The 49,514-nt window shown below is 51.9% G+C and carries 40 protein-coding genes; all 40 read left to right on the forward strand.

The genetic code is table 11. The features are described from left to right. Positions 1–191 precede the first annotated feature (191 nt). On the forward strand, positions 192–548 hold the full coding sequence (locus tag CFLAV_RS37820; RefSeq protein ID WP_160164499.1) for a transcriptional activator RfaH: 357 nt from the start codon (positions 192–194) through the stop codon (positions 546–548). Positions 549–911: 363 nt separating this feature from the next. Next, a complete protein-coding gene (locus CFLAV_RS05765) occupies positions 912–1,694 on the forward strand; it encodes a sugar transferase (protein ID WP_007413713.1) in 783 nt (260 codons plus the stop codon). Positions 1,695–1,740: 46 nt separating this feature from the next. Further along, complete coding sequence (locus tag CFLAV_RS05770; protein ID WP_007413714.1) at positions 1,741–2,952, forward strand: Gfo/Idh/MocA family protein; 1,212 nt, start codon at positions 1,741–1,743, stop codon at positions 2,950–2,952. A 19-nt stretch (positions 2,953–2,971) separates the two neighbouring features. Next, positions 2,972–3,475, forward strand: a complete 504-nt coding sequence (locus tag CFLAV_RS36835) for an acyltransferase (protein WP_007413715.1) — start codon at positions 2,972–2,974, stop codon at positions 3,473–3,475. Positions 3,476–3,598: 123 nt separating this feature from the next. Beyond that, entirely contained in the window at positions 3,599–4,717 is a 1,119-nt protein-coding gene (locus CFLAV_RS05780) for a lipid II:glycine glycyltransferase FemX (protein ID WP_007413716.1), read from the forward strand. Between the two features lie 57 nt (positions 4,718–4,774). Then, positions 4,775–7,042 (forward strand): GumC family protein, encoded by a 2,268-nt coding sequence (locus CFLAV_RS05785; protein ID WP_007413717.1) that lies wholly within the window; start codon positions 4,775–4,777, stop codon positions 7,040–7,042. Positions 7,043–7,220: 178 nt separating this feature from the next. Then, positions 7,221–9,428 carry a glycosyltransferase gene (locus tag CFLAV_RS33655; protein ID WP_150107290.1) on the forward strand — a complete coding sequence of 736 codons (2,208 nt, stop codon included), beginning with the start codon at positions 7,221–7,223 and terminating at the stop codon, positions 9,426–9,428. Positions 9,429–9,457: 29 nt separating this feature from the next. Continuing rightward, complete coding sequence (locus tag CFLAV_RS05795; protein WP_007413719.1) at positions 9,458–10,333, forward strand: polysaccharide deacetylase family protein; 876 nt, start codon at positions 9,458–9,460, stop codon at positions 10,331–10,333. A gap of 31 nt (positions 10,334–10,364) precedes the next feature. Then, a complete protein-coding gene (locus CFLAV_RS05800) occupies positions 10,365–11,246 on the forward strand; it encodes a glycosyltransferase family 2 protein (RefSeq protein WP_007413720.1) in 882 nt (293 codons plus the stop codon). Positions 11,247–11,275: 29 nt separating this feature from the next. Beyond that, positions 11,276–13,168: an asparagine synthase (glutamine-hydrolyzing) gene (gene asnB, locus CFLAV_RS05805; RefSeq protein ID WP_007413721.1), complete on the forward strand. Its 1,893-nt coding sequence runs from the start codon at positions 11,276–11,278 to the stop codon at positions 13,166–13,168. 15 nt (positions 13,169–13,183) lie between these two features. Further along, positions 13,184–14,368: a glycosyltransferase family 4 protein gene (locus tag CFLAV_RS05810; protein WP_007413722.1), complete on the forward strand. Its 1,185-nt coding sequence runs from the start codon at positions 13,184–13,186 to the stop codon at positions 14,366–14,368. A gap of 33 nt (positions 14,369–14,401) precedes the next feature. After that, on the forward strand, positions 14,402–15,598 hold the full coding sequence (locus tag CFLAV_RS05815; protein WP_007413723.1) for a GNAT family N-acetyltransferase: 1,197 nt from the start codon (positions 14,402–14,404) through the stop codon (positions 15,596–15,598). Between the two features lie 4 nt (positions 15,599–15,602). Next, positions 15,603–16,961 carry a hypothetical protein gene (locus CFLAV_RS05820; protein WP_007413724.1) on the forward strand — a complete coding sequence of 453 codons (1,359 nt, stop codon included), beginning with the start codon at positions 15,603–15,605 and terminating at the stop codon, positions 16,959–16,961. 20 nt (positions 16,962–16,981) lie between these two features. Then, a complete protein-coding gene (locus CFLAV_RS05825) occupies positions 16,982–17,899 on the forward strand; it encodes a glycosyltransferase family 2 protein (RefSeq protein WP_007413725.1) in 918 nt (305 codons plus the stop codon). A 314-nt stretch (positions 17,900–18,213) separates the two neighbouring features. Further along, a complete protein-coding gene (locus tag CFLAV_RS05830; RefSeq protein WP_007413726.1) occupies positions 18,214–19,944 on the forward strand; it encodes a hypothetical protein in 1,731 nt (576 codons plus the stop codon). 241 nt (positions 19,945–20,185) lie between these two features. Further along, positions 20,186–20,644: an acyltransferase gene (locus tag CFLAV_RS05835; protein WP_160164500.1), complete on the forward strand. Its 459-nt coding sequence runs from the start codon at positions 20,186–20,188 to the stop codon at positions 20,642–20,644. A gap of 90 nt (positions 20,645–20,734) precedes the next feature. Then, complete coding sequence (locus tag CFLAV_RS05840; protein ID WP_007413728.1) at positions 20,735–21,553, forward strand: ABC transporter permease; 819 nt, start codon at positions 20,735–20,737, stop codon at positions 21,551–21,553. Between the two features lie 49 nt (positions 21,554–21,602). Then, positions 21,603–22,898, forward strand: a complete 1,296-nt coding sequence (locus CFLAV_RS05845) for an ABC transporter ATP-binding protein (protein ID WP_007413729.1) — start codon at positions 21,603–21,605, stop codon at positions 22,896–22,898. After that, positions 22,891–23,619 (forward strand): class I SAM-dependent methyltransferase, encoded by a 729-nt coding sequence (locus tag CFLAV_RS05850; RefSeq protein WP_007413730.1) that lies wholly within the window; start codon positions 22,891–22,893, stop codon positions 23,617–23,619. Before CFLAV_RS05845 ends, CFLAV_RS05850 begins: the two co-directional genes overlap by 8 nt. Then, positions 23,616–25,610: an HAD family hydrolase gene (locus CFLAV_RS05855; RefSeq protein ID WP_040547129.1), complete on the forward strand. Its 1,995-nt coding sequence runs from the start codon at positions 23,616–23,618 to the stop codon at positions 25,608–25,610. The genes CFLAV_RS05850 and CFLAV_RS05855 overlap by 4 nt, the downstream gene beginning before the upstream one ends. 24 nt (positions 25,611–25,634) lie before the next feature. Beyond that, positions 25,635–26,588, forward strand: coding sequence for a glycosyltransferase family 2 protein (locus CFLAV_RS05860; protein WP_160164501.1), 954 nt, complete (start codon positions 25,635–25,637; stop codon positions 26,586–26,588). Position 26,589: 1 nt separating this feature from the next. After that, the gene (locus CFLAV_RS31910; RefSeq protein WP_007413733.1) at positions 26,590–27,546 is read left to right on the forward strand and encodes a glycosyltransferase family 2 protein; all 957 of its coding nucleotides are present in this window, start codon (positions 26,590–26,592) and stop codon (positions 27,544–27,546) included. An 88-nt stretch (positions 27,547–27,634) separates the two neighbouring features. Next, positions 27,635–28,447 (forward strand): polysaccharide deacetylase family protein, encoded by an 813-nt coding sequence (locus tag CFLAV_RS05870; protein ID WP_007413734.1) that lies wholly within the window; start codon positions 27,635–27,637, stop codon positions 28,445–28,447. A 28-nt stretch (positions 28,448–28,475) separates the two neighbouring features. Further along, complete coding sequence (locus CFLAV_RS05875; RefSeq protein ID WP_160164502.1) at positions 28,476–29,609, forward strand: lipid II:glycine glycyltransferase FemX; 1,134 nt, start codon at positions 28,476–28,478, stop codon at positions 29,607–29,609. A gap of 10 nt (positions 29,610–29,619) precedes the next feature. Continuing rightward, positions 29,620–30,567, forward strand: a complete 948-nt coding sequence (locus CFLAV_RS05880; RefSeq protein ID WP_007413736.1) for a glycosyltransferase family 2 protein — start codon at positions 29,620–29,622, stop codon at positions 30,565–30,567. Between the two features lie 49 nt (positions 30,568–30,616). Next, positions 30,617–31,237 (forward strand): GNAT family N-acetyltransferase, encoded by a 621-nt coding sequence (locus CFLAV_RS05885; protein ID WP_007413737.1) that lies wholly within the window; start codon positions 30,617–30,619, stop codon positions 31,235–31,237. Between the two features lie 107 nt (positions 31,238–31,344). Further along, positions 31,345–31,500: a hypothetical protein gene (locus CFLAV_RS35435; RefSeq protein ID WP_160164503.1), complete on the forward strand. Its 156-nt coding sequence runs from the start codon at positions 31,345–31,347 to the stop codon at positions 31,498–31,500. A 4-nt stretch (positions 31,501–31,504) separates the two neighbouring features. Next, positions 31,505–32,791 carry a nucleotide sugar dehydrogenase gene (locus tag CFLAV_RS05890; RefSeq protein ID WP_007413739.1) on the forward strand — a complete coding sequence of 429 codons (1,287 nt, stop codon included), beginning with the start codon at positions 31,505–31,507 and terminating at the stop codon, positions 32,789–32,791. A 61-nt stretch (positions 32,792–32,852) separates the two neighbouring features. Continuing rightward, on the forward strand, positions 32,853–34,166 hold the full coding sequence (locus CFLAV_RS05895) for an outer membrane beta-barrel protein (protein ID WP_160164504.1): 1,314 nt from the start codon (positions 32,853–32,855) through the stop codon (positions 34,164–34,166). Between the two features lie 89 nt (positions 34,167–34,255). Then, entirely contained in the window at positions 34,256–35,203 is a 948-nt protein-coding gene (gene xrtC / locus CFLAV_RS05900; RefSeq protein WP_007413741.1) for a VPDSG-CTERM-specific exosortase XrtC, read from the forward strand. Between the two features lie 7 nt (positions 35,204–35,210). Beyond that, on the forward strand, positions 35,211–38,429 hold the full coding sequence (locus CFLAV_RS05905) for a tetratricopeptide repeat protein (protein ID WP_007413742.1): 3,219 nt from the start codon (positions 35,211–35,213) through the stop codon (positions 38,427–38,429). Positions 38,430–38,729: 300 nt separating this feature from the next. Beyond that, positions 38,730–39,839: a DegT/DnrJ/EryC1/StrS family aminotransferase gene (locus tag CFLAV_RS05910; protein ID WP_007413743.1), complete on the forward strand. Its 1,110-nt coding sequence runs from the start codon at positions 38,730–38,732 to the stop codon at positions 39,837–39,839. A gap of 328 nt (positions 39,840–40,167) precedes the next feature. Continuing rightward, a complete protein-coding gene (locus CFLAV_RS05915; RefSeq protein WP_007413745.1) occupies positions 40,168–40,713 on the forward strand; it encodes a VPDSG-CTERM sorting domain-containing protein in 546 nt (181 codons plus the stop codon). A gap of 293 nt (positions 40,714–41,006) precedes the next feature. Further along, the gene (gene prsK / locus CFLAV_RS05920) at positions 41,007–43,121 is read left to right on the forward strand and encodes an XrtA/PEP-CTERM system histidine kinase PrsK (RefSeq protein WP_007413746.1); all 2,115 of its coding nucleotides are present in this window, start codon (positions 41,007–41,009) and stop codon (positions 43,119–43,121) included. Beyond that, the gene (gene prsR, locus CFLAV_RS05925) at positions 43,096–44,457 is read left to right on the forward strand and encodes a PEP-CTERM-box response regulator transcription factor (RefSeq protein ID WP_007413747.1); all 1,362 of its coding nucleotides are present in this window, start codon (positions 43,096–43,098) and stop codon (positions 44,455–44,457) included. The genes prsK and prsR overlap by 26 nt, the downstream gene beginning before the upstream one ends. Before the next feature lie 622 nt (positions 44,458–45,079). Next, positions 45,080–45,829: a hypothetical protein gene (locus tag CFLAV_RS05930; protein ID WP_150107292.1), complete on the forward strand. Its 750-nt coding sequence runs from the start codon at positions 45,080–45,082 to the stop codon at positions 45,827–45,829. A 345-nt stretch (positions 45,830–46,174) separates the two neighbouring features. After that, positions 46,175–46,858 carry a polysaccharide biosynthesis/export family protein gene (locus CFLAV_RS05935; RefSeq protein WP_007413750.1) on the forward strand — a complete coding sequence of 228 codons (684 nt, stop codon included), beginning with the start codon at positions 46,175–46,177 and terminating at the stop codon, positions 46,856–46,858. Positions 46,859–47,555: 697 nt separating this feature from the next. Further along, positions 47,556–48,167 carry a fibronectin type III domain-containing protein gene (locus tag CFLAV_RS31915; protein WP_007413752.1) on the forward strand — a complete coding sequence of 204 codons (612 nt, stop codon included), beginning with the start codon at positions 47,556–47,558 and terminating at the stop codon, positions 48,165–48,167. A gap of 153 nt (positions 48,168–48,320) precedes the next feature. Continuing rightward, positions 48,321–49,199, forward strand: a complete 879-nt coding sequence (gene rfbA / locus CFLAV_RS05945) for a glucose-1-phosphate thymidylyltransferase RfbA (RefSeq protein WP_007413753.1) — start codon at positions 48,321–48,323, stop codon at positions 49,197–49,199. A gap of 9 nt (positions 49,200–49,208) precedes the next feature. Further along, on the forward strand, positions 49,209–49,514 hold a 306-nt coding region (locus tag CFLAV_RS05950), incomplete at its 3' end, for a sugar nucleotide-binding protein (RefSeq protein WP_007413754.1).

Genomic DNA, 49,514 nt, shown 5'->3' on the forward strand with positions numbered 1-49,514 from the left:
TTTGGAGCCTGAAATTAGTTCACAGAAAAGTCACAGAAAAAATGTTGCCTCGAGATGTAAATGTAGATTAAATGCTCGACTCCTAGCTCTAGTGAGCCATGGCCAATGGAGCATAGTCGTTTAACGAAAATCAGCCAACCGAAACCCATTAAACAACTTTTCCCGTGGTCGCCCAAACGATTTCAATGCCGATGAATTCTCCCGCCTGGTATTGTGCGCGGACAAAGCCGAAGCACGAGCACATTGCGGCGGCGAATTTGCTGCGGCATGCCAACGTGGAGGTTTTCAATCCCCGTTTAAGGGTGGAAAAGGCGACTCGCCGAGGAGTAATTCGAGTTTCCGAGCCCCTCTTTCCTTGTTACATTTTTGTTCGATGCGTGATCGAGGAGAAGTTGAACGATATCAGATATGCGAATGGGATAAGTACCATTGTCCATTTTGCAAACAGGATTCCGCATATCTCCGATAGTGTGGTAGTTGAGCTGCAAGAGCATTTCAAAGAGATGCGAGAAGCTATTGTCGATCAAAGACTTAGCGTTGGGCCTTAGTGATCCTGGCGGAACAAGCCTTCCTTGGAATGAGAGCTTCCGTGCTGGAGTTTTTGCCAGCGAAGCAACGGGTACGCGTCCTGCTTGATTTTCTGGGTCGACCCACGCCCGTAGAAGTGGATAGGAACTCAGTGGCATTGGAAAAGTCTTCTGTGATGGCTGGATTGCTGGTTGGTGGAATCCAATTGGAAAAACAAAGTAATTTTTTGAAGAAAAGGGCAGGGGAAATCGTTGTTTAGTGGTTCGGCCCAAGTCAAGGCAGTGCAAGAGGTCTCATTAATCAGATGTTTAAAGAACCTAACTGTAGCGATGTTAATTTTTGTAAAGAATTAATCAGTGATTGCGATCACTGACTCTAAAACTATGGCTTCTCGGATTGCGAATACAAACCAGGTGCGGAATGGCACCTGGCATGAAGCGCCTGTGTACTCAACCTCTCCCCCGGTGCCGCCATGGCTGCGGGCCTGGGATGTCACGTTAATTCTGCTGGTGTTGCCATTGGTTTTGCCGGTAATGCTGGTGATAGCCATTTTAATCCGGATCAGCTCCCGGGGGCCGATCTTGTTCCGACAGGAGCGCATAGGATACCTGGGCAAGGGGTTCATGTGCTTGAAATTTCGAACCATGGTGGCGGGCAACGACACCAAAACACACCAAGGACATCTGAAGCAGTTAATGAAAGCGGATGTTCCGATGGTAAAGATGGACATGAAGGGAGATCCCCGAATCATACCCTTTGGAGTCATTCTGCGCGCCTCCGGCCTGGATGAGCTGCCACAACTGTTCAACGTGTTGCAAGGTGAAATGAGCCTGGTTGGGCCGCGGCCATGTGTGCGTTATGAGTATGAAAACTATGAGTTGTGGCAGAAGGAGCGGTTCAACACGCTGCCGGGGCTTACCGGGTTATGGCAGGTGAGTGGAAAAAACAAAACCACCTTTGATGAGATGATCCGGCTGGATATCGCCTATTCGAGAAACAAAACTCCCGGATTGTATCTCAAAATCATTTTGAAGACGGTCCCTGCGATTATTGTGCAGATGCTGGAAACCCGCAGATCGCGAAAGGAACTCTCGCGAGCCGGCACCCAGCTGCAGAGCTCTCAAAGAGAGCCGCTGAATGGCAGGGTGAGCGCAGATGCAAAGTAACCTGTTCTTTCCTGCGCCGTAGAAGTTCCAGAACTCAGAAAAAACCATGACAAAGCAAATAAAAGTTGGCGTTGTTGGATTGGGCTATTGGGGTCCAAATCTGGTGCGTAATTTCAGAGTCCTTTCGGATTGCAGCCTGAAACTAATGTGCGACATGAACACGGCACGACTGTCGCATCTTAAAGCGTTATATCCCGAGGCGGAATGCGAAACGGACTTTAACCGCATGCTCACCGAAGGCGGCCTGGATGCGGTAATTATCGCCACCGCAGTCCGATTGCACTATCCCATGGCCAAAGCCAGCCTGCTGGCGGGGAAACATACCTTCATAGAAAAGCCAATGGCCATGTCATCAGCAGAATGTGAAGAGCTGATTGATATAGCTCAGAAAAAAGGGTTGGTGCTGATGACCGGGCACACATTCCTTTATTCGCCGGCCGTAAGAAAGATCAAGGAAATCGTCGATTCCGGAGACATCGGGGAAATACGATACATTTGCGCGCGCCGTTTAAATTTGGGGCTTTTCCAAAAAGATATCAATGTTGCCTGGGATTTGGCTCCGCACGATATTTCGATCATTCTCTCGATCATAGGGGAGCAACCTCACACGGTGAATTGTCGTGGGAGCGCCCATATCACACCTGGAATTGAGGACGTTACCACCATGTGCCTGAGCTTTCATAAACAGCGCACGGCCATCATCCACAGTAGCTGGCTTGATCCGAGAAAGATCAGGGAGATGACGATCGTGGGCAGCAAGCGGATGATTGTTTATGATGACGTAGCCCCGTTGGAGAAGATTAAGATATTTGATGCCCGGGTTGATCGCCCACCGCATTACGATACTTTTGCTGAATTTCATTACGCATACCATTACGGTGATGCCTACGTTCCGTACTTAAAGCAGGAGGAGCCGTTAAAGACGGAGTGCCAGCATTTCCTTGACTGTATTAAGCACGGCAGGGATCCGATATCCGGCGGCAAGCAGGGTTTGGAACTTGTGCGCATATTGGAAGCATCCTCGGCTTCCTTAAAGCAAGGTGGCGGGCCGGTGGACCTCAAGCCGACAGGCAACAAGCTGCGGATAGCATTATCATTCCCCAATACGCCGGCAGTGCCTTCCGGAAATGGCAGGCACACCAATGGCAATGGCCATGCGAATGGCAAAAGTAACGGCAACGGCAACGGCAACGGCCATGCGAATGGCAAAATTACTGGCAACGTCAAGGTAGCCAAGCGTCTTAAAAAATCGCGATAGAGATCAGGGCATAAAAGGCATGAGTACGCCGGTGCAAACCTTTCAGCAGATTGCGTCCAACGTGAAGTTGGGCAAAAACGTCAAGATTTTTGCATTCACGAACCTTTATGGATGTGAACTGGGGGACGATGTCAAAGTTGGAACTTTCGTGGAGATACAAAAGGGAGCCCGGATCGGGAATCGTTGTAAAATCTCCAGTCACAGTTTCATTTGCGAAGGAGTGACCCTGGAGGACGATGTGTTCATCGGGCACAGCGTCACTTTTACAAACGATCGTTATCCACGGGCCACGAATGCAGGCGGGCAGTTGCAGACCGAGTCAGATTGGTCCTGCGTACCCACGCTGGTGAAGCGGGGGGCATCCATAGGATCCGGTGCGACTTTGCTCTGCGGCATAACGATTGGCGAGAATGCAATGGTGGGTGCGGGCAGTGTGGTGACCAAGGATGTTCCGCCTAACGCGGTGGTGGCGGGTAATCCGGCGAGAGTGGTCAAAACCCTGGCCGCTGGCGGGCAGCGGTAAAAACGCCCTTGCGTTACGAAGAGGACCCGGTTTAAGGCCTGATCGAAGTCCGCTGCGACGGTGGTGCCGTGTGGTTTGTAGTTTCTGAACCGCATGGAAACGGCTTAGGCATGGTTAAAACGTTTGAAACTTATCGAACATCCTCTCCCTGCGATTCTTCAGAAGGCCGACAGCACGGAATTCGTCCCGACGCAGCAAGCCGCGGATTTTCGGGTGCAAACCATTGACCCGGTTCGGAACAAGAACTGGGAGGATCAAGCGGGCCACTTTCCGGCCTATTCCCTGTTCCACAGCGCGGCATGGGCGAGAGTGTTGCAAAAGACTTATGCGTTCACTCCCACGTATTTTGTCAAAGGTGAAGGCAAGGTTCCTGAAGCCATGCTGCCGGTGATGGAGGTGAACAGCTGGCTTACCGGAAGGCGTGGAATCTCGCTGCCCTTCACCGATGATTGCACATCGTTGGGTTTGAATTCGGAATCAGTGAGGCATTTGTTTTGGGAGGCGGTTCGATTTGGGAAAGAACGAAACTGGAAATACCTTGAGTGCCGAGGGGGCCGGGAGTGGTTGCCAGAAGCTTGTGCTTCGCTTTCATTTTACGGGCATATCCTGGAATTGAAGCCTGATGAAGAGTTGATGTTTGCCGCGCTGGATCCTTCCGTGCGCCGGGCGATACGAAAGGGAAGAAAGGATGGGATTCGAGTGGAGGTTAGCGACTCGCTCGAGGCGGTTCGTTTGTTTTATGCCCTGCTGTGCAAAACCCGGAGAAAGCATGGATTGCCGCCCCAGCCATTTAAGTTTTTCGAGAATATATATGATGAGATTATTTCGAAACAGATGGGGAAGGTAGTCACGGCCATGTATGGGCAAAAGCCGATCGCGGCGGGGGTTTATTTTCAGGCCAATGAAAAGGGTATATACAAGTATGGAGCTTCCGATGAGGCGTTCCAACATTTGCGCGGCAACAACCTGGTGATGTGGGAAGCGATAAAATGGCACCTGCAACATGGCTTCAAATCATTGCATATGGGCAGGACTTCGATCGGCAACGAGGGGCTAAGAAAGTTCAAGCTGGGATGGGGATGCGAGGAACACCAGGTGGAATACATTAAGTACGACTTGAGGAAACAGAAGTTTGTCCAGGACAAGGACGAAGCTTTCGGGTGGCATAATACGCTGTTTCGATGCATGCCAGGATTTCTCTCGAAAGTGGCGGGGGCGCTGCTTTACAAGCACGTGGCTTAAAGAGAGTGCAGAACAATAGTTTGGAGTCAGAGCACCGGAGCAGCTTTCAGGAAACACATGAATGAAAGACGACAGGTTGAGCCATCCGCCGGGATGGGATTGGGAGATGTTTACTTTGTGCTGTTCAGGCACAAATGGAAAATCATCATCCTTGCGGCGGCGGGGCTGATCGCCGCGGCAGCATTCCATCTCAGCCAACCCCCGTTGTACGTATCGGAGGCGAAGCTATTCATCCCATATGTTTTGGAGACACGGTCGGCCAGTGCAATCGGAGGTGATTCCCAAATCAAGCCAACAGACGCAGGCGGTCACTCGATCATAGATGCCGAAGTTGAGATACTGGGGAGCCTGGATTTGGTGGAGAAGGTGGTGGATAATGTCGGGGCTGAAAGAATTCTGGCAAAAATGGGTGGAGGCAAGGATCGTGCGGTTGCGGCTGCGATAGTGAGGGGAAATCTCATGGTTGAAGCGGCGGCGAAAGCGAGTGTCATCCATATTATGTTCCAACATCCTGATCCCGAGATAGTGCAACCAGTGTTGCGGGAGCTGGTCAGCGCTTATTTTAAAATGCATGGAGAGATTCACCGTTCGGGAGGACTTTCATACGACTCCTTGACACAGGAGACAGATCAACTGCGTTCCCGGCTGAATGATACCGAGGAGGCATTGAGGAAGGAAAAGGCAAAAATCGGGGTGATTTCCCTGGGGGACGCCGAGAATTCCTATGCCCAGCAGATTTCAAAGATCCAACAGGATCTGTTAAATGCCGAAGCCGAACTCGAGGAACGCCAGGCTGCCCTGGCGGCACTGTCGCAGTCTTCATTCTTGCCCGTTGTAGAAACAAACAAGGTGAGGGAGGTCAAAGCTGCGCCTCCAGTTCCCAAGGAGAAGGCAGCAGACTATAAGCGCATTTGGGCACGTTTGGATGCTTTAACAAAGAAGGAAAGTGAGCTGATGTTGCAGTACACCGATGAAAATGAGTTGCTCAAAGAGGTTCGCCACCAAGCAGCTGTGGTTGCAAAGCTGAAAACTGATCTGGAGGAGCAGTATCCTTCACTTCTGACAACCCCCGTGATCAGCCACGAAGGGGCACCGAAAGAAAACAACAACAACAACCTGCTTTTGGCTGCACAATCCGCGCAGATCACGGCATTGGGAGCAAAGATAAAAGTGCTTAATTCGCAGTTGGAACGGGTCAAAGCGGAGGCTGCCAGTTTCGCGGACAAGGAACCAGCCATCCTCGAACTACAGCGAAGAAAGCAGCTCCAGGAGACGAATTATCAATACTTTGCAACCAGCTTGGAGAAAGCGCGCATAAATGAACAATTGGGAGAGGGAAAGCTTTCAAATATCAGCCAAATTCAAGCCCCGTCCCCGCCGGTCAAAGACAGTGCGAAAAGTGCCAAGAAAGTGGCCATGATAGGGGTTTCCGGAATAGTGGCAGGCTTGGGTTGGGCGTTTTTGATGGAATTATTTCTAGATCAATCTGTCAAACGACCGAAGGATGTGGAAAAGCGGTTGAAAATGCGTTTGTTTCTTTCCATACCGGATGCGAACCGAAAGGGGTTTCGAAACCAGGCCCGGCTGAACGGCAGCAGGAGATTATTGCTAAATGCCGGAGCGGAAAATGTCCTCCAAACGAATGGCAACGGAGCGCTGGAAAAAGCAGAGCCATTAGACCCCGCACCCTGGGAGCCGAGTCATGCGTTGCATTCGTATTATGAAGCCTTGCGCGATCGGTTGGTGGTTCATTTTGAAGTGATCAATCTGACCCGCACGCCGAAACTGGTCGCGGTGACCAGCACGGGGGCGGGTTCCGGGGTGAGCGACATCGCAGCGGGTTTGGCGGCATGTCTTTCAGAGACCGGGGATGGGAACGTGCTGCTGGTGGATATGAACCAGGAACAAGGCGCGGCGCAGCAATTCTTTAAAGGAAAACCAGGGTGCAGTCTGGACGAGGCTTTGGATGCGGAAACCAAAAGTAACACCCTGGTGCAGGAAAATCTTTATGTGGTCACGGAGGGAGTCAGTAATGGCAAACTGCCGCACATATTGCCGAAGAGATTCAGCAACCTCGTTCCAAAGCTGAAGGCAAGCGATTACGATTATATTATTTTCGATATGCCTCCGGTAAATCAAACGAGCGTAACGCCCAGGCTGGCAGGGCATATGGATATTGTCTTGATGGTGATCGAGGCGGAACAAACGGATCGGGAAGTGGTTGAGCGGGCAAATGCGCTCCTGGCCGAATCCAAGGCCAAGGTCGCGGCCGTGCTGAACAAGACGCGGACGTATGTCCCAGCGCGATTGCAGCCAGAACTTTAACATAAACCGGTGATGAGTTAAGAAACAGCTGGTTGTGAGTTGCCAGTTTGTGCTGGGGTGAATGGCGGGTGCGAACCCGGTGCCGGTTCAAACTAAAGCGAGGTTGTCATTTGGAAAATTTCCTTCACCACTCTGCATTCAGCAGCCAGGTTCCCTCTCCAGTTATAATTGTGATTTTATGGCGGCGAGCCGACTTTATTACGATTTAAAGCCTTATATGCCCTGGGGGCTGCGCATCGGACTGCGCAGGGCGATCGCGCGCCGAAAGAGGGTGGCCAATCAGCACCTCTGGCCGATTAATGAAGCGGCAGGAGCGCAACCTCCCGGATGGCGCGGCTGGCCGGATGGGAAGAAATTTGCCCTGGTGCTTACGCATGATGTGGAGGGACCCGGAGGACTGGCGAAATGCCGGGATCTGATGGAGCTGGAGAAGCAACTGGGCTTCCGTTCTTCCCTCAATTTTATTCCTGAGGGGGATTATGTCGCATCGCGAGAATTGAGGGAGGATTTGGCGCGCAATGGATTTGAAGTCGGAGTGCACGATCTGCGCCATGACGGCAAGCTTTATGCGAGCCGCGAGCAATTTGCCGAAAATGCGAAACAGATCAACCATTATCTGAAGGAATGGGGCGCAACCGGATTTCGTTCCGGCTTCATGCATCATAGGTTGGATTGGGCTCACGATTTAAACGTGCTTTATGACGCCTCCACCTTTGATACCGATCCATTTGAACCTCAGCCTGACGGTGTAAACACGATCTTTCCCTTCGTGGTCACCAGCCCAGGGAAAAGCAGCTACGTTGAACTGCCTTATACCTTGCCGCAGGATTCGACCTTGTTCATCATTTTGCGGGAAAAAGGGATTGATATCTGGAAAAGAAAACTGGATTGGATTGTGCAGAAGGGCGGAATGGCACTTTTAAATGTTCATCCTGATTATCTGAGTTTCAATGCTGAGCAGCGAAAAAGCTCGGAGTATCCAGCGAAGTGGTATGCGGACTTCCTGGAATATGCCAGGGAACAGTACGGCAGCGTGAGCTGGAATGCACTTCCCAACGAGGTAGCCACATGGACGCGGTCCATGCAGCCAGAAGTCGGAGAAAGCCATCGGCCAGAGAAGGCGGGGCCCGCAAGCCAGGGCAATCCAAGTTCTTCCAGTTCCAGATTCACTGTGCTTGAGGAGCGGCAGAAAAGCGCGTGCCCGCCGAAGCGGATCTGCATGATCTCGCATTCATTTTACGAGAATGACAACCGGATCATGCGCTACGCGGAATCCCTGGCTGACCGGGGGGATGAGGTGGACATCTTTTCCTTGAAGAGAGATCCGGCATCCGCTGATGTGGAGACGATCAGAAAAGTGCGTGTGCATCGCATCCAAAACCGGTTCAGCAAGGATCAAAAAGACAAGGCGGGATATTTACTGCCGCTCATAAAGTTCTGGTTTGGGTCATCGCTTTATTTGACCCGCAAACATTTCCAGAAACGGTATGATCTGATCCATGTTCACAATGTGCCTGATTTTCTTGTTTTCGCGGCCTGGTTTCCGAAGGTGAGCGGAGCCAAAATCATTTTGGATATACATGATATTGTGCCGGAGTTTTACTCGAACAAGTTTCAGGTGAAGCCAACCCGCCTGGATGTGCAGATGCTAAAAAAGATCGAATGGGCCTCGGCGACATTTGCCGACCATGTCATCATTTCCAATCACATCTGGCACAAACTTATCACTGCACGCTCCGTGCCGGAGGAAAAGTGCCGGGTGTTTATCAATCATGTAAACCAGAAGGTTTTTTATCCCAGAGTACGTTCCAGGCATGATCATAAGCGCATCATTTTATTCCCCGGGGGCCTGCAATGGCATCAGGGGTTGGACATTGCCATCCGGGCGATGCCTGAGGTTTTGAAGCAGATTCCGGAGGCTGAATTTCACATTTACGGAGATGGAAACATGCAGGCTGAACTGCAGGAATTATCCCGGAGCCTGGGTCTGGAAGAAAAGGTGCGTTTCTTCAAACCGCTGCCTGTGTTAAAAATAGCCGAGGTCATGTCGGCGGCTGATGTCGGGGTCGTGCCGAAGCGTGCGGATTCCTTTGGGAATGAAGCCTACAGCACGAAGATCATGGAATTCATGTCCGTGGGAGTGCCGGTGGTGATATCAGCCACCAAGATTGACCGGTATTATTTTGATGATGCCGTCGTGAAGTTTTTCGAATCTGGAAATTCGAACGCGCTGGCGAAGGCCCTCGTGGAAGTGTTGCAAAATCAAGGTCTGCGCCAGCAAATGGCTGCCGCTGCCTCAGCCTATGCGGCCAGGCATAGCTGGGAAATTGCCAAAACCGAATATCTTAAGCTGGTGGATTCCCTTTGTGCCAACCCCCATGGTTGAGTCATGGAGGTCATACAACCCCGTTGAACATGCCCGCAGTACGATTTGATCGATTGCTCACCCTGTCACTGGCCCGTCCCTTTGGCTGCATCGGGCTGGGAGGAAACAAGGAACGCCTGCCGATACTCATGTATCATAGCATCTCAACGGATGTTGAGAGCGGCACTTCTGATTATTATAAGACATGCACGAGCCCGAAAGTATTTGCCGAGCAGATGGCTGTGCTGAGTAGTGAGGGGTATCAGGCGGTAAGCCTGGCCGAGGGTTTAAAGAGAACGCGGGATGGGAAGCGTGCCGATGGCAAAAATGTCGTGATTACCTTTGATGACGGATTTCGCGATTTTCATACCGAGGCATTTCCAGTTTTGAAGAAATATGGATTTGGAGCCACGATGTTCCTGCCGACTGCCTACATTGGAAATGAGGTGCGGCGTTTCAAGGATCGTGAATGCATGACCTGGAATGAAGTGCGGGAGATGCGGAAAGCTGGAATTGAGTTTGGCTCCCACACTGTCAATCACCCGATACTTTACCAGCTTGATTTCAAAAAGATCCGTGCGGAAATCGAGCAATCCAAAAGCGTGATTGAGGCTGAGTTGGGAGAGCCGATTGGTTCCTTTGCGTATCCGTATGCGTTTCCGAGCGCGGACCGGGGATTCGTGGGAGAATTTGTGGGCTTGTTAAAGGAGGCGGGGTATGCGCAATCGGTCACGACACGGATTGGCCGTGTCGGGCGGAGGGACGATCCTTTCACATTGAAACGGTTGCCGGTCAATTCAGCGGATGATACCTCCTTGTTTGTAGCAAAAATGGATGGAGCCTATGACTGGATGGCACTGCCGCAGGATGCCATAAAAGGGGTGAAATGCGTCATTGGCCGAGGTCAACGAGCCACCAAGAACTAAGATTTGCCGAACCTGACAACCATTCACTTTAATGGAATCCCCTCGTTACCTCATCATAACACCGGTCCGGAATGAAGAAGCCAATTTGCGGGACACGGTTGAATCCGTGGCCCGGCAAAGCATTCGTCCTGTAAAATGGGTGATCATCAACGATGGTTCCACGGACCGGACGGGAGTGATTGCCGATGAGGCGGCGCGGGAGCACGACTGGATCAAAGTGGTGCACCGGAAGGATCGCGGTTTCCGTAAGTCCGGGGCGGGCGTGATTGAGGCATTTTATGATGGTTATGAACTGATCAAAGGCGAAGCCTGGGATTATTTGATCAAGCTCGATGGGGATTTGTCGTTCGCGACGGATTATTTCGAGAAGTGCTTTGCCCGGTTCAAGCAGGATGAGCGCCTGGGGGTTGGGGGCGGGATGATTTGTGTGAACACGCCGGAGGGCGTGCAGGAGGAAGCGAAGGGGGACCCGGCGTTCCATGTTCGTGGGGCGACAAAAATATATCGTCGGGCGTGCTGGGAGGCGATTGGGGGAGTGTTGCGCGAGACGGGTTGGGATACGCTGGACGAGGTGAAGGCAAACATGCTGGGTTGGCGGACGTATACTTTCAGGGACGTGCCAATCATGCATCATCGGGAAACGGGCGGCGCGGATGGAACGTGGAAGAACTGGGTGAAGAATGGGCGGGCAAATTATGTGGTGGGTTATCATCCATTGTTCATGCTTTGCAAATGTGCACTGCGTTTATGGGAGCGGCCGTATGTGATTGTTTCGGCGGGGTTGCTTTATGGTTTTGTAATGGGATATGTGCGGCGGTTGCCGTGCTCGCGAGAGCCGGATGTGGTTCGGTATTTGAGGCGGGAGCAGATGCGGCGGTTGATGTTGAAGAGCAGCATCTGGGCGGGGAAGTGAGGAGTCATCATCCCTGGTATTAAGACGGTATGTGCGGCATTGCAGGCAAATTGTTTCTGGACAGGTCGAGGAGTGTTCGGCAATCGGACATTCAGCGGATGCTGGATGCGATTGCGCATCGGGGGCCGGATGCGGAGGGGATTCACCTGGATGGGTATGTGGGGTTGGGGCATCGGCGGTTGTCGATCATCGATTTGAGCAGTGGTGCGCAGCCGATGTGCAATGAGGATGGGAAGGTGTGGATCGTTTTTAACGGGGAGATTTATAATTTCCAGGAATTGCGGAAGCGGTTAGTGGCGCAAGGGCACAAGTTCAAGTCGCATTGTGACACCGAGGTGATCCTCCATTTGTATGAGGAGTTGGGGGAGGATTGTGTGCGGGAGTTGCGGGGGATGTTTGCGTTTGCGATCTGGGATGCGGTGAGGGGGCGGTTGTTCGTGGCGCGGGATCGGGTCGGGATCAAGCCGTTGTATTATGCGGTGACGAAGGAGGGATTTTATTTCGGGTCGGAGTTGAAGGCGATTATTGCGGATGGAGGGATTAAGCGGGAGGTCAATCGGGGGGCGATTCGGCGGTTTTTGTCGTTCAATTATGTGCCGGGGGCGGAGACGTTGTTGAAGGGGATTGTGAAGTTGTTGCCGGGGCATTGTTTGACGGTGGAAGGGGGGAAGGTGCAAGGGCGGCGGTATTGGGATTTGAAGTTTACGCGGGAGCGGTGGGAGCGCTCGATGGAGGAGGCGGTGGAGGAGTTGCAGGGGTTGTTGAATGAGACGGTGCGGGGCCACATGATTTCGGATGTGCCGGTGGGGGTGTTGCTGAGTGGAGGGGTGGATTCTTCGGCGATCCTGAGCATGGCGACGGGGAATACGGATAAGAAAGTGCGGACGTTTACGGTCGGGTTCAATGGGGGCGGCGTGGTGGATGAGCGGCCGTTTGCGAGGTTGTCAGCGGAGCGATTTGGGACGGAGCATCATGAGGTGACGATTTCGGCAGAGGATTTTTCGAATTTTCTGCCGGCGTATGTACGGCATATGGAGGAGCCGGTGTGTGAGCCGCCGGCAGTGGCGTTGTATTATGTTTCGAAGCTGGCGCGGGGGCATGTGAAGGTGTTGCTTTCGGGTGAGGGAGGGGATGAGGCGTTTGGGGGTTATCCGAATTATCCAAACATGATGCAGTTGCAGGGGATCGGGAGGGCGGCGGGTGTTTTGGCGCGACCGATGGGAGCGGGGGCCTCATTGGCCGGAAAATTGCTGAAGGAGAAGCGGTTGGTGCGTTATGGCTCGGCGTTGGGGCGGCCGTTGGGGTCGCAGTATTTCAGCCGGACGGCGGGGCCGACTTCGTTTTTTAACTGTGAGGGAGAGAATTTTTTTACGGATGAGTTTTCGGCGGGGACGGCAGGGGTGTCGGCCGAGGGGTTGGTTGGGGAGTTGTTGGAGCGGGTGAAGGAGGAGCCGTGGTTGAATCAGATGTTGTATGTGGACTCGATGACATGGCTGCCGGATGATTTGCTGGTGAAGGCGGATAAGATTACGATGGCGAATTCGCTGGAGTTGCGGGTGCCGCTGCTGGATCACATGGTGCTGGAGTTTGCGGCGTCGCTGGCGCCGGAGTTGAAGGTGAAGGGAAAAGAGACGAAGCGGGTGTTAAAGCAGGCTTTTGCGGGGATTCTTCCAGCGGAGGTGATTCACCGTAAGAAGGCGGGTTTTCCGGTGCCGTATGAGTTGTGGATGCGGTATGAGTTGAAGGGGCAGATTGAGGGTGTTTTGCTTTCGGAGCGGGCGCTGGGGCGGGGTTATTTTCGGAAAAGTGAGGTGCAGCGGTTGTTGGAGGCGAACGCGCGGCACGGAAAGTTTTCGAAGGAAGTTTTTTCGCTGTTGGTGCTGGAGTTGTGGCATCGGGAGTTTTTGGATGGGGCAAAGTGAATTTTGGCAAGGTGAATGATGGATTTTAAAGGTAAACAGGTGCGGGTGCTGTACAGCTTCCCACTGAAGATTGGTGCGGGCAGAATCTGTTACACTGCATGGGAACAAGTGGAAGGCCTTGCGGCAGCAGGAGCTTCTGTGATGACTTTTCCCGGGGTGTTGCATCGACCCCTTTCCGCAACTGTGCGCGTCGAACCGACGCTGGCCTGGGGGAAGTTGCGAATCTCGTACAAATATTTTGGCACGAAGCGGGCTTGTGCCTGGCATGACCGGATTGTCGCGCACCGGTTGAAAAAAATGGCCGGACAGGTGGATATTGTTCACACGTGGTCTCTGGGTGCGCGTCAGACGCTCATCACTGCCGCAAAACTCGGAATTCCGACAGTTTTGGAAAGGCCTAATGCGCATACCAGATTTGCGTATGAGGTGGTGCAAAAGGAATGCGAGCGCATTGGAGTTCCCCTGCCTCCGGATCATGAGCATGCCTATAACGCTGATACGTTGCGAAGGGAAGAAGAGGAATACCGGCTTGCATATCGCCTGTTATGCCCCTCGGACTTCGTGGTGAAGACCTTTGTTGACCAGGGATTTTCCCGCGACAGTTTGGTGCGGCACATTTACGGTTACGATGAGAAGCGATTTTATCCGGATAATCAGCCGCGCGATCCGAAGCGTGGCTTGACGATGATTTCCGTGGGGGTTTGTGCGGTGCGGAAGGGATTGCACTTCGCGTTGGAAGCGTGGTTGAAATCGCCGGCATCGCGCGATGGGACGTTTCTCATCGCCGGCGACTTTCTGCCGGCTTACCGGGAAAAGCTGGCTCCGTTGTTGAATCATCCGAGCATAAAAGTTCTGGGGCATCGCAATGATGTGCCGGAGTTGATGCGGAAAAGTGATATTTTGGTTTTGCCAAGTATCGAGGAAGGATTTGGGCTGGTGGTGGCGGAAGCGATTGGCAGCGGTTGCGTGCCGCTGATTTCCGATGCCTGCACTGATATTTGCAAGCACATGGAAAATGGCATGGTGCATCCGGTGGCGGATGTGGGAGTGCTTACGAAGCAGATCACCCAGTTGCACGAGGATCGCAGGTTGCTTGAGAAGCTGAGAGCGGCATGCCTAAGCAACGCCCCCGAAGTCACCTGGAAAGCGGCGGGTGTGAAGTTGCTGCAAACTTATCGCGAAGTGATAGCGAGCCGGTAATCTTGTTCAGTCAGAAATCGAATCATACCACCTATGCCTGAACATCCTGTCATGACCATCAAGGTCCTGCGTACTTTCGAAGAAATCGAGGGGGCGCGTCCGATCTGGTCGGCATTTCAACGAACCCCGGAAGCGGACATTGATTTTGTCCAGTTCATCATCCGAATGCGTTCGGAAATTCTGCGGCCCCATGTAATTATCATCTACGAAGATGGGAAGCCAATTTCACTGGTGGCAGCGCGGATCGAGAAGGGACATCTGGAGGTCAAGGCAGGTTACAAGGTTTTGTGGCGCCATGACGTCTGCCGGCTGGCTGTATTTTATGATGGTTTTATGGGGCGGACAGACCCGGGTGTGGCGGAGTTTGCCATCGGCCAGATGCTGAATTCATTGAAGGAAGAAAAAGCCGATCTTTTGGTTTGGGACGGAATCCGTTGGGAATCCGAGTTGCACGAGCTGCTTAAAAGCAAGCCAAACCTCTTGTGTCGCGATTATTTGGCACGAGTGAACCATCATTGGACCATGAGCCTGCCATCCTCCCTGGACGAATTGCTCGAGACAAAAATGAGCAAGAAACACCGGTATTGGGCAAAGCGGACGATGCGCATGTTGGAGAAGGATTTCCCCGGCGGGGTGCGGTATGCGAGTTTTTCCACTCTGGAGCAGATGGATAAATTGTTTCAGGACGTGCTGGTGGTGGCGCGGAAAACCTATCAGTGGGGATTGGGCGTTGGGTTTCGCGAGACTGAAGAACATCGGAAGCGCCTGGAGTTGGAAGCGAAAAAGGGATGGCATCGCGGTTACATATTGTATTTGAAGGAAGAACCGGTTGCATTTTGGATCTGCACCGTTTATGGCGGGACGGTTTATCTGGATTATACCGGATATGATCCGATCCTCCGAAAATATGAGGTGGGGACAGTATTGTTTTTACGGGTGATTTCCGAACTGTGTGGAGAGGGTATCAAACAGCTGGACTTCGGAGCGGGCACGGCATTTTACAAGGAGAAGTTTGGCGACGCGCAGTTTGATGAAACGATGGTATGCGTTTTTGCCTCCAACTTGCGCGGCATTTGGCTGAGCCTGGTCAGATTAATCGCGCAAGGGCCAATGGAAGTCTTAAGAAAGACAGTGCGGCAACTGGGAGTCGAACAGAAGCTAAAGAAGCTCTGGCGCTCACGGTCTGTATCGGCTCAGGAACCGGCGAAGGCATTACCCTCGGAAGTATGATTGGATGAATGCCGCTGGCGCAATTATTCTGACGGTGTTCATGTTGGTGGTGTTGTTCGGCTCGCGACGCTGGGCAGTGGTGGGAATGATGGGAGGAGTGCTGTTTCTCACGCAGACGCAGCAGTTGCAAATTGGCGGGCTGAACCTCTTCGCCATTCGTTTCATGGAAATGGCCGGCTTTGCCCGCGTGGTTTCGCGAAAGGAGTTATCGCTTGGCAGACTGAGTAAAATAGATTGGGCGCTGATCATATTATTCACGTACACGGCGGTGGTGTATTGTTTGCGAGCCACAGAAGGACAGGCTTATATCATCGGCAATTCGGTGGATGCCTTTTTATGTTATTTTGCCTTTAGAGGAATGATTCATGACATGGAGGATTTGCGCTGGTTTTTGCGATCGTTCATCGTGCTTTTGGGGCCTTTTGCCGCATTGGTTTTGTTCGAATCAGTAACCGGGCACAATCCTTTCAGGTTTATCGGCGGCGGGATGTATGACTGGATGCGTGGAGGGAGGTTGCGGTGTGTGGGAACTTTCAGAAATCCTGACCTGCTAGGGACGGTGGGGGCAAGTTTTTTACCGTTGTATATATGGCTGGCGAGGATAAGGGAGGAGCGCAAGCTTGCTCTCGTTTGCATCGGCTGCTGCGTCCTGATTGTATGGGCGTGCAATTCCGGCGGGCCGATGGGGGCGGCGGGGGCGGGAGTGATTGGTTCAGTGTTGTGGCTGATGCGTACGCGGATGTACGTGGTGCGCAGGAGCATGGTCGCTTTTGTGGTGCTCGCAGCCTTGGTGATGAAGGCTCCGGTCTGGTACCTGTTGGCGCGGATGAGTGAGTTAACGGGCGGGGACGGCTGGCATCGTTCATATCTGCTGGACATGGCGTATCAACATATTGACAAGTGGTGGTTCGCGGGGTTTCCCGTTATTGAAACCGGTGATTGGTTTCCTTATGCGCTTTCAACCGGAGCAGATATCACCAACGAGTTTGTTTCTTTTGGACTGAATGCCGGCCTGGCTGCGATCGTGCTTTTTATTTATCTGCTCACGACCGCCTTCAGCAATCTGGGCAAGGCGCTGGCCCTGGTCCGCTACCAGAATGATGGTGAGGAGTCGGAATTTCTGCTGTGGGGCCTGGGAGTAATGGTGGCCGCCCACATTGTGAACTGGTTTGGCATTACATATTTTGATCAATCCTACGCGATCTGGTTCATGCAACTGGCCGCGGTCACCAGCATTACGGAGCATATTTTGGCTTCCAACCGGGAAGAATTGAGCGAGGCAGTTCCAGAGGTCGAGGAAAACATGGAGGCACCGCTCGTCGAAAGCGGGGATGAGGTGTTGCACGTGTCGTTGGCGAGTTAAAGAGGCGGAGTTCTCAATCTATGCTGGTTAGCGCGATTATCCCCACTTACAACCGTGCCCGAACGATCGGTAGCACGCTGGAGAGTGTATTAAGCCAGACCTGGAAGGAGTTGGAGGTCATCGTCGTTGATGATGGATCCACGGACGATACCGCAGCGGTCGTGGCCGGCTACGGAGATAGAGTGCGCCTGATACGGCAGAGAAACCAGGGGCCAAGTGTGGCCCGAAACACAGGCATCAAGGCCTCCAAAGGTGAAATTGTTTCATTCCTGGATTCAGATGATTCCTGGCTGCCGGAAAAAACAGCCCGGCAGGTGAACCTCATGCAACGGACCGCAGGTTTCGGAGTGGAGTGTTGCGTCTGTAATGCAAGGATGGTTTACGCGACACAAACCATCAACTCATTCGATGTGGCAGACCTGCGACCGGAATCCCCTGAGGGAGTCTGGACCAATCCTGCGCAGGTTTTAATGGATCGCTTCTTGTTCTTCAACCAGGTGGTGGCAGTCCGGCGCGAACTGCTGGAACGGACTGGTTATTTTCGGGAAGATTTGCGCATCATGGAGGATTATGACATGGCGATGAGGCTTTCGCTCAGCGGGCCTTGGGGTTATATCGCTGAGCCCCTGGTGATATGGCAGGGAGGCGCGGAGAACAGCCTTTCACAGGGGGTTAGCCAGGTAGATGCCTGTCTGCAGACATTCCAGATCCTTAATGATTTAAAAAGTTCCTCCCAATGGGGGCCACTCCTGCCGAAACATCTTTTGCACAGGCGTATGCGGGTGCTGAAGCACCGAGGAGTGGCATTCCAATTATCAGGTCAGTCCAGGCCGCTCAACCGCTGGCTGGGGAAACTGCTGATGATTTATCTCCAGATGTATGAGAAAATCTACTGGAGGTTGCCTACGACGCCGCGTATGTCAGTGCGCCCGGCTTAAGAAGATGCGGGCTGAGCGAAGGTATCAAAACGAGGCAGTGCTGTCTGACATTCCGCACGGAAATGAGGTGTGCGGGTTGCAAAGCGCAAGGATATTTGTGGTCGAATTCCTTGGAAATACACTCATTTATTGTTCAATAGGATGAAGAGATTGTGGAATCTGCAATTAATCCATGCATTTATCCGGACAGCAAGATTTCCGGCGACAGTGAAAGATTCTTTGGCGTAAAAGCTGCTTGATTGCTCCCGTACATACGATCTGGTCTTTTGCAAGGCCCAGTGTTGTTTTATAAGCTGCTATAATAACTACGCATTATGTTGTCCAAAGTTAAAATCTTTCACGGGGCGATGATGGTGGGGTTGCTTCTTTCGGCGAGCACTACGTTTGCCGCCAGCTATTATGTAGATTATGTGGGCGGTTTGGATTCCAACAAGGGAACCAACACCACGGTTGCGTGGAAACATTGTCCGGGAGATGCTGTGGCCACCGGTACCGCTGCGGCAACATCTTTGGCCCCGGGTGATACGGTTTATTTCAAAGGCGGGGTTTCGTACATACTCGCGAACAGCATCATGGTAAAGACCAACGGGACAACAGGAAATCCCATTACTTATGATGGCAATACCGCTGGAACCTGGGGGACTGGAAGGGCAATTTTTACCAGTCCGAATGCGCTGATAGCGTTTTTGGCGCCGGGAAGCCTGACGAATGTTAATTTTAGAAGTTTGGAACTTGGTCCGATTGGAGGGGCGACGACGTTGCCAGCTGACACTGGGGTGGCGCTTCCGGCCAAAAACGGCGTGGGAATTTATTCCATGGGAGCCATGAGTTCAGTCAAAATAGATAATTGCTACTTTCATGAACTGGGTTACTGGCAGAATCAAAAGCCGGTCGGGCCAGGCTCGATTGATGGAGTGGGGCTGAGATGCCTGGACAGTGTGGGGCTCACCATCACGAATTGTGAATTTACCAAAGTAGCCCGCGCGTGTGAGATGCAGAGCCAGATCATCACCACCAACCTGGTGATCGCCAACTGCAAATTCCACGATTACATTGTCTGGTGCATTGATCTTTGCGTGCAGGCAAATGGGTGCCAGCGGGATGGCATCTACATCCACGATTGCCAATTCATCAACAATGACTGGGCATATGATGCCAATCATTGGACCGGCTACGATACTGGTCCCCATCAGGACGGCATTTTTGACCGGACTGACTCCGTGGGATTTTTCCGGGACGGAACGAACATCAATTTCTACAATAATTTATTTCAAACCACGGTTCCGAACACAATAGGAGGGACCGCTTGCATGTATTTGGAGACCGGACCGCAGGCGAATATCTACAACAATGTGTTCCTTTACCACCCGGTAGCCAATGCGTGCATCACTTATGCCTGTGCAAATCGAGGTCAGGAGCCTAGCACCACATTAAGAATTTATAACAACACGTTTGCGCTTAACGGAGGCTATCCAGGGATCACGATCTCGGGGGAAGAAGCCAACAATTTTGATCGGTTGTGGGATACAAACTGCCTGATTTACGTCCAAAACAACGTTTTTGCCGATTTCACCACGAACAATAACAACAACTCCTCGTTGGTTTTGAACACGGCGAACACGGAAGTGAGGTCCTACTTATTTTTTGATTATAACTGTTATTTATCCTATGACGGTTATGTGAGCCCCTATTTCAAGAATGACACACATGCGTTTCTCAACAGCCCGGGTGTGTTTGGACAATTCGGTTTAGCGGGTATGAGATTTAATGGATGGGAGACGAACGGGATGGCTGCCAATCCGATATTCATCAACGGTGGATTCACGGGAAGTGATTTGCATTTGCAAACCAACAGTCCCTGTCTCACGGTGGGCAAGAACTTAAGTGCCGTGAAACTGTCTGGTCTTAGCGGCGATCTAGATGGAAAGTCGCGCCCAACAACGGGGGCGTGGGCCATGGGAGCCTATCAGACTTCAACCGCAGCCGTGGTTCCTCCGGTGATTCCAGCCCCCAAACCTGCAACCGGTTTGCGCATGACCAATTAGCGGCTTCTTTCTCGAGAGCCCGTAAAAGCTTGCAGGCAGATGCCAAACGATGTGAGGCTTGGCCCTCATTCAGACTTTGAGCGTAAATAGCATAGATTTCTTTTTAAACAGGTGGTCACGTTTGCGCACCAAGCTGTTTACGATGCTCATCTGGAGCCAGTTTAAGGAGATTGGAGCTCATTCCCGGATTTCGCCACCATTTCGCTGTTGGGGTTTAAACCAGATGCGACTGGGTGAGCGAGTGAACATAGAAAGTGATTGTTGGATTCACGTGGTTGACGGAGACGGGGATGAAAGCAGTGCCAAACTTGTGATTGGATCTCATTGTGGCATTGGGATGGGGGCGACGATTTCGGCGGCGCGGCAGGTGGTGCTGGGGGAACATGTGCTCCTGGCGCGGAATGTTTATATCTCCGACCATGCGCATGCTTTTGAGGATATCACGATTCCCATCATGCATCAGGGGATTAATAATATTAAACCGGTGTCCATCGGGAAACATACCTGGCTGGGCCAAAATGTGGTGGTGCTGCCGGGAGTTACGATTGGCGAGCATTGCGTGATTGGCGCCAACTCGGTTGTAAATTCCTCAATTCCTGATTATTCGGTAGCAGTTGGTTCGCCCGCCCGGGTGGTTAAACAGTATAATGTTGCGACAAAACGTTGGGAAAGCACCGGAGCCATTCAGCAACTGAGCTGAATTCATCGTAGCGGAGGACAACAAACCACGCTAGCAATGGAGCTAAAGCCGTCTTTGCAAAAGTTTTTCAACCTTTAATTCACCAAGCAAATGCAGGAACTGATCCTTGAAGCAGGCCGCACGGAGCGCCATTACTGGCGTGATCTGTGGCGTTATCGTGAGTTGTTTTATTTTCTGGCCTGGCGCGACCTGTTGGTGCGCTACAAACAAACTGTGGTGGGAGTTGCCTGGTCGCTGGTCCGCCCGCTGTTGACGATGGTGGTGCTGAGCGTAGTGTTCGGCAAATTTGGAAAAATGCCATCGGGCGGCGTGCCGTATCCGATTTTGGTTTTCTGCGGGATGCTGCCATGGCAATTTTTTTCCACGGCGTTTTCGGAGAGTGGCAACAGCTTGGTGACGAATTCAAATTTGATTTCGAAGGTGTATTTTCCGCGATTGATTGTTCCGGCGAGCAGTGTGATTACCAGTTTCGTGGACTTTTTGATTTCCGCCGCCTTCCTAGTCGTCCTCATGATGTGGTATCGTTTTGTGCCGCCAGTTACTGTTCTCCTACTACCTCTGTTTGTGTTGCTGGCTTTTGCGGCCTCGCTGGGCATCGGGCTCTGGGTGGCTGCATTGATGGTGCGGTATCGCGATTTCCGTTTCATCGTGCCATTTGTGGTTCAGTTCGGTCTTTATATTTCTCCGGTTGGTTTTTATAGCAGCGTAGTACCGGAGAAATGGCGGTTGCTTTATTCCGTGAATCCCATGGTGGGAGTGATTGATGGATTCCGCTGGTGCATTCTGGGCGGTGAGCATCAAATCTATCTGCCGGGGTTTTTAATTTCCCTATTGGGTACTGCGCTGCTTTTGATTACGGGCATCTGGTACTTCCGCAAGACGGAGAAGACTTTTGCGGATGTGATTTGAGATACCATCAAGCAAGATATTTCGTAGCGCAATTTATTCAAAACTCTCCATGAGTGATACTGCAATTAAAGTAGAAAACCTCTCCAAACGCTATATCCTGGGATCGCGTGGAAATGCACATGATGGTCTGCGCCATCGAATCGAGGAGTTTGCCCGCAAACCCTGGCGGATGCTCGAAATCGCAGCCAGGAGAAGAAAGGCCGGGGAGGAAGAATTCTGGGCGTTGAAAAATGTTTCATTCGACATCAAGCAAGGCGAAGTGGTTGGTGTTATTGGCCGCAACGGAGCGGGAAAATCAACGCTCTTAAAAATACTAAGCCGCATTACTGAGCCGACAGAGGGCCGTATTAAAATCCGTGGCCGTGTCGCCAGTCTTTTAGAGGTTGGAACGGGGTTCCATCCGGAGCTGACAGGTCGTGAAAACATCTATTTGAATGGGGCAATTCTTGGCATGAGCCGGATGGAGATAAAAAGACGCTTTGACGAGATTGTTGCCTTTGCAGAAGTGGAAAGATTCCTGGATACTCCTGTGAAGCGTTATTCCTCTGGAATGTACGTCCGGTTGGCTTTTGCAGTAGCCGCACATTTGGAACCTGAGATATTGGTGGTGGATGAAGTGCTGGCAGTGGGGGATGCGCAGTTTCAACAAAAGTGCCTTGGTAAGATGCAGGAAGTTTCCCGCCAGCAAGGCAGGACTGTTTTATTCGTGAGCCATAACATGGCTGCTGTCCTGCAACTGACAAGAACCGGGATCGTGATGGAAAAAGGAAAGCTTCGCTTCCATGGAGACACGGAGAGAGCAGTTGAAAACTATGTAGGTGCGATGGCTTCTGATGCGTGTGTATTTTTTGATGTAGCCAAATCGCCACGCAAATATATGGGCAGCCAAGCTGCAAGATTCGTCTCTTTCCGATTCGATAAGACATCCCCCATCTTTTTCTCGAATGAACATTTTTGTTTCTATGCGAAGGTGAGAGCTTACGAAAATATTCCCCGGTTGCGTTTTAGCATAACGATTTTTACTGCGGAGGGAATTCCAGTCGGCAGTTGTTTTGGAGCTGAGGAGGGTGGTCCACGACAAGGTGAAGAAGCAGAGTTTGAAGTAACTCTGCCTTGTCCGAGGCTGGCCCCGGGACATTACTATTGCGGAGTGGCAGTGGGCAAGGGTGATCACCGAAGTGGCCATGTTGACTATGATGTAGTGCTTGAAACCTTATCCTTCGAGGTGAGTCCAGAGGAGGGTGCGGCTGGAACAATCTCAACGTGGACCAGAGGCTGGGGCTCCGTTGTATTCCCGGATCTTATACAAAAATGCATTTCATCGGGCAGGAGCGCTCATGAATAATTTTGATTATTCCATTTATTACGGGCGATTTCACAATGAAACCGAAGAACATGCGACAATTATGGCCAATTGGTTGCAAACGGTCATTGGCCCGCACCTCCCCAAAGACAAGCAGTCTTCAATCATCGATATAGGTTGTGGTTACGGATTTGCACTTCGGGCAATGCGGAATCTCGGGTATCAATCGCTACAGGGACTCGAAATGTCTCCACAACAGGCTGAACGCTGCCGCAAGGCCGGGTTTGAAGTGGCGGTTAGTGACTCAACAGTGGAGTGGTTGGGCCGGAACCGTGAGAGCTTTGCGTTCGCGGTGGTGTTAGATGTTTTGGAGCACGTGCCCGTGGAAGTGCAAATAAATTTCATGCGTGCCATTTACGAATCACTTAAACCAGGGGGCAGCGTTGTTCTGACTGTTCCCAACGCCAATGCGATTCTTAATGCACGCTGGCGCTACAACGATTACACGCATTATTCGAGTTTCACGGAACATTCTCTTTATTTTGTGCTGAAAAACGCCGGATTTAAAACCATTGACCTTGATGCGTCCAAAGGACTTGGAAAAATGCCGAAGCGCCTCTGGCGGAAGAGCAGTCGTGATGCGCTGCGCAAATGGATGGTTCGTTGGTGTTGGTTTCAGGTCTTTAAGGCGGAGCTTCCCTGGGAACGTTTGCAGGACATCAGCTTTGAACTCAATCTGAAGGCTGTGGCAACAAAAGCGTGAATTCTGTTCGTTCGTTTGATGTTTTTGATACCTGCCTTACACGGCGAAGGGCGGTGCCATCCGACGTTTTCTACACTGTTGGGCGCATTGTTTTTACCAAGCTTGGCATATTGCCGACGCGAGAAAAACTGGAGGATTTTGTCGCCAACCGAATTGAAGCTGAACGTCTCGCACGCCAACGCATAAGCAGAGAAGAGATTACCCTCGTTGAAATCTGGGAGGTGCTTCTTTCGTCACTAGGCTGGACGGATAAAGACCTCATTAAATGTGAAATTGAAGCGGAAGAACAACTACTCTTTCCCATCGCGATCATGCGCGAACAAGTATTGACTTCGCGCAAGCAGGGTATCCGGGTGGTATTTACTTCGGATACTTATCTGCCTCGGAGTTTTGTTGAGAAGTTATTGATTAACAGAGGTTTTGCCGAACCTGGGGATGGATTTTACATCTCCAGTGAAATCGGGAAAACGAAAGCTTCGGGCAATCTGTTCAAACATCTCCTGCAAGCCGAGGCTGTGAGTCCGAACAAAGTGCAGCATGTCGGTGATAATGTTCAAAGCGATTATTTGGTTGCCAAGTCGTGCGGGATTGACGCGGCTCTTTGCGACTATGCGAATGCTACACCATATGAACTGCGCCTCCTGCAATTGGAGTCATGCCGCGGCGCGGCCGCAGAGATAGTGGGAGCCGCGCGAGCCTTCCGGTTGCAGCGCCATGGGTTGGACAATATTCCGCTTAAGGAGATGGTGGGACAATTTGCAGGCCCGTTTGTAATGGGTTTTGCCGTTTGGCTGTTGAAACGTGCTCGAGAGACAGGGGTGAAGCGCCTTTATTTTCTTTCTCGCGATTGCCAATTGATTTGGAAGGCAGCTTCCGTGCTGGCTCCCGAGTTTGGGGGAATCGAGTGCAAATATCTCTACGTTTCACGTCAGGCTCTTTTCCTTCCCTCCGCAGGAGCCATTTCACCCGAGGAAATGACCTGGATGAGGAGGTTCTTTGAAGAGCCTCGTCTGGATCGGCTTTTGGCGAAGCTTGAGTTAACCTTTGACGATGTCCAAGGCAGTCTGGGGGCTATGGCCGGTGAGCAAAAAGGAGCTTACTGCCTTAAGTCTGAGTCCGATTGGGACCTTTTTTGGAATGCGCTAAATCAGGAGCCGACTAAAAAGCGAATTCTGGATCTTATCAGTACACGCCGACAGTCAGCTTTGGAATACTTCCGGACGGCGGGACTATTCGATTCTGTCTCCTGGGCCCTGGTTGACATCGGGTGGTTTTTGACCTGCCAGCACTCCTTGCGAAAGCTTCTTCTTGCCGGTGGATGGACGGGCCAGTTACAGGGTTTTTATTTGGGGCTCCAACAAGGGCGGAAAGGTCCGGCAGAGGCAGGGACCGCCGAGGCCATGTTTTATCAGCGTGCTCCTGACGTCCCACATGCGTTGCAAAATTCTGGCATTTTTTCGTGTGCCACGCTGCTTGAACATTTGATTGGATGCGCTGATCATCCAACAGTTCATCATTATGCGGCCGCAGGAAATGTGGCTCAACCGGTTTTTGGCGGAACCCTGAAAGAATCGGAAGCGAACCTGGCGGCCGAACTCCATGAATTGACTTTAAGTTTTGTTAACGAGAACCGCTCGCTGGTCTCAACTTTTTCAAACTCCACCACCTGCCGAATCCTGCTCGATGTTCTCGTATCAAATTTTGTGAAATTTCCGAGCGAGAATATGGCAAAATCGATCGCGGCACTTTCGGCGGCATTTGACCAAAACAACCTGGACTCGATGCCAATCGTGAAAGCATTTAATTTTTTTAATGCACTGACTCCGATGCTCCCGAGACGATATCCATTTCTTCGTTTTTGGAAGGAGATGGACTGCCTCTGGCCGGAGGGTTCTTTGGCGATGACCGCGCCGAATGTGCAATATGTTCTGGCAGCGAGCCAATTTGCCGCCAGAGTTCGTTCAAAAGTTTGGCGGACGATTCGACGTTAATTGCTCCGCCGGCTTTTTAGAGTCGTGGATACATCAGTCATCATCTGCACGCGCAATCGGGCTGGCTCGTTGAAGGAGACCTTGGAGTCGGTTAAGGAGTTGCGTTCGATGCTGGGACTGCAACAGGAAGTTTTGGTGGTGGACAATGGTTCCAGTGACGAGACGCAAGCTGTGGTGAAACAAACGCAGTTTGCGGAGATTAAACTCCGATATGTTTTTGAGTCGCGTCCGGGATTGGCGGTGGCGAGAAATCGGGGAGTGAAGGAGGCGCGTGGCCGGTTGTTGCTTTTTACCGATGACGATGTGCGTTTGCCGCAGAACTGGATTGAGTTGATGTGCAGTCCGATTTTGGAGGGGCGGGCAGATGCGGTTGTGGGCCGGGTTAAGCTGGCACCGGAGTTGGAGCGGGGATGGATGACGGCCACTCATCGCTCATGGCTGGCCAGCACTGAAGGCGTGGACTTTGGTAATCCTGAGAGGTTGGTTGGCGCCAATATGGCGCTCAACCGGGCGGTGTTTGAGAAGGTGCCGATGTTCGATGAGGAATTGGGGGCAGGTGCATTGGGTTCCGGGGAGGAGACACTTTTTTCGCTGCAGTTGAAAGAGGCAGGGTTTCGACTGGGAGCGGTGCCGGCCAGTGAGGTCTGGCATTTTTTTGGTGAAGAGCGTTTAAGGCGCAGGAGTTGGCTGGCGGCCTGCATGCAGCAGGGGAAATCGGGAGCTTACCTGAACCATCACTGGCGGCACGAACGGTTGGCGCGGGCGCGATATCGGCTCTATGCGAATTTGGCAAGATATTATTTTTGGCGGGTGGTGAAGTGGAAGGAATGTCGGAGGGCGGAAGGGATTCCACTGTGGGAGTTAATTCTTTTGGAGCGGGTGAACCGGCTTCAGCATTATTTTGTCGAGTGCAAGCGGCCTTACAACTATGAGGTGCGTGGTTTGGTAAAGAGCGGTGGCGCAGCAGTGGCTTCGTAAGATGGAAAAGAAGAGAGAAAACTTCGATTGTTCAGTCATTATCTGCACGCGTAACTGTGCTCCATCGCTGGAAAAAACTTTGCAAGCGATGGGAGGGGTCTGTGTTCCGGCAGGATGGCGCGCAGAATTGATCGTAGTGGATAATGCCTCCACGGACAATACGGCGAGGGTGGCGCGAAGCGCCCAGCTTAAGAATTTTGAGGTTCGGTATTTGTATGAGGAAAAGGCCGGGAAAAGCAATGCCTTGAACAGTGGAGTGGCCGCAGCTCAAGGCGAGGTCATTCTTTTTACTGATGACGATGTGATACCAGTGGTTGACTGGCTTGACAGATTGGCCACACCGCTGTTGAAGCGGAAGTGCGATGCGGTGGTGGGGCGGATTGAGCTGGCGGAAAGTTTGTTGAGGCCGTGGATGGATTCGACACACAAATTATGGTTGGCTGCGCCGGACCTGCCGCCGGATGGCGAAGTGGAGTTGATTGGCGCCAACATGGGTTTTCATCGGTCGGTGCTCAAGTCGGTGCCAAAGTATGATCCGGAGCTTGGGCCTGGAGCCAGTGGGTTTGGCGAGGAGACGGTCTTCTCGTGGCAATTGTGCGCGGCGGGTTTGCGATTGAAATCGGTTCCTGAAGCGCTGGTGGTGCATCATCCTGCGGCTTCCAGGCTGTTGCGTTCTCAGTGGCTGGCTGCAGCACATAAGCGGGGTAAATCCCTGGCCTACATGCTGCATCACTGGAAACATGGCGAAATCAGGGTGCCTGCCTTCCGTGCTGGTTTTTTGAAATTAAAGCTGTTGCTCCGACGAATGATGCAACCTCCTCCACCGCTGGACGGGGAAGGAGCCCCTTCATGGGAAATGAGCTATGTGGCTGAAATAGAAATGTGCCGGCAATTTCTGAAGGAGAGAAGACGGTCCAGAAATTATGAGAAGAAAGGGTTGGTTAAACTGAGAGTCTAGTGTGCGCGGAGAATATGGAGCCATGGATGATGCGTTGCTTGTTTGCATGGCGGTGGCGGGTTGGGAAATTTTCTAGGGTTAAATATAAATGGTGTCGCGTTTGATAAGGCTCGGGATCTCGCTGGTGGTGTTTGGGGGCGACTTTTTGGTGAGGTTAGTGGGAGGGCGGCGGGCGGGAAGCTGCGTAGTGATCAATTATCATTCGGTGCACGATGAGACGCGGGAGCGATTTGCCAGGCAGTGTGAGCTGGTGTTGAAGCTGGCGCGGCCTGTTTTCGCGGCGCGGGAGTTGAGTTTTGAGAAGGGGTCGCGTTATGTGGCAATCACTGCCGACGATGCGTTTTGCAGTTTCATCAAAAACGGTGTGCCCGAAATGGTGCAACGAAAGATACCGGTGACTTTGTTTGTGCCGACGGGTTATCTCGGACGGCGTTCGAGCTGGGATGATTATGGCGGTCCCAACCAGGTGGGTGAGGAATTGGTGACGGCCGAGGATCTGAAGCGATTGGCGGTGTGTGAGACAATTGATTTCGGTTCGCATGGTGTCAATCATCCGGACCTGGCGAAGATGACGGAAGCAGAAGCCCGGCGGGAATTGAAGGAATCGAAAGATTCGTTAATCGCTATCACGAGGCGCGAGATCAAGGGTGTGAGTTTTCCCTACGGCAGTTACGGGGACCGGGAATTGAAACTGGTTTCGGAAACTGGTTACCAGTTTTGTTTTGGATCGACGGCTGAGAGTGTGAGTTCCGCTTTGCGGGGAGGATTGATGGGCCGGGTATCGGTGCAACCGACGGATTGGGAGTTGGAATTCAAATTGAAGGTGCTGGGGGCGTATCGCTGGGTGAAATGGGCATCATCGGGCAAGCGGTCGATCTTTTCCCTCCTCAAGCGGAATTAACTGAAGATTTTTCATGGGGCAAAATGCAATGTCATACACGGTCGAAATCGACAAGGTGAGTTCTGCGGAATGGAGCGGGTTGATGGAGTTGTTTGAAGATTCCAATCCGTATCAGACGTGGAGCTACGGAGCCATTCGGTGGGGCGAAGAGAACTTGAGTCACCTGGTTTTGCGAAAAGGGGATAGCTCGGTGATGGCAATGGCGCAGTTGCGGATTATTCGTCCCAAGCTGGTTGGGGGCGGGGTGGCGTATTTGCGTTGGGGGCCGATTTGCCATTTGCGCGGGGCCACGTTGGATTTACAAACCGTGAAGCTGGTGATGAAAGAGCTGCACGAAGAGTACGTGCGGAAACGGAAGTTGTTTTTGCGGATTTTGCCGGATGCCTTTGTGGGCTCTCCGCGCGCCGGGATTTTCGAGGAAGCATTCAGTGAATACGGCGAAGTGCAGCCGGGTCGGGCGAGCGCTGACCGGACCTTTGTACTGGACCTGACGCCAACGTTGGAGGAGTTGCGCAAGAAGCTGGATCAGAAATGGCGGAACCAGTTGAATCGCTCGGAGAAGAATAATTTGACCATCGTGGAGGGAACGGGCCGGGAGGAGTATAAAGTGTTCGTCAAAATTTATGAAGAGATGTGGGCACGGAAGAAGTTCGATACGACTGTGGATGTGCACGAGTTTGGCCGGATTACGGAAGATTTACCGGGCGGGCAGAAGTTCAAGACGCTGATTTGCCAGCGCGAGGGTGTGCCGGTGTGCGGGATTGTGTGTTCGGCGGTGGGTAGCATGGGGATTTATCTCCTCGGCGCGACGAACGATCAGGGCCTGGACAGCAAGGGAGCTTATTTGTTGCAGTGGACGATGATCAAATGGCTGAAGGAGAATGGTTTCAAATATTATGATTTGGGCGGGATTGATCCGGAACTTAATCCCGGTGTGTATCATTTCAAGAAGGGTTTCTCCGCAGAGGACATGACGCGGATGGCGCCGTTGGAATCGTGTGAAGCCGTGATGAGCTCGCTGTTCATGAAGGCGGCGGACTTTGGCCGGGGCGGCGCGCAGAAAGCGGCGAGCAAGTTTAAGAACGATGTTGCCGGGGCGATTGGAAGATTGAAGCCGGCTCCCAAGCTGAACCAGGCAGAACCGGGCAATCCGAACACTTGATTATTCAGTCATGGATATTTCCGTTGTCATCCTAAGTTGGAACGACCGCTCTTATCTCGAGGAGTGCCTTGAGAGCCTGGAGCAGGGATCGGTTTCGCACAGCCTGGAAATCATCGTGGTGGACAATGCATCCACCGACGGATCGCCGGAGATGGTGGAGTCGAAATATCCGCGGGTGAAACTCATCAGGAACCGGGAGAATTTAGGATTCCCCAAAGGCAACAATGTGGGGATTGAAGCGAGCCGGGGGAAATATGTTTGCCTGCTGAATTCGGATATAAAGGTTTTGGGCCGTTGCCTGGACATCCTGGTGGATTACATGGATGAGCATCGTGACATTGGGATGATTGGCCCCAGGATTCTAAACGGTGACCGGACGCATCAGAGTTCGTGCCGCCGGTTTCCGACATTGTGGAATAACTTTTGTGTGATGACGGGATTGGCGAAGCTTTTGCCGGGCTCGAAGTTTTTCAGCGGTGAGCATATGTTTTATTTCAAGGGCGACCGGGAGTTGGACGTGGAGGTACTGGTGGGTTGCTTTTGGATGGTTCGGCGTGAGGCGATGGAGAAATTCGGGCTGTTGGATGAAGGGTTCTTCATGTATGCGGAGGATGTGGACTGGTGCAAGCGATGCTGGGCATCAGGGTGGCGGATTACATTCCATCCCGGCGCGGAATCGGTTCATTATCGCGGGGGCAGTAGTGCGAAGCGTGACCCGGTGTGGCTGGCGCTCACGCAGCAACGGTCGATTTTACGTTACTGGAAAAAGCATCACGGTGTGACGGGCCAGGTGAGCATGAGTTGCCTGATATTTGCGCATAAGTGCGCGCGCTGGGTGGCGGCGCTGGGGAGTTACGTGATGAGGCCTTCGAAGCGAAAAGACAGCCTGACGCGGATGCAGGTTTCGGCGGCGTCGATGATGGCAATTTTGGGGCGAAGCAATGGCGGGCAGGCGTAGGTTGGCAGGAATTTTGGCGGTGGTTTTTTGAAATGAGAAGTTGGCGGATATGATCGGGCGGTTGTTGAGCTACGCGAGTCGTCATGGCGTGCGGGCGACGCTTGGTCGGGCCCGGGTTTCGCTAGGACGCGCGGCAACAGGGAACCGGATGGTGTTGTTTTACTGCGATCTTGGGGAGGTGCAAGCGGACGAGGGGGAACGGCGAGAGGTTGAGCGGAAGGGGTCTGAAAAGGAATTGAGTCCGCAGGAGTTGGCACGCATCACAAATGCGTGGCGCCCCGAGGAAACGCGGCGGTTGATGCGCGAGCGGTTTGAGAGAGGGGCGACGTTGTGGTTGTTGAAGCTGGATGGGGAGATAGCGGCGTTTGGGTGGACGATGGCGGGTGGGACGATGGAGCCGCATTATTTTCCACTCGGAGAGCGGGATGTGCATTTGTTTGATTTTTTTGTGTTTCCAGAATTTCGGGGGAAGCGGTTGAACCCGGGATTAGTGAATCATATTTTGGGAAAGTTGGCAGAGGAAGGGAAGGCGCGGGCGTTTATCGAGGCGGCGGAGTGGAATGTGGCGCAGTTGAGTTCGTTGAGCCGGACGAGGTTTCGGAGGTTTGGGGCGGCGAGAAAGATGCGGGTGCTGGGGCGAACGTTGGTGGTGTGGAGTAGAGAGAAGTGAGGGACTGCTTGTGTGGTCTGGATGGTTTTCGGAAGTGGTTGGTGGGTAGGTGTATATTTTTTTGGGTTGGATAGGCTATGTCCAACCTCCTGGTTTAGGATGTGGGCATGAACTGGGATTTTGGTTTTGATCGGCGGGTCAGGGCGGTATCGGGTATTTTGTTTTTGGGGGGAGGGCATTCCGTAGAATTCCGGTCAGTTCCGGAAGTTTTTGGTGTTGGTGATGGTGGTCTCGGTTTTGTAACTTTTAACAACTGGAAATAACGATATGAAGATTGCGATTGTTGGTTTGGGTTATGTGGGATTGCCGTTGTCGCTGCAGTTCGCGCTTTCGGGTGCGACGGTGCTGGGGCTGGATATCGACTCGGCGAAGGTGGAGTTGATTAATCGGGGGGAGAGTTATATCAAGCATATTGCGGGGGAATCGGTGGCGGAGATGGTGAAGGGGAAGAGGTTTTCGGCATCGGCGGATTTCAGCCGGGTGAAAGAGGTGGAGGGTGTGATTATTTGTGTGCCGACTCCATTGAATAAGAATCGGGAGCCGGATATTTCGTTTATTTTGGAGACGGGGAAGGCGATCGCGCCGCATTTGGCGAAGGGGACGCTGGTGGTGCTGGAGTCGACGACATATCCAGGGACGACGGATGAGGATTTGCGCGGGGTGTTGGAGGCGGGTTCAGGATTGAAGGCGGGGGTGGATTTTCACCTGGCGTTTTCGCCGGAGCGTGAAGATCCGGGTAATGTGTTGAGCAAGGTGTCGAAGATTCCGAAGGTGATCGGGGGTTATACGCCGGCGTGTCTGGAGCGGGCGAAGGCACTGTATGGAATGGCGATTCAGACGCTGGTGCCGGTGTCGTCGTGCCGGGTGGCGGAGGCGACGAAGCTGTTGGAGAATATTTTTCGCAGTGTGAACATCGCGTTGGTGAATGAGTTGAAGCTGGTGTACGGAGCGATGGGGATTGATGTGTGGGAGGTGATTAACGCGGCGAAGACGAAGCCGTTTGGTTTCATGCCGTTTTATCCCGGGCCGGGTTTGGGCGGGCATTGTATTCCGATTGACCCGTTTTATCTGACGTGGAAGGCGCGGGAATTTAATCAGAACACGCGGTTTATTGAGCTGGCGGGTGAGATTAATACAGCGATGCCGAATTATGTGATTAACCGGACAGCGGAGGCGTTGAATACGCATCGGAAGCCGGTGAATGGGAGTCGGGTTTTGATCGTGGGACTGGCGTATAAGCCGAATGTGGATGATGAGCGGGAATCGCCGAGTTATGTGTTGATGAGTCTGTTGACGGAGCGGGGAGCGGAGGTGGCGTATCATGATCCGTATGTGCCGGTGATCAAGCCGACGCGTGAACATCCGCAGTGGGCCGGAACGCGTTCGGTGCCCTGGACGCGGGAGTCGTTACAAGGTTTTGATGCGGTGATTATCGCGACGAATCATCTGGTGACCAATTACCAGGAGCTGGCGGATTGGTGTCCCTGCATCATTGATACGCGGAATGCGATGGTAAGTGTGCCGACCAAGGAAGGCCAGGTTTGGAAGGCATAAGAGAAGGGAAAGTGTCTTGAGCAGTCCTGTCGTGAGGATGTGGCGTTGATATGCGAAGGAAGTGAAAGGAAGTAGTGTGGGATTGTCATTTGATGTGAAGGCTTCAAACCGAATCGGGTTTCCTGGCGGTTGGGGAAGTGGAAGATACAGGCTGGAAGCGATGGTGCTTTGTGCGCTGAGCATTCCAGGTAGCTTGAAGGCTCAGCAGGTGCTGGCGCCACCGACTTCATATGTAGCGGTGCCGGCAGCCGTTCAGGAAATGCAGAGTGAGGGAGCGGGGAGTTTGCGGGCACTGGATACGCTGGCACCGTTGCTGCCGCATGGTTTGCCTTTTGAGATGGGGCCGGTGACGGTGCACCCGCATTTGTCTTATCGATTCCTCTATGGGAATGGCCTCTCCGCCGCGCCGGGGGATCAAGTGGCTTCGATAATCCAGGAAGTTTCGCCGGGGGTTTTATTGGAGATTGGGCGGCATTGGACAATCGATTATACACCGATTCAACGATTCTACAGTGATAGGCGATTTCAGAACGGGCTGGATCAGAATGTGTCGTTAATCGGAGGAACCTCGTACGAAGACTGGGTTTTGGGACTGTCGCAGACATACGCTTCCACCTTCACGCCATTGGTGCAGACTGCGCAGCAAACGGATCAGCAAGCATTTGCCACTGGTCTTACTGCGTCGTATCGATTTAACAGCAAGCTCTCATTGGAGATGGGGCTGGATCAGGCCATCACTTCGGCGGAAGGATTTAACAGCTCCAAGCAATGGTCTACGATGGAATGGCTGGCTTATCAAATCTGGCCGCGGCTGGATGTTTCTGTTGGTGCTGGCGGAGGGTATGTCACCGAAAGCATGGGTTCGGATTCGGCTTACGGACAATTGCAGGGAAGAGTTCAGTGGCGAGCCACGGAAAAAGTAAGCCTGCAAGTGCATGCCGGTTTTGAAGATCGGCAGTTTCTGGCCAGCAGTGCGAATTTGCTCAACCCGCTGTATGGAGTGAGCATTGCCTACCAGCCCATTGCGGAGACCTCCCTTTCACTCAGTGCCGATCGCACGGTTAGCAGCTCTCTGTTGCAAGATCAAGTGACTGAAAATACCGCTTTGACTGTTTCATTGTCGCAGCAACTCCTCAAAAAACTTTCACTGAACCTCGCAGCTTCTTATGGCGAGATTAATTATATTTCCGAACTGAACGCAGGCTCGGCCGGACGCGTCGATAGCATGTATTCATTCAATGCCCATCTGGGTTGGCCGTTTCTTAAACGGGGGACAGCAGGGGTTTTTTACCAGTTTAGCAATAATAACTCGAGTCAGAATGGATTTTCTTATTCCAGTAATCAAGTTGGACTGGAACTCGGCTATCGGTATTAAGTGGAAAATTTGCAATGCGTTGCGGTGGCAGTGCAGATAACATGGCTTTATTTCGGCGGCCCGGTGGCTTGCGATGAAGAACAACCACAATGCTAATTAAAGAGGAATCGAAGATCCCGGATGAACCGCGTACTGTGGCAAAAGCGGCGTCAAATCATTCGGCTCAAAATTCAGGGCGTGGTTTTCTGCCTGCCGTAATAGCTTTAGTACTCTGCTTTGGCCTTCCTTTATATCATCTGGCCCTTTTCGCGCTGAAAAGCGAACTGGATTCCTACATCCTGCTGATTCCTTTCGTGAGTTTGTATTTGTATCGCCTGCAGAAGCAAAAACCAGTTGGTCACTCCGAGCCCGCGCGAGGTCTCGCAATCCTGACCGCAGTCGGCGGCCTTGCAGTCCTTGCTGGTTATTGGTTTTTAGAGCGTCGGGGCGGGGTTCCGGCTGTGGAGGATCAATTGGCGTTGATAACGTTGTCCGGCGTATTGTTCTTCCTGGGGATTTGCTGCTTTTGCCTGGGAAAGGAAAAGGTGCGAGCCCACGCTTTTCCGCTGTGCTTTCTCCTTTTCACAGTGCCGCTGCCATTATTTTTGAGAACGGGCATCGAGACATTTTTACAACACAGCTCAGCATTGGCGGCGGATCTGTTATTCATGGTTTCCGGGACGACTTTTTCCCGGGAGGAATTGATCTTCCAATTGCCGGGCATTGCCCTGCGCGTGGCGCCGGAATGCAGTGGAATCCATTCCAGCTTGATCCTGTTCATCACCAGCTTTATTGCCAGTTACCTGTTTTTGCGCAGTCCGTGGAAAAGAGCGGTGTTAATTTTCGCGGTCATACCACTGGGAATCATTCGCAATGGTTTCAGGGTTTTTACCATCGGCGAACTATGCGTGCATATTGGGCCGGAAATGATTAACTCGGCCATTCATCATCGCGGTGGCCCTTACTTTTTCGCCTTATCCCTGGTGCCATTTTTCATTCTTTTAATCCTGCTCAAAAGATCCGAGCGCAAAACTGTTCCTGCGGCGCAGGAATCTTAAAACTTTTATGTCAAAAGATTTTCAACGCACTTTTAATTGGGTTGCTGTTTTGTTTCTGGCAACAGCCGCCGTCAGTTGTACGCAGCAGAGCCATTTGAAACGCGCGGATCGATATTTTCAATTGGAGGATTACGACCATGCGGAGGTTGAGTACATCAACGTCATTCGGAAGGATCCCAAAAACGCCCATGGGTTCGCGAACTTAGGGGCGATTTACGTGGAGCAGGGGCGGTTTTCGCGTGCATTTACCTTCCTGTCGAGAGCCCGGGAGCTCGATCCTACCGGTGACCCCGGCATCCATATGAAAATCGGTTCACTCTACTTTTCCGCAGGTAGAATGAAGGAAGCTCAGGAAGAGGTGAAATACGTCCTGGAAAAGCGGCCTCAGGATCAAGACGCGCCGATGTTGCTCGCCGATTTGGCTTCCACTTCCCAGGAAGTCGAACAAACCAGGCAGGCCTTACAGAAGTTACTCGCTGCGGGTGGATATAAGCCGGCGTGTGAGGTAGCCATCAGCACCCTGCTGATTAAACAAAACAATCTGAAGGGAGCTGAAGAAGCCATTAACCGGGCGTTGGACATTGACAAGAAATTTGGCCCGGCGTATTTGGCGCTTGCCAATCTCCACCTGATAAAAAACGAGGTGAAGGAAGCGGAGCAGGCGTTGAAGGCCGCAGCGGACAACGCTTCTGCGCACTCGCCAAGACGCGTGAGGTATGCGCTTTTCAAAATTCAGCATGGAGAGATGGAACAGGGGAAGGTTCTCTTAAAAGCCATTGTTCAAAAGACGCCTGACAACCTGCCAGCCTGGCAGGCGCTGGCGGAAACGGCGTTGAGTGAGAAACAGTTTGATGAGGCGATGGCAATAATTGACAAGGTGCTCATACGCGATCCCGAGAACTTCGACTTCCTGCAACTGCATGGCCGCACTTATCTTGGAAAAGGTGACAGCGCCAAGGCTTTGGCGGAATTCGAAAAAACGGTCCGGCTTTATCCCCAATCTCCTCAAGCCTTTTATCACCTGGCGCTGGCGCAAATGGTGGCAAACGATTCTCCCAAGGCGCTGGGGAGCTTGAAGCAGGCCCTGGCATTGAATCGCTCGTATCCCGAGGCGCAATTGCTGTCAGCCGAAATATACATTCGAAGCGGGGATCTCAATTCAGCCGTCGCCTTACTTACCCAATTGGTGCGACAACAGCCCCGGTTGGTTCAGGCGCAGTTATTACTGGCCGAGGCTTACCGGGCCAGAGGTAATTATGCGGAGGCGCTGGGGATTTACGACCAGCTCAGGCAATCGTTTCCACACGAGCCGCAGTATGTCTATAAAGCAGGCTTAACCTTCATCCAGATGAATAAAAAGGAGGAAGCGCAAAAAGCATTTGAAAAAGTGCTGGTTATGTCACCTGACAATCTTCCCGCCCTGGAACAAATTGTGAACCTGGACATTCAAGCACAGGATTACAGCAAGGCCCTGAGCCTTTTGGACAAAGAGATGGCGAATGAGAAGATCGTTCCCGAGTTGTGTGTGCTGCAGGCCAGGATATTCGAAAGTCAAAAAGCCACTCAAAAAGCAGTAGCCGCTTTGAAACGAGCCATAGAATTGAATCCCCAGATGCGGATAGCCTACTTTTTGCTGGCGCGCTTGTACATGGAGTCCAAGCAGAATGAACAAGCCATAACCAATTTGCAGGAAGTAATGGTCAAAAATCCGAAGGACACCAGTGCGCTCATGATGATAGGAACGATCCGGGATCAGGAAAAGAATTTTGCAGCCGCCCGGGATGCCTACGAAAAGCTCATTGCAATCGATCCCAATTTCAGCGCGGCGCTGAACAACCTGGCGTATCTTTATTCCGAACATTTTAACCAACTCGACAAAGCGTTGGAGATGGCTCGACGCGCCCGGGAATTAATGGTCTATGATCCCTCGACCGCCGATACCCTGGGTTGGATATTATTCAAGAAGGCACAATATGCGGCCGCGCTGACGCTTAACCGCGAGGCGGCGGATAAGCTTCCGGGAGAACCGGAGATACAGTTCCATGTTGGCATGGGCTACTACATGTTGGGAAAGGAAGAGTCCGCACGACTTTACCTTCAGCGGGCGCTGCAGTTAAAGAGCGACTTTTTTGGACATGAGGAGGCCAGTTTGCGCCTGTCAATTCTGGCGATTGATCCCAAAAGTGGCGGCGACGATGTGCAGTCGAAGTTGGAAAAGAGGATTGCTGATCAACCCGAGGATGAAGTTGCGTTGTGCCGCCTGGCGGGCATTTACGAGCGGACAGGAGCATTTCAAAAGGCCGCCGATGCTTATCAAAAAGCGCTGAAAACAAGCCCGGACAATGCGAAGGTAATGGCCAGCCTGGCGTTGCTTTATTCCGACCATCTGAACAACCAACAAAAAGCCCTGGAGCTGGCCAAAAACGCTCATTCATTGAGCCCGGAGGATGCGGACATTTCCGGAGCGCTGGGCCACATTGCGTTTTTATCACGGGATTACAAATGGTCGCTCAGCTTGTTGCAGGAAGCGGACCAAAAGAGTCCTGGGAATGTGGGGAGGCAGTTCGATTATGCAAAGGCTCTTTACAGTGTGGGCCATGTGGAAGAGGCGACCGGCATCATTCAAAAAACCTTGCAGAGTGGCGCTGCTACAGCGCAGGCCGAAGAAGCAAAGCGCTGGTTGGAAATGATCAATCTGGCAGCCAATCCGACGCAAGCACTCAAGGAAACGCCCAGGATTGAGGCGGCGTTGAAGGCAGATGCAGGCTGTGTTCCTGCCTTGGTGGCAGTGGCGGCGGGTTTTGAGCAGAAAGCTGATGCGGCATCGGCAAGGAAGAGTTACGAAAAGGTGTTGGAACTTTTCCCCGAGTTCATTCCAGCCAAGAGAAAGCTGGCGATGCTCTACTCAGATGACCCCGCCAAGGATAATCAAACCTATGAAATGGCAGTCCAGGCCCGTGAGCTTTTCCGCAACGACCCCGGTTTAACGAAGGCATTAGGCATTGTGGCATATCGGAAAGGGGATTACACAAAGTCCACGGAGTTGCTGAAGGAGAGTGCAAAAGGACTGAGTGATGATGCGGGGGTGCTGTATTATTTGGGAATGAGCCAATATAAGTTGAAGAAAAGAGTTGAAAGCAAGGCCTCGCTCCAGCATGCGCTGGAGTTGCACCTCTCCACCCAGTTTGCCTCGGAAGCGCGACGGGTATTGACGGAGTTGAATTGATCCTGCCGCAAGTGCACGTATTTGGCGAAGCGCAAAGAACGTTCCCTCGATTACATAATTGAAAGCTGCGGCGCAATTTAAGGCTCATGCAGAGTGAAGCTGGTAACAAACAACATTTCCTGAAACCGGTTTTACCGATGAGTGCAGTACATGAGAGTTACGAATGAATGTGTCGTTCGCGCCTTGAATCACACCAGAATCCTCCATGCATTTTGGAGGCACCATTAGGAATTCATTTCAAATCAGCCAGAACAATTATTTTACGTCCCAGTCTTAACGTCTTATTTAAACTAAAAATCAATGGACCAACCAATTCCCTACCTCGACCTGCCCGCCCAGCTTCGACCTTTGCGTAAAGAAATCGATGCGGTCATAGCCAAAACACTCGATAATTGCAGCTTTTGCCTGGGGCCGGATGTGGTGCAATTTGAGCGCGATTTTGCTTCCTTTTGTGAGGCAAAGCATGCCGCTGGTTTCAACAGCGGCACCTCGGCGCTACATGTAGCATTACTATTGCTGAATGTTGGGCCGGGGGACGAGGTCATCACCACGCCGCATACTTTCGTTGCGACCAGTTGGGCGATTTCCTATGTAGGCGCCCGCCCGGTATATGTCGATATTGATGACCAGACCTGCACCATGGATCCGAAGTTGGTGGAGAAAGCCATTACTCCGCGGACGAAAGCCATCATGCCGGTGCATCTTTACGGTCATCCATGTGATTTGGAGCCTTTACTGGCGATTTGTCGCAAGCACAATCTGCCGTTGGTGGAAGACGCAGCCCAGGCGCATGGAGCGAAATATAAGGGAAAAGTGGTTGGCACTTTCGGAGCGGTATCCGGCTTTAGCTTTTATCCGGGGAAAAACCTGGGCGCCTGTGGCGAAGGTGGGGCATTGGTGACGAACAGCGAAGCTTATGCGACCCGGGCGCGATCGTTGCGCGAGCACGGTTCCACCCAACGTTATTATCATGATGAAGTTGGATTCAACTACCGCATGGAAGGAATTCAGGGAGCGGTTCTCGGAGTCAAGCTGAAACACTTGAATCAATGGACCCAGGCGCGCCGCCATGTGGCTAATTTGTATCATAAACTTTTGGCGGACACACCGCTGCAATTGCCCCATGAAGCGGTCTGGGCTGAAAGTGTTTATCATCTTTACGTGGTGCGCCATCCCCGGAGGGATGCATTGAAAAAGCATTTGGAAGAGCACAAGATCGGTTGCGCACTCCATTACCCATTGCCGCTGCATTTGCAAAAGTGTTATGGCTCGCTCGGGTATAAGGCGGGTGATTTTCCGGTGGCCGAAAAAGCAGCTCGTGAATGTTTGAGCCTGCCGATTTATCCCGAGTTGACCGATAGTCAGGTGCAGCGGGTGGCCCAGGTTATTCACAAGTTCTTCGAGGGTTGAGTATCGCTCCCTGGAAGACTTGTGAGTATCCCATGGTTCTTTCATCTCATTTTCCTAAGAAGCAGGAAAGAGCTGTTGTGGCTGGTCTTGTGCTCAAAATTCGTGTTTTCCACGGAAGCCGTAGAAGTGAAAGAATCCTTAATACTACGTCGGAATACTTTACGGTTTTGATTGGTAAGGTATATGAGCCTAATTGCGTAAGTTATTCGTAAGTGGCTTATAATTAGTAGTTTGCGGTCATGGTTCTGCAACAGGATGGGCATGGCATGGCATGTGCTTAAAGGATATCGCTTAGTAGGACGAAACTAAAACTTAACCAAACGAAATTATGATGAAATGGATTAAAATTAGCGTGGCAGCAGTGATGCTGGCGCTCGGAACATGGAGTGTAAGTGCGACTCCGATTAACGGCACTATCACCTTTGCAGGTGGCGTTACTCTTAACAACGCTGATGCCGGCGCTGCTACTGCGGTGACCGGTTGGGTGGCACCATTCGTTCAGAGTTCTGGAGGCGATTTTGGCAGCATTGCAGTAAATACCCCGGTGAGCATTCATGCACCTTGGTCTTTTAATTCCGGCCCTGTTGCCAGCTTTTGGAGTGTTGGTGGATTTACGTTTGATCTTATCTCCTCTTCAATTGCAGCCACAGTTCCTGGTGTTGGTGTGGTTGTGACTGGAACCGGAACCATTAGTGGAAATAGCTTTACTCCAACTGTTGGCACCTGGAGTTTTTCCACACAGAATCCTTCGGCTAATGCCATCTTCTCATTCTCAGCCTCGACGGGCGCTGTTCCTGATAGTGGAACAACCTTGGTGCTCCTCGGTTGCGCTCTTTCGGGCGTTGGTTTGCTCAGGAAGAAGTTGATGGCCTAATCGGCAATCTCCTACTAATCTGAAGTTCTTGCGGGCAGGGTTTATACCTTGCCCGTTTTTTTTGCTTTTATTGGCCAATCTCATGGCGATGGTGCCAGGTCAAACTGCTCTTCACTGATTCCCTCCTGCCATTCGGAAATTTCTTTTGCCACTCGGTATAGTAATTGCAGCTGTTATTTTCCTTGGAATATCAGCGGTTTTGAACGGATAATGCCCAATTAAGCATCATTCAATAGATACCGTATTGGGCTTCAAATGTTTGATGCCGGGAATTTTGATTTGGGAATTACATCATGAATAGTGCCGCCCTTTTTGCCTATGTCGCTGCCATTTTTGGCGGACTGATGGCGATTGGCATCGTTTGGCAAGGCCGGCGTGCGGTGGCTCCATGGTCACTGGCAGCAGGCCTGGTTTTGTTATCCCTGGAAGCATTATTCTCCGGGCTTTCGGCGGATGCGCTTTTGTTGAAAAGTGCGGTGGGTTGGCAGAGTCTGATGTTCTGCGCGATATCTTTCCTGCCTGGGGTGTGGCTGTTGTTCAGTTTCACTTATGCCCGGGGAAATGCCGGGGAATTTTTAGCGAGGTGGCGCTTGCTTATCGGTGCCGCATTCGTATTACCAGTCGGCCTGGCACTTTTCTTTTATGACGATTTGTTTGTGGTCAAGGAGCAAGCTCTTGGGTTGGGAAGCAGTGGTTACGCCCTTAATCTGCTCTTTCTGCTCAGTGCAGTGCTGGTGCTGATGAATTTTGAGCGTACGTTCCGGACTTCTGTGGGGACGATGCGGTGGCGGATCAAGTTCATGCTTTTAGGCCTGGGAGTGTTGTTTATTGTCAGGGCTTATACCAGCAGCCAGATGTTGCTCTTCAGAGCGGTAAATCCGGCATTGGAAACGGTGAACTCGGGTGCGTTGCTGGTGGCGTGTTTTCTGATGCTGCGCTCGTTATTCCGGACGGGACATTTTGAAGTCAATGTTTATCCCTCACAGTCGGTGTTGCATAACTCACTGACGGTGGTCCTAGCTGGTCTGTACCTGATAATCGTCGGAGTTTTTGCGAAACTTGTGAGCGTATGGGGAGGCGACACGGCATTTACCATAAAGGCTTTTGTAATACTTATTTCCCTCGTTGGGCTTACGATAATTTTGCTATCGGACAAGGTCCGTTTACAAACAAGGCGGTTTGTCAGCCGGCATTTTCAGAGACCATTTTATGATTACCGGACCCTATGGCGCAGTTTTACGGAACGCACTGCCGAGCATATGGACCAGGTGGAGTTATGCCGTGCCACGGTCAAACTGGTGGCTGATATATTCCAGGTCCTCTCGGTAACCATCTGGCTGGTGAACGATAAAAAGCAAGAATTGGAATTCGTGGTTTCCACGTCCCTCTCGGAGGCGCAGGCCAAAAGGGTAAAGCTGCAGCCGGAGGAGGCGCAACAGGTGATCGAAGCATTAAAGGAGGAGTTTGAGCCGGTGGATATCGACCTGTCCCGGAAACGATGGGCGGTTGTTTTGCGGCAGTGTCAACCAGATGAATTCCGGAAAGGCGGTAACCGCGTCTGTGTGCCGGTGGCCATGGGGGGGCAGGTGCTTGGCCTTATTATGCTCGGGGACAGGGTGAGCGGGTTGGGTTTTTCGCAACAGGACTTCGATCTGCTCAAATGTGTTGGCGACCAAACTGCAGCCAGTTTGCGCAACGTACAACTCTCGCAAAAGCTTTTGCAGGCCAAGGAGCTTGAGGCATTTCAGACCATGTCTGCCTTCTTCGTGCATGATCTTAAGAACACTGCTTCCACGCTTAACTTGATGCTCCAGAATCTGCCGGTTCATTTTGGTGATCCGGCTTTTAGAGAAGATGCCTTGCGCGGTATTTCCAAGTCAGTGACGCATATCAACCAACTTATCAGCCGGTTGACCCATTTGCGACAGGCCTTGAAAATTCAACCGACAGAGGCGGACTTGAATACGCTGGTGGCAAAAGCATTGGAAGGCTGGCCGACGGTGGCGGGCACCCGGATGGATAAGAATCTGCAGCCTTTGCCGAAGGTATTTTTAGATCAGGAGCAGATGCTTAAAGTGGTAACAAATCTGGTCCTGAACGCCACTGAGGCGGTGCCCAAGGAAGGGCTGATTCGAATTGAAACAACTCAGGTGAATGGCTGGGCGATTCTTTCGGTAGCCGATAACGGGTGCGGCATGAGCCCCGAATTTGCGAACGGTTCCCTGTTTCGCCCCTTTCAAACCACCAAGAAAAACGGTCTTGGCATTGGAATGTTTCAAAGTAAAATGATCGTTGAGTCTCACGGCGGCAAGATTGAGGTCCAAAGTGAGGTTGGCAAGGGCACATGTTTCCGCGTGTTCCTGCCATGCAAAAATCAAATAAATGAAGCCTTTACTGCTCATAGTTGATGATGATGAAGAAATCCGGACCCAGATGAAGTGGACTCTGGCCCAGGACTATGAAGTGGTTCTGGCAGGCGATCGGGGGTCGGCGCTGGAAGTGTTTCGTTCCGCTCATCCAGCCGTGGTATTGCTCGATCTGGGATTGCCGCCGCAACCGGCGAACCCGGAAGAGGGCCTGGCGGCCCTTTCAGAATTGCTGACCCTGGATAGTTCCACAAAAATCGTCATCGTTTCGGGGCAGGGGGACAAGGACAACGCACTTCGAGCCATAGGCGCTGGTGCTTATGATTTTTTGGTCAAGCCAGTGGAGGTCGAAGAATTAAAGCTGCTGCTCAAGCGATGCTTCCACGTGGCGCAACTCGAAAAGGAATACCGCCGGATGCAGCAATTGTTGCAGGCGGATACCTTTGAAGGAATGCTCGGCACCAGCCGCGTCATGCGTAACGTGTTCGACACCATTCGAAAAGTTGCGACCACAGACGCCCCGGTGCTGATATTGGGAGAGAGCGGAACGGGCAAGGAAATGGCGGCCCAGGCAATTCATCGGAGAAGCCCGCGGAAGGATGGTCCGTTTGTGGCGATTAATTGCAGCGCCATTCCTGAAACGCTGTTGGAAAGTGAACTTTTCGGGCATGAAAAGGGAGCGTTTACGGGTGCCCACGCAATGCGCAAAGGCCGGATCGAGACGGCCAATGGGGGAACGCTTTTCCTGGACGAAATCGGTGAAGTGCCGTTGCCAATTCAGGTCAAATTACTGAGGTTTTTGCAGGAAAAGCGTATCGAACGCGTCGGAGGCAGGCAGGAGATCAATATTGATGCCAGGGTGGTGGCGGCCACCAACGCCGACCTCAAAAAAGGAATGGCGGGAGGCACATTTCGGGAAGATTTATTTTACCGCCTGGCGGTGGTGCAGATCACTTTGCCGGCCCTGCGCGAGCGCGAGAGCGATGTGAAATTGCTGGCGCAATGCTGCATGCAAAGATACTCGGGCCAGATTGGCAAGAATGCACTGGCGTTCGACGCTGAAGCTGTCCGGGCGCTGATGCGGCATCTCTGGCCCGGCAATGTGCGGGAATTAGAGAACCGGGTTAAACGGGCGGTGATCATGGCGGAGGGAAAGCGGATTACGCCACAGGATCTTGAGTTGGAAAGTGTTTCGGGCGCGGCGGCAGTTACTACGCTGAAGGAAGCGCGCGAGGCGGTGGAGCGTGAAATGATCCAGAATGCGCTGCGAAAACATTCGGGCAAGATTGCGCCTGCGGCCGTGGAGCTTGGCGTGAGTCGTCCGACGCTTTATGAGCTGATGGAAAAGTTGGGAATTGCCAGAGAGGCGAAGGAATAGGCGATGCAGTTTATGAGCGGAGTGGTGCGAAAGTGTTTGCCTTAAGCTGCGTGGAATAATTGGTTGTTGCCATTGTTATTTTACTTCATAGCCACTGAAAGTTTGTGTTTCTGCATTCCTGGGTACAGCGGAACGCCTTATTCGAAATAACGTCGGAAGCGTTTACACTTTGATGAAAAGGACGCGAGCATGGGTTTCGTTTATTTGTTGTGCTCTGGCTAGGAACGCCAGCCACGCCCGGTAGTTCGCCACAGGTTGTTTTGTTAATCGCAGGCTTCGGCTTCGTCCATTAGTTGTGTTGAGAGATAATTTGCTGCAATTCGACTCGTTTGAGGTGATGCCTGCAACGCTTATCGCCTCTCTTCATCTGGTTCTTTTCTCCATTCCGGAAATTTCTTTCGGCATTCGGTATAACTCGCGAGTCGCACCGTAGTTCTTCGCCCGGAAAGCGTCGGTAATCTTTACAGATGGTGAAATTGTTTTTGGCTTTGAACTCTTATGGCAAGGAGAATAATGATTATATCCTATTAAACAACAGCAACTTATATGTTTTCCGTGAAAAGTTATTTAGGGTCTGGCATGCTTGTTGCTTCAGGATGTTCTGAGGCGCATGCCAGATTATATGACAAGTAAAAAACTATATTTTTCAGCGGGATTGTTTGCGGCTTTCAATTTTACCGCTACTGCTTCTCCAATCACAATTGACCTAACAACAGCCGGGAGTTCGGGGACTGCCAATGGGGCAATTTTTAATCAAATTAACGTACAATCGACCGGCACAGGCGTGTTGGATCCGTTTCTTCGGATTCAACAAACTGGGACTGAATCGGGTTATAATACCAGCGTTGGCACTCCGCTTGATGACAAGGCGGGAATTTGGACGCATGACCTTCAATTGGGGTCATTGGGAACGGTGACTCAAAACGGCGTGAGCTACTACAAGTTCATTCTTGATGTGAATGAGACCAAACCGGGTGCGCTCATTTCGTTGAATAATTTTAAATTATACGAGAGAGGCAGTGCCTTGTCAGTTGCGAATACTCTCGCGAATTTGACTTCCACATCCACCCTGAAGTTCGATATGGACGGCGCAGGGGACACAACAGTAAACATCAATTACGCATTGAATTCCGGCAGTGGTAGTGGCGACATTAGTGTGCTGGTTCCCGTAAGTGCGCTCGGTGTTGATGGTTCGCAATATCTTTATCTTTATACCAGTTTTGGTTCGCCGTATGGTTCTGATGCTGGTTTTGAGGAGTGGGCTGCCGTGCAAGGCACCACCACCGTTTGTGCTCCTGATGGTGGAATGACCATGATTTTGCTGGGGGTGGCTGTTTCAGGATTGGGCTTGCTTAAGAGAAAAAATAGTTGAGCTGCTCCAAAACCCGGAAGGTATAACACGGGAAGCGGGGGCAAGTTCTCCTGACTTTAAAAGCACGGGCAGCAGTGCCCGCCGTCCATCCACGATCGCTTTGCCGGGCTTGAGCCAGGCTTGAGTGTCCGTGGCGAAGTAGAATAAAATTTAGCCGCTTAATTGTGATTCGGCTGATCAGCTCATCCCATTTTCAGGGATGAGCTTTTTTGTTGGAATTTTGGGTGGCGAAACTTCTTTACTCAATAGCCTAAGCGTTTATAACTTATTTCTCATAACGGATGACAGTAGGGATGCCTTTTCAGGGCAATCCCGTCTGGATACACCCGTGACGAAACCAACCACATGCCAACAGATTTAATAACCTTGCCTGACGCGGAAACATCTGGCAGCAGCATATTGGCGCGTTGCCTGCGTGTAATGCCGCCATTCGTTTGCGCCCTTTTGTTTGTGCTGATTTTTGCCGGTTGTCAAAGTAACAATTATTCTGTTGAGAAGGCAAAGCAAGCGGTTGCCACAACCACAAACTCTGAGGCCCTCATCTTGCGCGAGGGAGATGTGATCAAAATTTCATTTCCCGGCACACCCAATCTCGACACCACCCAGCAAATTCGCCGGGATGGTAAAATCTCTCTTTCCATTGTGGGTGAGGTGGATGCCTCCGGAATGACTCTCCCTGCACTGGAAAAGCAATTGGTAAAACTTTACGAACCGCAATTAGTATCCAAACAGGTCATGGTTTCGTTGGTTTCTTCCACACTTCCAGTATTCGTTACAGGGGCGGTTATTCACCCGGGGAAAGTGGTATCGGATCATCCCATTACCGTCCTTGAGGCCATCATGGAATCCGGAGGATTCGATTATACCAAGGCAAATCTGAAAAATGTGCTTATTATTCGTAACGAAAGAGGGCGCATGACAAACATCAGCCAAAATTTAAAATCTGTCCTGGCCGGAAAGCAATGCGAACCGTTTTATCTGAAACCTTCGGATATTGTTTATGTTCCGGAGAAATTTTCCTGGTTTTAGACGGGAAAAAAACCGCTCTTGAGTTCTGTAGGTCAAAGCGGCGGCATTCTTTTCGTTTCTTCCCAATTCCTTGGTGTTCGCCAGCATTTATAACGCGATATCCGCTCCTTAAAAGATCCACGCGGGATTGTAATCCAATTTTTATAATAGCAATAGCTCGCTTCCTGCGGTTGTGGTGGTTGCTTCAACTTCCTGATCGGTCCATGCCAAAACCGTGAATACCTTTGTCCGTATTTTTACGAAAAAGGTTGTTGGAAGACTTTACACAGTTGTGTCGGAGCCAAAAAAGGAGAGTGGTATGAATGGCTGTGACATTTTACTTCACCTGCTTAATGCGGGGTGTCCATAGTCGTTGATATTACATTGTTAAAGGTTGCGAAGCGTTTGTGACCTGCCTTCTTTTGACATTCCTCCAGTCCCTGACAGCGCTTTGAGTGTGCTCTTATTTGGTTTCGGCGTTGCTGCAGTTGTGCTGATTTCACGGCGACGTCGGTTGAAGAGTGCGCCGATCAAGCTCGTCGACGGTTTTTAAATAATCTGCTTCTTAATTGAACAGCCTTGCTCAGCAAGGCTGTTTTTTTATGAGGGCAATTAGTTCACTCCTTTTTAGCCTCGGTGATTTGTAGGACAAACTCTGAGTGTCTGATGGATGATTAGCTGACTGTTTCTAGTGTAATAGAAAATCTAATATCGTTGGATGAATAATCCCAATGATAAGGTATGTGCTATTTATCATAGCGATCGGTTCACTTCTAAAGTATCAATCCCCCGAATAATCCTTCGCAATAGATGGAAGGTTCGGCTCGGCCTTTTCAGTATTCTATTATTTTTGGCTGGTTTTCCTATTTGTTCGAGGGCTGAACAAAGTGTGTCCCTGGCCTGGGATCCCAGTCCAGACCCCACCGTAGCCGGTTACTTTGTTCGCTATGGCACCACCAGCGGGGTTTATCCCTTCCAGGTTGATGCTAAAACGCTAGCATCGGCCACGGTTTCAGGCCTTAAAGAAGGATTAACTTATTATTTCGTGGTAATCGCCTACAACGCCTCCGGTGTTGAAAGCGTTCCTTCCAATGAACTCGCATTTCTAGTCCCTGGCGCTCTCGTCTTGACCTCAGGAGTAAACCCCAGTGATCCAATTTACATCAAATTTCCTGTGGCTCCTACACACTGGTATGCATTAGAGGGCTCATCCAATCTGGCGACTTGGAACACTATTTGGCAAACGGCCCCAGCGACCTCCAACGACTGGGTTCAATTCACGGATATGCGGACTTTTTCGAATCGTTTTTACCGACTTATACTTCACTAAGTGCCATTGAAACAACATGCGGCCAGGCTCTGCCCTGTCACTGGAATGCGAAAGTGTTGAGTCCAATTTTTCCGGCACGTTCATTGGTCCGGTTTTGCGCCCTGTAACTTGTGCTTTTCATCCAGACCATTTATTTCTTACACTGTCTGGTAAATGAAGGGCATTATACTCGCTGGCGGGGCCGGATCGCGATTGTTTCCGCTGACCCTGGTCGCCAGCAAACAGCTCCAGCCGGTTTATGACAAGCCGATGGTTTATTACCCGCTCACGACCCTGATTGAGAGCGGCATCCGCGAATTCTGCCTCATCTCCACTCCTCACGATCTGCCCCGCTTCCGCCAGCTCTTTGGGGATGGGAGCCACTGGGGGCTTGCGATCGAATACCGGGAGCAACCCCGCCCCGAGGGCATCGCCCAGGCCTTCCTCATTGCCGAATCCTTCATTGGCCGGGACTCGGTCACCCTGATCCTGGGCGACAACGTTTTCTATGGCGGGGACGGCTTCAGCCAGGCCTTCTCGGAGTTTAAGGGCGGCGCCACCATCTTTGGCTACCACGTCAATGACCCCGAGCGCTACGGCGTGGTGGAGTTTGATGCCCAAGGCCGGGCCATCTCCATTGAGGAGAAGCCCAAAACCCCCCGGAGCAACTACGCCGTTCCCGGTCTTTATCTCTATGACAACCACGTGGTGGAGATTGCCAAAAACCTGAAACCCTCCGCCCGCGGGGAACTGGAAATCACCGCCGTGAACGTGGAGTATTTAAACCGCGGCCAGTTGCGGGTGCACCGGCTCAACCGGGGCTTTGCCTGGCTGGATGCCGGCACCAGCAGCAGCCTCCATGAAGCCTCGGCCTACGTCCAGACCATTGAGAAGCGCCAGGGCATCAAGATCGGCTGCCCGGAGGAGGCCGCCTTCCACAGCGGCTTTCTTTCCCTCCATGAGCTCGAATCCCTCACGGCCAAGATCCCCAAGTGCGAATACCGCGATTACCTCGGCGCCCTGGTGGCGGAAACCAAACGCTTGAAACCCTAGTTGCCTCCCATGATTCTTTTACTCGGCGCCACCGGCTACATCGGCCAGGCCTTTGCCACGGAACTCCAAAAGCGCCACCAGCCTTTCACCGCGCTCTCACGCAAGGAACTGGATTACACCAAATTCGAGCTCTTCCTCAAGCACCTCCAGCGCACCAAACCGGAGTTTGTCGTCAATGCGGCGGGTTATACCGGCAAACCCAATGTGGATGCCTGCGAGAATGCCAAAGCCGACACCCTCCAGGGCAATACCCTCCTGCCCCAAACCATTGCCCAGGCCTGTGCCGCGGCCCAGGTCCCCTGGGGCCACGTCTCC

The sequence above is a fragment of the Pedosphaera parvula Ellin514 genome (assembly GCF_000172555.1).
In the GTDB taxonomy this organism is placed as follows: Bacteria; Verrucomicrobiota; Verrucomicrobiia; order Limisphaerales; family Pedosphaeraceae; genus Pedosphaera.

Excerpts from the sequence above, each read along its gene's own strand:
- CFLAV_RS37820 (WP_160164499.1), top strand. The coding sequence starts at position 192 with ATGAATTCTCCCGCCTGGTATTGTGCGCGGACAAAGCCGAAGCACGAG.
- CFLAV_RS05765 (WP_007413713.1), top strand. The coding sequence starts at position 912 with ATGGCTTCTCGGATTGCGAATACAAACCAGGTGCGGAATGGCACCTGG.
- CFLAV_RS05770 (WP_007413714.1), top strand. The coding sequence starts at position 1,741 with ATGACAAAGCAAATAAAAGTTGGCGTTGTTGGATTGGGCTATTGGGGT.
- CFLAV_RS36835 (WP_007413715.1), top strand. The coding sequence starts at position 2,972 with ATGAGTACGCCGGTGCAAACCTTTCAGCAGATTGCGTCCAACGTGAAG.
- CFLAV_RS05785 (WP_007413717.1), top strand. The coding sequence starts at position 4,775 with ATGAATGAAAGACGACAGGTTGAGCCATCCGCCGGGATGGGATTGGGA.
- CFLAV_RS33655 (WP_150107290.1), top strand. The coding sequence starts at position 7,221 with ATGGCGGCGAGCCGACTTTATTACGATTTAAAGCCTTATATGCCCTGG.
- CFLAV_RS05795 (WP_007413719.1), top strand. The coding sequence starts at position 9,458 with ATGCCCGCAGTACGATTTGATCGATTGCTCACCCTGTCACTGGCCCGT.
- CFLAV_RS05800 (WP_007413720.1), top strand. The coding sequence starts at position 10,365 with ATGGAATCCCCTCGTTACCTCATCATAACACCGGTCCGGAATGAAGAA.
- asnB (WP_007413721.1), top strand. The coding sequence starts at position 11,276 with ATGTGCGGCATTGCAGGCAAATTGTTTCTGGACAGGTCGAGGAGTGTT.
- CFLAV_RS05810 (WP_007413722.1), top strand. The coding sequence starts at position 13,184 with ATGATGGATTTTAAAGGTAAACAGGTGCGGGTGCTGTACAGCTTCCCA.
- CFLAV_RS05815 (WP_007413723.1), top strand. The coding sequence starts at position 14,402 with ATGCCTGAACATCCTGTCATGACCATCAAGGTCCTGCGTACTTTCGAA.
- CFLAV_RS05820 (WP_007413724.1), top strand. The coding sequence starts at position 15,603 with ATGAATGCCGCTGGCGCAATTATTCTGACGGTGTTCATGTTGGTGGTG.
- CFLAV_RS05825 (WP_007413725.1), top strand. The coding sequence starts at position 16,982 with ATGCTGGTTAGCGCGATTATCCCCACTTACAACCGTGCCCGAACGATC.
- CFLAV_RS05830 (WP_007413726.1), top strand. The coding sequence starts at position 18,214 with ATGTTGTCCAAAGTTAAAATCTTTCACGGGGCGATGATGGTGGGGTTG.
- CFLAV_RS05840 (WP_007413728.1), top strand. The coding sequence starts at position 20,735 with ATGCAGGAACTGATCCTTGAAGCAGGCCGCACGGAGCGCCATTACTGG.
- CFLAV_RS05845 (WP_007413729.1), top strand. The coding sequence starts at position 21,603 with ATGAGTGATACTGCAATTAAAGTAGAAAACCTCTCCAAACGCTATATC.
- CFLAV_RS05850 (WP_007413730.1), top strand. The coding sequence starts at position 22,891 with ATGAATAATTTTGATTATTCCATTTATTACGGGCGATTTCACAATGAA.
- CFLAV_RS31910 (WP_007413733.1), top strand. The coding sequence starts at position 26,590 with ATGGAAAAGAAGAGAGAAAACTTCGATTGTTCAGTCATTATCTGCACG.
- CFLAV_RS05870 (WP_007413734.1), top strand. The coding sequence starts at position 27,635 with ATGGTGTCGCGTTTGATAAGGCTCGGGATCTCGCTGGTGGTGTTTGGG.
- CFLAV_RS05875 (WP_160164502.1), top strand. The coding sequence starts at position 28,476 with ATGTCATACACGGTCGAAATCGACAAGGTGAGTTCTGCGGAATGGAGC.
- CFLAV_RS05880 (WP_007413736.1), top strand. The coding sequence starts at position 29,620 with ATGGATATTTCCGTTGTCATCCTAAGTTGGAACGACCGCTCTTATCTC.
- CFLAV_RS05885 (WP_007413737.1), top strand. The coding sequence starts at position 30,617 with ATGATCGGGCGGTTGTTGAGCTACGCGAGTCGTCATGGCGTGCGGGCG.
- CFLAV_RS35435 (WP_160164503.1), top strand. The coding sequence starts at position 31,345 with ATGAACTGGGATTTTGGTTTTGATCGGCGGGTCAGGGCGGTATCGGGT.
- CFLAV_RS05890 (WP_007413739.1), top strand. The coding sequence starts at position 31,505 with ATGAAGATTGCGATTGTTGGTTTGGGTTATGTGGGATTGCCGTTGTCG.
- xrtC (WP_007413741.1), top strand. The coding sequence starts at position 34,256 with ATGCTAATTAAAGAGGAATCGAAGATCCCGGATGAACCGCGTACTGTG.
- CFLAV_RS05905 (WP_007413742.1), top strand. The coding sequence starts at position 35,211 with ATGTCAAAAGATTTTCAACGCACTTTTAATTGGGTTGCTGTTTTGTTT.
- CFLAV_RS05910 (WP_007413743.1), top strand. The coding sequence starts at position 38,730 with ATGGACCAACCAATTCCCTACCTCGACCTGCCCGCCCAGCTTCGACCT.
- CFLAV_RS05915 (WP_007413745.1), top strand. The coding sequence starts at position 40,168 with ATGATGAAATGGATTAAAATTAGCGTGGCAGCAGTGATGCTGGCGCTC.
- prsK (WP_007413746.1), top strand. The coding sequence starts at position 41,007 with ATGAATAGTGCCGCCCTTTTTGCCTATGTCGCTGCCATTTTTGGCGGA.
- prsR (WP_007413747.1), top strand. The coding sequence starts at position 43,096 with ATGAAGCCTTTACTGCTCATAGTTGATGATGATGAAGAAATCCGGACC.
- CFLAV_RS05930 (WP_150107292.1), top strand. The coding sequence starts at position 45,080 with ATGACAAGTAAAAAACTATATTTTTCAGCGGGATTGTTTGCGGCTTTC.
- CFLAV_RS05935 (WP_007413750.1), top strand. The coding sequence starts at position 46,175 with ATGCCAACAGATTTAATAACCTTGCCTGACGCGGAAACATCTGGCAGC.
- CFLAV_RS31915 (WP_007413752.1), top strand. The coding sequence starts at position 47,556 with ATGAATAATCCCAATGATAAGGTATGTGCTATTTATCATAGCGATCGG.
- rfbA (WP_007413753.1), top strand. The coding sequence starts at position 48,321 with ATGAAGGGCATTATACTCGCTGGCGGGGCCGGATCGCGATTGTTTCCG.